The sequence below is a fragment of the Nitrosopumilus sp. b2 genome, assembly GCF_014078535.1.
Taxonomy (GTDB): domain Archaea; phylum Thermoproteota; class Nitrososphaeria; order Nitrososphaerales; family Nitrosopumilaceae; genus Nitrosopumilus; species Nitrosopumilus piranensis.
In genome coordinates this window covers 775481-826502 of record NZ_MU078702.1, presented here as the reverse complement: position 1 = coordinate 826502, position 51022 = coordinate 775481, and the positions used below count along the sequence as shown (strand labels likewise).

The window sequence follows — 51022 nt, the reverse complement described above, 5'->3', positions numbered from 1 at the left end:
TCTTTCTTTGGTGCTTCTTTAGCTGGTTCTTCTTTCTTTGGTGCTTCTTTAGCTGGTTCTTCTACTTTATCATCAACTTTTGGAGTTTCTTTTTCTGGAGTTACTTTAGATTCAACATCTTCTTCATATGTAGAAACAAGAACATAACCCTCATCAGTTTTACTCATTCGAACTCTGATTTTTCTTGGAGGACTTCGGATTCCTTTTGCCCAAATTTGATGAGCTAAATCTTCTTCAATTTTAATATCTTCAACTTTCATGTGATGACGAGCAAATTCTTTGATCATGTTAATTGCTCTAACAGCTCTGTGTTGTGATTGTGATAGTAATACTTTACCTAGATTAATTGTATAAACACGTTCTAACTCTTGAGACATCTATCCTACCTCCACATCAGTTGATCTCCAAGCTCTACGTTTTGGATTTGTTCTAACGTTTCTCTTTGTCTTGAGAATAATCCAAGCTGGTACTGGTGATGCCTGTCTTGTTTTCTTCAACAAACGAATCTTCCTTGGAGAAGACTTACGTGCAGCCATAGTTTTTCAGGCACGAAGAGCTCTTTTTAAATGAATCTCAGGATTTTAGGGCTCTCTGAATTTGTTTTAAGATTCTAGCAGAAGCACCCCAAACTATTTTGTTTTGATATTCAAAGGTGTACATTTCTTGAATAATGTTATGTGAAGGATCAGGATCGTGCGCCATAGTTTTCAAAAATGGCTCCAAGGGAATATGAAAAATTTTTTCAACTTCACAATTTGCAGAAAGTTTTGGTATTTCATTAACAACCGAAATAAAAGGCAAAATAAGAAAGCCAGAATTCAGTGTCACGACAGGATCTAGTTGCCCAACAACTTGATCTCTTGTAATGGTCAAGCCAATTTCTTCACTAGTTTCACGTAATGCAGTATCAAGAAGATCTGAATCATTTGTATCTAATTTTCCTCCTGGAAAAGATATTTCGCCAGCATGGAATTTCATATTTTTTGGTTTTTCAGTCATTACAACTAGTGGTTCTTGTCCATAAATCACAACAAGAATTGATGCAAGTCGATATTTCCCAGTATTTTCTAAAACAGGATCAATTGGTGTAGAGAAAATAGATTCAATTTTTTCTAACGTTAACATTATTTCCCACTTTTCCATATGGGTTTTGGTATTCAAAGGTTTTAACCAAGGGTACAAAAAATTACAATATGACAATTAGATACGAAGCCAATCCACCTAAAATTTTACCTGATGTAAATACAGATGAATCAATAAAGAAATTCGTTGATAGAATAAAGATTATTTCAAAAAAATGTGATGCAATTCATCTTACAGAAAATGTGTTAGGATACCAAAGAGCATCACCATTAGATGTAGGAAAAATAATAAAAAATGAAATGCCAAATTTGCCAATCACAGTAAGTCTCAGAGTTAGAGACAAGACAGAAGAGGAAATCTCAGATTTTGTTGAAAAGTGTATCGACATAGGTTTTTCAGGAATTTTGATTTTGATGGGAGACCCTTCTCAAACAGGCAAGAAAGATTCTGGACAAATACCAAGTTTGACTGTAAAAAAATTACGAGAGAGAAACATTGATTCAAAAATTGATTTGTATCTTTCAGTACCAAACAAACCCAATTTTTCAAAACTTGAAAAGAAATTTGATGCAAAACCAAAGGGATTCATGACTCAAGTGGTACAAAACGTAAAACAAGTACAAGAATTATCAAATAATCTCAAAGGATTTGCAGTTATTCCAATTATTTTATTTCCATCACAAAAAAATGAAAAATCTGCAGCATTTTTGAATCTAGATTTGGAATCATACAGTCAAGAGTTTGAAGAATTGTTAAAAAAAGCACATGAAATTACAGGAGATATTTTAATTACATCTCCAAATGATTTTTCAGGATTAAACGAATTTTTGAATGAATTTGCCATCTAAAGTACAAAGTATTGTGCTTTAGGATGGTGCACTACTATTGCTGCAGTTGATTGCTCTGGGATTATCTGCCCTGAGTCGGTTAAATCCATACCAGATTTTTCGGGCTCTAAAAGTTTCCATACCAATTGATGCTGCAGTACATCAGGACAACTAGGGAATCCCCAAGAATATCTCAAGCCACCTTCATTCAAGTTTAATTCAGATTTGATTTTTCGATTTATCCATTCAGCTAAAGCTTCGGCAACTTCAACTGCTAATCCATGAAGATAGTATGCATCAGTGTATTTGTCTTCTTGATTCCATTTTTCAATGATATCAGCAACTTTGTTTCCAACTGTAACAGCTTGAAATGCAACAAGATCATCATTACCAAAATAGTCAGTTAAACAAAGATGTTCGGGTTTGGTCGAACGTGGGAAATCAAATTCCACATTGTCACCTCGAGGATTTTCTACAAGTAATTTTCCATCCTTGTTGTGACATTTGAAGTATCCATAAACAACTTCGGGCTCAAATAATTTTTCTCGAATTATTCTAATCTTCCATTGGCTAAGCAATTGTTCATGGTCTGCCTCTGATTCAGCGCCTGCTTTACCTCTTAGACCCCAAGATAGTTTGAAAAGGGATTTTTTGTCAATAAGTTGCCATACTTCATCCATCTTTATTTGATCCAACTTAAGGCGGATTGGTTCTCCGATGTTTGTTGGAGCAGGGGCATCAACAGGTTTAATGTTACTTTTAGGAAGAGTAGATGGGTCAACAGAAGCAGTTGATTTTTCTTTCCAGTTTTCTAATTTTTCTCTCCATTGAGCCAAGAGATTTTGTTTTTCATCTGAAATCAGAGTATCCATTGTTTTGAGTCCTTCAAACATAGTATTGCAGTAAAAAACACCCGGCTCATAAATTCCATCTTCTTTTGCAATTCGATTAATGTAATTGCTGTTAATTGCAGCACCCCCACAAAGGATTGGAATGTTCATCTTGTTTTTTCTTGCATGCTCTACAAAAAACTGCATTTGTTTTGAGGTGGAAACTAGTAACGCAGAAAGACCAACAGCATCTGGATTCACTTCGTCGATTTTTTCAAGGAATTTTTGTAGTGGAACTTGCTTTCCAAGGTCATAAACAGTGTAACCATTATTTTGAAAGATGGTCTTTACAAGATTTTTCCCAATGTCATGAACATCACCATAAACAGTTCCCAAGACAAGCTTACCTTTACTGGACCCCTCTTCTTTGACTAAATATTTTTCAAGTTCACCAACAGCTACTTTCATACATTCAGCTGATTTTAAAACAAAAGGCAGAATTAATTCGCCTGCTCCAAACTTGTCTCCCACTTCTTTCATGGCAGGAAGTAAATCTTCATTGAGGGTTCTAATTGCGCCATCATGTGTTGTTTCTGGAGTGGCATCAAGTGAAAATTTACCGTCAGTATCTTTTAGAATGTCATTTTTCTTAACTTTATCTGCAATAGCAGAAACAACATCATTTTCAATTCCATCCTTAAGCCTGTTGACAATTCTAAAGTTAGCTTTCTTTCCAGCAGACCAAGATGGGTCAACATCTACTTTTTTAGATGCAGTACTGCTTTGAGGTCCTACATTCTCAAAGTATGTAATTAATTCAGATAGTGCATTAGGATGAGTGTTAAAGATTAGATCTTCTGCAAGTTTTCTTTCTTTTTCATCAATTTCACCATATGGTATGATCTCCTTTGCATTAACAATTGCAGTATCAAGGCCAGATTTTATTGCATGATGTAGGAAAACAGAATTGAGAATTTTTCTAGCATATGGCACTAATCCAAAACTGATGTTACTTAGACCCAAGGTAGTAAATGAATTTGGAAATTTTTCTTTTACAAGACGAATTCCTTCAAGAGTGTTTTTTCCTGCATCAAGGAATTCATCTTCTCCTGTTGCAAGAGTAAATGTCAAAACATCAAAAATGAATTGTTCAATTTTTAATCCATATTTCTTGCCGGTTTCAAAAAGTAATTCAGCAGTATCCAATTTTTGCTGAGGTGTTTTTGCCATTCCATCAGGACCAATACATAAAGCAATTGCAGGTAGACCATATTTTGCCATAATGGGTGCAAGTTTTGCAAATCGACTCCCATCACCTTCAAGATTAATAGAGTTAATTATTGGTCTTCCAGGAATTTGTTTTACAGATGCTTCAATGACTTCAGGATCAGTGGAGTCAATTACGAGAGGTGCGTCTACTTCTAAACTCAGTCGTTTAACTAGATTCAACATGAACTCTTTTTCATCAGCTCGCTCAGTTGTTGCAACACACACATCAAGACAATGTGCACCATCTTCAACTTGGGTTCTACCTAAATCAACTAGTCCATCATAGTCATCAGCAAGAACAAGTTGTTTTGCTTTCCGAGAGCCTTGAGTGTTTATTCGCTCACCAATGATTAATGGGGGAGGAATTTGCTTTAGGTCAACTGCCTTTAATGCAGAACTTACTCTAGGAATAGTCAATATTGTAAAATCATCTCAGTTTTTCTAAATACTTAACCCTCGACAGAGTTGGCTTTTTCGTCAATTACTTTTCTTAGAACTTTGATATGCTCAGGATTTGTCCCACAGCAGCCTCCAATTATTCGAACTTTTTTGTATTGTTTAAGAAAATCACCTAATGCATCACCCATTTTTTCTGGAGTCATCTTGTAGACTGCCTGACCACCTTCATTTTCAGGCATACCAGCATTTGGCACTACCAGAATGTTGTGCTCATTTTGTTCATCGAGCCACCTAACACTTGGAGTCATCTCAATAGGACCAGTAGAACAATTCATTCCAAATATGTCAATGCCCATATCAGAGACAGTAGTATATGCAGCTTGAATGTTTGTGCCAAGTAGCATTTTTCCATATTGATCCAATGTAGTATTTGCAATGATTGGGATTTTCTTTCCAGTTTTTTTCATTGCATTATGACATGCCTCAATTACTAATTTTACTTCTAGAATATCTTGACTTGTTTCAATTAGTAATGCATCTACTCCACCTAAAATCAACCCTTCAGCTTGTAATTCAAATGCATCTCTAATTTCATCAAGAGGTTTTTGTCCCAAATCAGGATCATTTGAGCTTGGAAGAAATCCTGATGGTCCCATCGAACCAATTACATACCGAGGCCTATCAGAATATTCTTGACAAACTTCAGATGCAAGTTGTGCAATCTTTTTGTTAAAATCAATTGTTTGATCACCAAATCCATATTCATCTAGTTTAATTTTATTTGAACCAAAAGAGTTTGTTTCAATGCAATCAGCTCCGGCATCTAAATATTTTTTATGAATTTCTTTTATCCATTCAGGATGTGTTAGTACCAAACCATCATTGAATCCATCTTGATTATTTGGAAAATCTTCAGGTTTTGGGTTAAATTTTTGAATCTCAGTTCCCATTGCACCATCAAAAAGTAAAACTCGTTTTTGTAGTGCATCCAAAAACGATTCTTTCTCAGTCAATTTAATTTCAAAATAGCTTGGCACAGTTTAACTCTTTTCAGAAAAACCCACAAACAAAAGTGGTATTGATAAGTATATTGAAATTAGGTCAAGTACAATTTTTGAGTACATTTATGCAAAAACTTCAAGTAAACAATCTAGTACGTACTGCCACCTTTTTTCAGCATGCAGGAATCTCAATTGTCTTTGTATTCATGCCTATTATTGCAAAAGGGGTTACAGAGTCTGTATTTGAAATAGGACTGTTGGTAGCCTCGTTTAGTTTTGCTCAAATTTTATCTGAAATCTATTTTGGAAGGTACTCAGACAAGAAAGGAACTAGGCTCAAATTCATCAGAATTGGTTTTATCGGGTGTGCCATAGCATTTGGACTCCATTATTTTGCAACCGATCTTTCAATGTTTTTTCTAGTAAGAATTGCAGCAGGAGTTGCAAGTGGAATAATGATTCCTGCAATGATTGCATATACTTACGAGGCAAACATTGACAAAAAGAGAGCAGCTACGGTAATATCATTTCATGCACTAGGTTGGCTTGCAGGAATTGCAGCAGCTGGATTTGCAAATGACTTGCAATTAATTTTCTTGATCAGTGCCGCATCTTTTGTAGTGGGATTATTGTTTACAATAAAACTTCCAAATCCAGAACAAGAAAAGGAAGTAAAACCTGGTACTACAAAAAAAGTTATTTCAAAAAACAAGTTTCTCTTCTTATCATTACTCTTAAGGCATATTGGGGCAGCAGCTGTATGGACAATTCTTCCAATAATGATTGTAGAAAAACTAGGAGGTGAGCTTTATCACATATCAATTGTATATGTAGCAAACACACTGACTGCATTTATTTTGATGAATGTTATGGCAAGCAAAATTCATCTGTCAAATGTTACAAAATTTAAAATTGGAATTGGGTGTACGACATTTGTCTTTATAGGATTATCATTTGTTACTGAGTGGTGGATGGCAATGCCGTTTATGTCACTAGTGGGAGCAACATGGGCATTTTTGTTCATCGGAGGAAACTTTCACCTAATGGAAAATAATCCGCGTTCAACATCTACAGGAATTTTCAGTTCAACATTATCAATTGCAACTGTGGTTGGTCCCGTAGTAGCTGGAAGTATTGCGTTTGCATTTGACTATGTTGCAGTAATGTATTTTGCAATTGCAATTATTGTATGTGCGTTTGTAGTATCACTAAAAATTAAAAAATAAAATAAAATGAGGTATTTACTGTCCTGTGGCTATCGAATAGTTTATTGCGAAAGGTTCCTGATGATTTCTCAGTGTCAGAAAATGTTGTTACAAAAAACATAGAAATTTGAATTATCTTAGACCCCAACGAGACATTACTTTATCTTCTAGTCTTTTGAAAACAACTCCATCTACTACAAGACCTATTCCCATTATTACAAGCATAATAGCTATTACCTGAGAGACGTCAGTTAGAGAACGTCCAGCATTGAGCAAAAATCCCAATCCTAAGAATGAAAATAGAATTTCAGCACCAATTACTCCTCTCCATGCAAATGCCCAGCCCTGCTTAAAACCCGAAATCATGTAAGGAAATGCAGCAGGAATTAGTACTGCAGTGATAAGCTGGCCACCTTTTGCCCCCATATTTCTTGCAGCCTCTATAAAATGAGGATTGATGTTTTTGACTCCGGTGTAGGTGTTAATGGTTACAGCAAAGATTGCGCCAATTGCAGTAACAAATATGATTCCACCATCAGTAAGACCAAACCACAGAATTGCAAGTGGCACCCATGCAATAGAAGGAATTGATTGCAAACCTAAAACCAAAGAACCAACAGTCTGATTGATCACTTCGACTCGTGCCATAAAAATTCCTAAAACTATGCCACCTGCAATTGCAATGGCCAATCCAACTGCCAATCTCCACATACTTGTTGCAATACCATAAAACAAACTTCCATCAGCTGCACCATAACCCAAGTCTTCAGCTACCTCATATGGAGATGGAAAAACATTATCAGGCCAAAGTCCAGTCATTGCAATTATTTGCCAAACAACAACAATTCCAATGTAAAATGTAATTCTGTGAGGAGTAAAGTTTTTTGCCATAGTAACCACTACTTGTTTTTCTTTACCTCAGGTCTTAGTTCAGAAAGAAGATCCTGTTGAAACTTCATCAAAGACTCATCTTCAGTAACTCTAGGTCTTGGAAAGTCATTATCAACTTCTTTTTTAATTACAGATGGGCGATTGCTAAAAACTGCAACTTTTGTTCCAAGAACTGCAGCTTCAGCTACACTATGTGTAACAAATAAGATGGTCTTTTTTGTTTTCTCCCAAATCAATTGCATTTCAACTAATAACAAATCACGTGTTTGTGCATCAAGTGCTGCAAACGGTTCATCCATAAGCAGTACATCAGGATCCATCACAAGAGCTCTTGCAATAGCTACACGTTGTTTCATTCCCGTAGAAAGTTGGTACGTGTACGAGTCAGTGAACTTTGTTAACTGCATCATGTCAAGATATCTATGAGATATCTTTGCACGCTCCTCTCGTGGAATACCTGCCATCTTTAATCCAAACTCCACATTGTCTTGAACTTTGAGCCATGGGAACAATGCACCCTCTTGGAATACCATTATTCTTTCAGGTCCTGTTTCAGTTACTGGGCGACCATCAAAGAGTATCTGACCATCATCAGGCTTCTCCAAGCCTGCAACTATGCGTAAAAATGTAGATTTTCCACATCCAGAGGGACCTATCAAACATACAAAGTCACCAGACTCAACTTTGAGGTCTATACCACCTAAAGCCTTGAGATTATGAGAATCATGGCTAAAGTACTTGACAATATTTTTGGCCTCCAGTTTAGGCATTAGGTTTTGTCCCCCTTTAGAGAATTTGTATCAAAGCTGTAAAAAATTCCAGACAAATCATATCCATTTCTTCCAAGGTATCCTAGCGTATCAGCTTTTTTTGCAAAGGAAACAACAGAATCAGGTTTAGGATCATCAGTGATTTGAATATTAGATAAAGCAATGTCTACAACATCATCAGAAAGTGATTGGCCCAAGTAGGAATTAAGAAAATTGTTAAAAACAATTCTAGTTTCTTTAGGATTATCATTTATCCAAATCATCGTATCATGATGAGCGCCAAGGAATTTATCAATAATATTTTTATTTTTTTTAACATAATCAGTATTTCCAATTAAGAGAACTGATGCAAATTCCTTGTTTGGCCAAAGTTCTTCTTCATAGAACAGTCGTTTTCCATTTAGTTCAGTTTCTAAAATTGTAGCCCATGGCTCTGCAACCCATGCACCATCAATGTCTCCTTTTACAAACAAAGTATAGATGTCAGGATTTGGAATGTTGTAAACAATTACGCTACCACCTTTCTCAGCTGGTTTTAGTTGATTTTCAGACAAATAATGACGTAATGAAACATCTTGTGTGTTTCCAATTTGGGGGGCAGCAATTTTTTTTCCTGCAAAATCAGAAGCAGTGATTATTTCAGAATCAGGATGCACAATAAAACTAGCACCACCACTTGCAGCACCAGTAAGAATCTTGACATTATTATTTTCAGAATTTAAAAATCCGTTAATTGCAGGTCCTGGACCAACATACGCAAGATCAATTGAATTTGCAAATATGGACTCTATTGCTTGAGGTCCACTGTCAAACACCTTGGTTTCAATTTTTGTTTCAGAACCAATTTTTTCTTCAAAAAATCCTTTTTCCATCCCTACAATCGGAATGACATGCCCAATGTTTGGAAAGTATGCGATTCGAATTTTATTTTCATGTGCAGTATCACTGGAGTTAAGAGCAATTCCAAGTGCAGATAGTACAACAATTGCTACAATTCCTCCAACAATTGCCGAACGGATTTTCATAAAACAGCGTTATATTTGGCGGTTAAATAATCATCGAATTTTAGCTCAAGCTAGCCAGAAATTTTTCAAGAAAAAAATTACATGCACAAGCCTATCACAAAAGATAAATTCCAAAATACGACGGAAAAGATGTTTTATGACTCAAAAAGGAATTCTTGCATTTTCTGGAGGACTAGATACTTCAGTTGTTGTAAAATACTTACAAGACGAACACGACATGGATGTCATCACAGTAACAGTAGATGTTGGACAAGGTGATGACAATAAAAAAATTGCAGCAAAGGCAAAAAAATTAGGAGTAAAAAAACACTACAACATTGATGCACGAAAAGAATTTGTTAAAGATTACATTTTTCCATCAATCAAAGCAAATGCTCTTTATCAAAAAAAATATTGTTTAGCAACAGCACTTGCAAGACCATTAATTGCTGAAAAAGTTTTACAGATTGCAAAAAAAGAAAAAGTAACATCATTAGCACATGGATGTTCAGGAAAAGGAAATGACCAAGTACGTTTTGATATTACACTACGTTCTGGTTCCAATCTTCCAATCATTGCACCAATTCGGGATAAGAATTTAGACAGGGTAACAGAATTAAGATTTGCAAAAAAACACGGGATTGAAATTGACACTGTAGCAAAAAAATTTAGTATTGATCAGAACTTGTGGGGTCGTGCAATTGAAGGTGGTGTTTTAGAAGATCCATATAACGAACCACCAGATGATGCATTCATTTGGGTAAAAACAAAAAATTTACCAGACAAACCAACATATCTAGAAATTAAATTTGAGAAAGGGATTCCTGTAGGAGTTGATGGAAAAACTATGGAAGGTCAAAAATTAATTGAATACATTAACAAAAAGGCAGGTGATGCCGGAGTTGGTATTGTTGATCATATTGAAGACAGAGTTGTTGGAATAAAATCCAGAGAAGTCTATGAAACACCAGCTGCGACTTGCTTAATTGAGGCACATTCTGATTTAGAAAAAATGGTTCACACCAAACATGAAAACAAATTCAAGTCAATAATTGATGATGAGTGGGCATACCTAACATACTCAGGGTTGTGGCAAGATCCACTAAAATCAGATTTAGATGGATTCATAGAAGCTTCTCAAAAGCCTGTTACTGGAACAGTCAAGATAAAGATGTACAAAGGGAGTCTAAGAGTAGTTGGAAGAAAATCCAAGAATTCTCTTTATAGTCATGAAATCGCTACTTATGGAACAGAATCCACTTTTGATCAAAGGTTGGCCAAAGGATTTGTAGAATTGTGGGGAATGCAATCAACAGAAGCTAATAAATTACAAAAGAAAAGGTCAACAAAAACATGAACTGCCCAGAATGTGACGCAACACTAAACATCCCAGACGATGCCTCAGTAGGAGAAATAGTCTCCTGCCCTGATTGTGGTGCTGACTTTGAAATCGCAAAAAAAGACGGATCAAATGTTGAGCTTAAACAAGCAGAAAGCGTAGGCGAAGACTGGGGAGAGTAATGTCAAAAGTCTGTATTGTGTTTGATCGCCTAAGAGCTGAAGAAAAGATGCTTCAAAAAGAAGCATCCGAGTTGGGGCATGATGCAGTAATGTTAGATGCAAAGATCACTCAAGTCAACACAGATAGTAAAAAAGAAGATTTTGACTTTGGAGATGTTGTTCTAGAGAGATGTGTGAGTTATTTCAGAGGATTACATTTTACTGCAAGTCTAGAGTTTATGGATATTCCTGTTCTAAACAAATTTGATGTTGCAAGTATTTGTGGTAATAAAATGTTCATGACATTACTTTTGAAAAAAAATGGAGTTCCAACACCAAAAACATATTTTTCATTTACAAGTGATAGTGCAGCTGAAAATTTAGAGAAAGTAGGTTACCCATTAGTAATCAAACCAGTTATTGGTAGTTGGGGAAGAGGCGTAATGCCAATCAAAGACAGAGATACAATGGATGCAGTTTCTGAGATTAGAGACATTACAGATAGTCCACATGACAGGATTTACTATCTGCAAGAATTAGTAAAAAGACCTCCAAGAGATATTCGTGTGATAACCATAGGGGATGAGCCTGTTGCAGCCATGTATAGAAAATCTTCAGGAGGTTTCAAGACCAACATTGCACTTGGTGCCGATCCAGAGCTTTGTGAGATCACAAAAGAGATGGAAGCTATGGCCGCAAAAGCATCAAAGGCAATGGGCGGAGGGATCCTAGGAATAGACATTATGGAAGATGAAAAGAAAGGTCTAGTTGTTCACGAGGTCAACAATACTGTAGAATTCAAGGGTCTGTCAAGAGTTGCACAACGAAATATACCAAAAGAAATGGTTGAATTTGCTCTAAACTACGTTAGGAAATAAATTATACTCCATTACGAGGAGATTTATCATGAAAGTAGGTGTTGTGGGAGCATCAGGTTATGTAGGTGGAGAGACATTACGTCTTTTGGTCAATCATCCAGATGTAGAGATCAGCATGGTCACATCAAGACAACACGTTGGAGAATACCTACACAGAGTTCAACCAAGTTTGAAAGGTTTTACCGATCTTACTTTTTCAGAATTAGATTATGACAAATTAACTGACAAGTGTGATGTAGTTTTTACAGCAGTTCCACATGGTACTGCAACTGAGATTGTCAAAGCCCTCTACGACAGAGGTATCAAAATTATCGATTTGAGTGCTGATTACAGATTACATGATCAGGCAGCATATGACAAATGGTATGGTTGGGAACACCCACATCCAGATTATTTGAGTAAATCAGTTTTCGGTGTACCAGAACTACACAGAGAAGAAATTAAAAAAGCACAGCTTGTTTCATGTCCAGGATGTATGGCAGTTACATCAATGCTAGCACTTGCACCATTAATTCGAAATGACCTTATCGATACAGACCACATTGTAGTAGATTCTAAAATTGGTTCTTCAGGTGCAGGTTCTGGTTCAGGAACTGCACATGCGATGAGAGCAGGAGTTATCAGACCATACAAACCTGCAAAGCACAGACATACTGGTGAAATTGAACAAGAACTAAGTGAAATCGCAGGACATAAGATTAATGTTTCAATGAGTCCACATGCAGTAGATGTTGTCCGTGGAATTCTTTGTACAAATCACACGTTCATGAAAAAAGATATTGAAGAAAAAGAGTTGTGGAAATTATATCGTCAAACTTATGGTGAAGAGAAATTTGTTAGATTAATTCGTGACAAAAAAGGATTATACAAATTCCCAGATCCAAAATTCTTGGTCGGTTCAAACTTTTGTGACATAGGATTTGATTTAGACGAAGACAATCATAGATTAATTGCATTATCTGCATCAGATAACTTAATGAAAGGTGCAGCAGGTTCTGCCATCCAAAACATGAACGTAATGTGTGGTTTTGATGAAATGAACGGATTAAGATATACACCATTAACTCCGGTTTAGAAATGATCACTATCAAAATAGGTGGAAGCGTAGTAGATGATTTACATCCATCTACAATTGCAGACATAAAAAAGGTTGCAGAGTCTGAAGGAGTAGTTTTAGTCCATGGAGGAGGAAAGGAAGTCACCAAAGTTTGTGAGCAACTTGGAAAAGAACCAAAGTTTGTAACATCACCTAGCGGAATTAAAAGTAGATACACAGACAAAGAAACTGCAGAGATTTTTACAATGGTTATGTCAGGTAGAATTAACAAAACAATTGTTCAGATGCTTCAAAAAAATGGTATTAATGCAATTGGCCTATCAGGTGTAGATGCCAAAGTAATAGAGGCAGACAGGAAAAAGAAACTCCTCATTGTTAATGAAAAAGGTAGAAAACAAGCAATTGATGGAGGGTATACGGGAAAAATCAGAGAAGTTAATTCTGCTTTTATCAAATCACTCCTAGAACAAGGCCTTACGCCTGTGATTTCACCTATAGCAATAAGTGAGGAATCTGAATTTCTGAATGTTGACGGGGATAGAGCAGCAGCATATGTTGCAGGAAAAGTTGGGAGTGACAAAGTATTATTCATAACAAATGTAGATGGTCTCTTAATGGACGATAAGGTTGTTCCAAAATTGACGTTAGCAGAAGCAAAAGAAATTAGACCAAAAATCGGACCAGGTATGGAAAAGAAAATTTTGGCATCAACTGAGGCATTAGACATGGGAGTTAAAACGGCATTAATTGCAAATGGTCAAAAAGAAAATCCAATTTCATCTGCCATTGCTCATGACAATTGTACGGTGATTGAACATGAGTGAAGACCAGTACATGGGTAATCTCTATCAGAGATTTCCAGTTACCGTTGAAAAAGGAAAAGGCGCACATGTGTGGGATGTCGATGGTAAAGAGTACATTGATTGTATGGGAGGATATGGAGTAGCGCTAGTTGGACACCAAAATAAAAGAGTCAATGATGCAATAAAAGAGCAAGTTGATAAAATCATAACTGTACATAGTTCACTATACAATAAAACAAGAGAAGAATTTTTGAAGATACTAATTGGTTTAGCTCCTAAAGGATTAACACAAGTTCATCTCAACAACAGTGGCGCAGAAGCAATTGAGGCTGCAATCAAATTTGCAAGAAAGTTTACTGGGAAAAAAGGAATGGTTGCAATGAAAGGTTCCTACCATGGAAAATCATTTGGTGCATTATCATTAACTTTTAATCCAAAATACAAAAAGGCATTTGCGCCACTAGTTGAAAAAGTTTCATTTGCATCTTATGGGGATATCGATTCTCTTCGTGAAACCATAGACGATGATACTGCCTTTGTAATTTTAGAACCAATACAAGGAGAAAGTGGGATTATCGTTGCCCCAGATGGATTTTTGCAAGATGTAAGAAAGCTTTGTGATGAAAAAGGAATTCTGCTAATTTTTGACGAAATACAAGCAGGTTTGGGAAGAACAGGTCGATTATGGGCGTGTGATCATTGGAACACAGCACCAGACATTTTATGTTTGGCAAAAGGAATTGCAGGTGGAGTTCCAATGGGCGCAACTCTTGTAAGACCAGACATTTTAGCTGCTATAAGTAAAGGTGAGCACTCATCAACGTTTGGAGGAAATCCAATATCATGTGCAGCAGGTATTGCAGCCCTCAAATCCATTACAGAAGATGGATTAATTGAAAACTCTGAAAAAATGGGAAAAATTTTCAGAGAAGGTTTAGAAAAATTAAAAGAAAATCACACAATGATAAGAGAAATTCGTGGAAAAGGACTCATGATAGGTGTAGAAATGAAATTTGAAGTTAGAGATATTTTGATGGGATTAATTAGAGAGGGTGTTCTTATGTTATATTCAGGTCGCAATATTTTGAGAATTCTACCTCCATTAGTAATAACTGAAGATGATGTAACAAAAGTTTTACATGCTCTAGATATAATACTAACAGAAGAGGAACAAAAACGAAATGTACAAAGATAGCGTAGATGAGAAAATTATTGGTTACCTAAAAGAAGATTCAAGGGAATCATTTGTAGATATTGGAAAAAAATTAAAGCTGTCTGAATCAGCAGTAAGAAGACGTGTCAAAAACCTCATAGGAAATGGAACTATCAAAAAATTTACTTTAGAGTTAGGTGAAGAGAATGCAACAAGTGCCATCGTATTAGTTTCAGTTGATTCTGCAACAGATACATCAAAAGTTTCATTAAAACTTGCAAAACTAGATGGTGTAAAAACAGTTTATGAGATTACAGGACAATACGACATTACAACAATTATGAGTGCATCAAGTATTGCAGAGATCAATAACAGTATTGATGCCCTAAGAAAAATTCCAGGGGTAGTTGATACCAACACAGTGATAATTTTAAGAAAAGTCATCTAAAAACGACTTTCGGTTTAAAATTTTAATTCAAAACTAGTTTAGGATCATTATTAGTTATTTTCAACGAACCTAGTACGAATATGTTTATATCATCAATTTATGTCAACGAATTCTGTAATGAAAGATCCGAATCACTATGCTAACATATACAATGCATACGAAAAAAATCCAAAGAAGATTAGAGTTCTAGACAGCACTCTAAGAGAGGGAGAACAACATCCAGGTGTTTCATTTACAAACAAGCAAAGAATCCAAATTGCATGGATGCTAGATTATTTTGGAGTAGATCAAATTGAAATTTCACCAGTTGTATCAAATGACCATAAAGAGGCAACTAAAACAATTATCAAACAAGGACTAAAGGCAGACATTGTTTCTCATGGACGTGCTCTTAAAGAAGACATTGATGTATCGTTAGATTGTGATGCAAAGTGGTGTGCAGCATATCTAGGAATTTCAGACATTCATCTTAAAGACAAGCTTCGCATTTCAAGAGATGATGCTCTTAGTAGAGCTGTTGAGACAGTAGAGTATGCAAAATCTCATGGATTAAAGATTAGATTTACAGTAGAAGATGGAAGTAGAGCTGAACCAGAGTTTTTGCTCAAAATATGCAAAGCAATAGAAGAAGCAGGTGTTGACAGAATTAGTTTACCAGATACTGTAGGAATATTACGACCTATTGGAATGTACAATTTTGTAAAAAAGGTAAGAGACTCAATTGATGTACCATTAGATGCACATGTTCACAATGATATCGGGTTTGCAGTAGCAAATGCCTTTTCAGCATGCGATGCAGGAGTAGATCAAATTCATACTACCATTGACGGTATTGGAGAAAGAACAGGAATACCTCCACTTGCAGAAGTTGCAGTTGCTTTAACATATCTATACAAATCACCAAATGATTTCAGATTAGACATGTTACTAGATTTGTCTAGATTAATTGAAGAATATACAACAATCAAGCCTTACGACTCAAAACCAATAGTAGGATCATCAGCATACAAACACAAAGCAGGAACACATCTTGCAGCAATTCTAAGAAATCCAGCAGCGTATGAGCCCATACCACCTAGGGCAGTTGGAAACAGAAGGAGAATCGTTTTTGGAGAATTGGCAGGAAAGACAGGAGCTGCCTACCTGATGTCATTGTTAGGATTAAAGAAAGACGATGATAGTGCAAAGGCTGTAGCAGCTGGATTAAAGGGTCTTAGAATGGGAGATCTGATTGAAATTCCACTTGAAGACAGACTTGAAAAGATAATTAACGATAAATAGAGAGGAGGTGGAGAAGAAAACATGTCAAAATGTGAAGAATGTGATGCAGATATTTCCATACCAAGTGATGCACTTGAAGGAGAAATTGTAACATGTCCGGAATGTGGCGCAAGTTTTGAATTAGCAAAAGGTTCAGATGGTTTCGATCTAAAGCCTGCCCAAACGGTTGGCGAGGATTGGGGGCAGTGAGTCCTGACGTTACGATTCTTTACGATACCATCCGTTGGGAAGAAAAAGGCCTACTAGAAGCAGGTAAGAAAAAAAACATCAACATACAGATGGTAGATTGTAAGAAGATAGCATTAGATTTAGAAAAAAAGCCTGAAGATTATGGAGTTGTCATACAAAGATGCGTAAGCTATTACAGAAATTTACATTCGACTGCAGCACTAGAAGGGTTGGGAGTCAAAGTGATCAATTGTCTCAACACTGGAATTTTTGCAGGAAATAAATTATTTACACATATGCTGCTAAAGAAAGCAAGAGTACCAACACCAGATGCAACAGTTGCTTTTTCAAAAGATGCAGCTTTAGAAGCACTAGATACACAGGGATACCCCAAAGTAATCAAACCAACAGTTGGAAGCTGGGGTAGATTAATCTCAAAATTAAATGACAGAGATTCTGCTGAAGGAATTATTGAAAGTAGAGAAAACATGTATCCTATTTATCAAGTTCATTATCTAGAAGAATTTGTAAAAAGGCCACCCAGGGATATTAGGGCCATCATGGTAGGAGACAAAATTGTTGCAGCTATTTACAGAAACTCTGAGCATTGGAAAACTAACATGGCTCTTGGAGGAGTGGCAGAACCATGCGAAGTTACACAAGAGATGGAAGAAATGTGTATTAAGGCAAAAAAAGCAGTTCAAGGAGATATCGTAGGTGTAGATTTGATGGAAAGTGATGAGAAAGGATTGGTTGTTCATGAAGTAAACAATACAACGGAATACAAGAACACTGTAAGAGTGTGCGAAGTTGACATTCCTTCCCTAATGCTAGACTATGCACTGAAGATAGACAAGTAAGAATTGGACACTCATTTTACAGTTACACCAAGATTTGCAACAAAGATGCTTGAGAAAGCTCTTAGACTTTACACACCATCTCTTAGTGAAAAACCAATGGCAGAATTTCTTGCAGACAAATGTGATGATTTAGGATTTGAAGATATACAAATTGACGAAGTAGGAAACGTGATTGCTCGAAAAGGTTCAGGTAGTCCAACGATCATGTTATGTGGCCACATGGATGTGGTACCAGGTAAAGTCAAAGTCAGAAAAGAAGGAGATTCACTTTACGGCAGAGGTGCATCTGATGCAAAAGCACCATTAATGGCAATGCTATTTGCTGCAGCATCAATCCAAAACAACAATGGAACAATAATTTTTGTGGGAGCAGTTGATGAGGAAGGAAATGCCACTGGAATTAAAAATCTAGTAAAAAAGGAGATGGGAGTAGATTATGCTGTTTTTGGAGAACCAAGCGGAATCAAACAAGTTACAATTGCATACAAAGGAAGATTGGCAATTAATCTTAAGATAAGTGTAGAAGATAGCTCACATGCAAGTGCACCATGGCTTTCAAAAAATGCAATTTTAGAATCAATGATTTTTGCAAGAGAGTTAAAAGAAAAATTAGAAGCAAATCAAGAGGACAAGACAAAAGGAATGTTGTTGACTGCAACTATGACAGAAGTAAAAGGAGGAACAAGTCACAACGTTACTCCAAAAGAATGTGAGACAACTTTTGATATCAGAATCCCTGTAGATATGAACTGTAAATCTATTGAACAAAAAATTGCAAATTTAGTCAAGGAAATTGCAGAAAAAAGAGAGGTAGAAGCATTTTACTCGATTCTTGATGAAACAGAGCCATTTGAGGCAGCACACAACTCTCCTTTGGTACGTGCATTTACGCTTGGAGTTATGGATGTAGAGCATTCTAGACCAAAATTAATTAGAAAAACAGGTACTGGAGACATGAATGTACTAGGAACTCAATGGAATATTCCAGTTGTAACATATGGTCCAGGAGATCCTCATGAAGCTCATACAATTGATGAAAAGGTCTCAATTGAAGAATATCTCAGAGGAATAGAAATTATCAAAAAAATGCTACAGCACTTAAAAAGACTTCATGATAGAAAGATAGAGTAATGCTGTGGTTTGTAGGTTTAGGAATCTCAGGATTCAAATCAATTCCTAATGAAGCAATTGATGTTTTAGCAAAAGCAGATATCGTATATCTTGAACAGTTTACAAGTCCTATTGGAAAATCAGATCTAACTAAAATTAAAAATGCAACAAAGGGGGAATTCAGACCAGCAAAGAGATGGTTAGTAGAAGATGGAAGTGAGATTTTAGAGACTGCAAAGAAAAAGAAAGTTGTTCTATTATCATATGGGGATCCATACATTGCTACAACACATATTGAATTACGAGAAAGAGCAATTAAAGAAAAAATAAAAACATATTCTATTCACGCATCATCATCATTAACTTCAATGATTGGAGAGTGTGGTTTACATTTTTACAAGGTTGGTAGAATCGCCACAATAATGAGTGAAATGAAATCACTTACAACACCATACTATATAATTTACAAAAATGTGATTGAAGGGAATCACACAGTACTTCTTTTAGAGTTTAATCAAGACAAAGATTTTTTCTTAGATCCTAAAGATGCATTAAATGGTTTATTAGAAACTGAAAAAGGGCAAAGAAGAAAAGTAATTAGTCCATCAACTTTTGCCATAGTTGCGTCAAGAATTGGATTCAAGGATCAGGAAATAATCTCAGGTAAAATTTCGAGCCTAAAAAAAAGAGATTTTGGCAAACCGCCACATACAGTAATAATTCCAGGAAGGTTACACTTTACAGAATCAGATGCACTGAAAGTTTTGGGCAAATGTGATGATGAGCCCTTTGATAATTCTGAGAAAACAAGAAAGATTTCTGTTCAGATGATTGAAAAGTATGTTCCAATGGTAAGAAAGGCACTAGAAGAAGTTGAACCATATTACAAGGATCAAAAAGAATTTCAGACAATTTTGGAGAATGCAGAATTGTATGTTAAAGATGCAGAGAAATTCCTAGAAGATGGTCAAGATGAAGTGGCCATTCTAAGTATCGGGTATGCAGATGGATTGGTGGATGCATTGAGATTGGCAAAAGGCCTAGATCCTAAGATGTAATTTTAGCGATGAATTAAAGAGAGGGAGAAGATTAAAAGAAATATTGGAACAAAATCAAAAAATAATTCTTTCTATAATGTATGTATGCCAAATTGAAGGTACAAAACCAATTGAAAAAATTAAAGAAAAAACCATTCTGTCAGATGATGAAATTAAATCCAAAATTGATGAATTGGTTAAAAATCAATTTCTTGAAGAAGATGAAAATACACTCACAGAGTTAGGAAGAAATGCATTACAAGTGGTTCTAGCGGGAGGAGTTTTTGATATCATTCATCCTGGACACATCCACACACTCAATTCCGCAAAAGCATTAGGAGATGTTCTAGTAGTGGTAATTGCTACAGATAACACTGCAGTAAAAATGAAGAAGCGAAAACCACTACATTCTCAAGAACAAAGAAAAGAATTAGTAAATTCATTATCGATGGTAGACCTTTGTTTAATTGGGCAGGAAGGTGATATTTTCAAGACTGTAAATAATGTGAGACCAGAAATAATTGCACTAGGATATGATCAAGTTCACCAAGAGAAATTCATCACAGATGGTTGTAAAAGAATTAATCTTGATGCAAGAGTTGCAAGATTGCAATCTCCAATTCCAGAAAGCTCTAGTTCAAAAATTCAAAAAGAATACGGGGAATCAATTCACGGAATTTAGGTTACTGCTTAGCTGTTAAAACATGGCATTTTGCTTTGTGATGAATTGTATTGATTATATCATCATAAAGAGTGGATTCAGTCATGGACAACTTTGGATAATCTACAATAAGTAAACCAACTTTATTTTCAATAACATAATCTATAATCCAATGGGCAATAGAGTCAGTCAAGGCAAATTTGGTTGTAATTGGAACATTTTCTTTTTGTGCAATTTTTTCCCATTTAGAAAGTTCATTTTTGATTTGATCTTTTCTTTTTTGTAAAGCAATCTTGTCGGTTTTAGTTTCAAAGAAATGAAATGTTGGGGGTTTTTGATAAAAGCACTCAATTATAGAAAGAGGACATTCTAATTTCTTTGCTAGTTGTAATCCAAGTTCAAAGGATTTCTTGTCATGAGTTGGAGTAATTATAGCAACTGTAATTTGTTTAATCAAACATTATTTTCTATAATGACGGGCTTAATCAGTTTTTGGTTATATGTTAACAGGAATCTTAATTGTCACTTTAGAGCCATCTTTTAATTTTGCAGTTTTTCGCAAACAGGATTTGGATATCAATTCAATTACAGAATTATCGTGATGTGTGCGTTCAAGCAAAATCAAATCACAATTAATTGAATTGTTTAATTTCGCAGGGAAGCATTTAACCCACCCATATGTTCGCTTTTCATCTGAAAAGCTCTTAATTTTAATCCCATCCAAAGTTTCAAACTGCTTAATTGCTTCTTGATGAATTTTTTGATCTAGCCTTACATTAAGAGTTCCCGGAAACGGAATATAACCAATTTTTGATTTGAATTGTTTTGTGTATCCTTTTAGTCCCATATAGTATGCGCCTTCGCCCATTCCAGAAATTAAAGTTCCTTTCAGTTCAATGTGAGAAGGAAAAGAGTCTAAGCTTTTTTGTAAAATTGCAGATAGTTTTACCATTTCAGAAAAACCTTTTGAGGTAATCTTTACAGAGATGTTTCTTCCACTTATGATTCTGTCAATGAATTGGTTTTGCTCTAATTCAAGCAGATGTTTTGATGCAGCTTGTTGGGATTTCTTAATATTTTTTCCAAGAGACGATGTTGTGATTGTAACATAGTTGTGTTTTGCACCTTTAGATAAAAGATAAGATAGTGTTAGGATGTGCTGAATTTTTAGTTCAGGCATCTAAGATCCTATGCTACGCCCAAGTCACCGAATGTTTTGAGGGTCATTCCATCAGAGTTTGACAATTTAGCTACCCGGTGTCCAATGACACATTCAATTCCTGCGTTTTTGGCACCCTCTAAAAGTCTCTGAGTGATGATTCCATCTAGTAAGAGATATTTGATTCCAGATTGAGTTGAGAGTTTACTAACTACCTCACTTATTGGAACTTTGAAGATTTCATTATTGTCAGCATCAAGTGCAACTGCTTCAAGAGTTTCATTTAGAGTTGGAAAAACTTTTGATGCCATTTCAGCAAGAGGTTTATCATCTTCGCTTTTGAGCGAGGCTGTTGGTTTTCCACCCTTAATTTCTTCAGCAATAGGACTTAGAATTTCATCAATTCTTTGAGGAGTTAATTCTTCAACTTCAACATCATTATCAGCTCTTAGTTCATAGTCAATTGGAACAACTGATTTGAGTTCTTTGAGAATAAATCCACCTGACCTATCACCATCTAAGAATGCTACAACAGTATCTTTAGAGTTACATAATTCTTTGATAGATTCATCAATTTTTGCACCTTCAATTGCAAGAGCATTATCATATCCAGCTCTGAGAAGGTTGATTACATCTGCTCGTCCCTCAACTAAAATTACCCAATTAGAATCAGCAAGACCAGAACTGCAAGTAAGTTTAGAGGGCCCATATGTAGATAATTTTTTAGAATCACCTTGATGAACATCATTTAGCATAGTTTCTCCTTCACTGACAGTTTTAGTTGCCCACTTTTGCTTAATCTCTTTTGCACGTCTTACAATATCGTCTTTCTTTGCAGCACGTACATCATCAATTGCTTCTAGTGTGAATTTGCAATCAAATGGACCTACTTTGTCAATGCTTTCAATTCCTGCTGCAATTAATGCACAAGTATCAATATCAGTACTCATAGGAATTAATGCATCACCAGCAGTAGTGTTTGCAGTAGTTCTTGCACTTACTTCAATGCGACCTACTTTAGAAACTCGTTGCAGTTCATTCAGATTCATCTCAGGGCCTAACAGTCCTTCTGTTTGGCCAAAGATGGCTCCGATTATATCTGCCCTTTCAACGAGCCCATCAACTTCATAGGAAAGTTTAACATGATATTTGACAATTCCTGATTGAGGCATAAATTATTCATCTCCTTAATTATCATATTTTGACTCTCTGTATTCGATATATGAGGGTATCGCAAAATTTTGCATTAAAAAACTAAAATCAGTCAAAAAATCTGCCTGCATTGCAAGCGCTAGATAATGTAAAAATGAAAAATGATGGTGTGTTTATTCAGTACTAAATGAATGACCGCATGAACAGGATTTTGTAACATTTGGATTGTTAATCTTAAATCCAGAACCCATTAGGCTTTCAATATAGTCAACGTTTGCACCTTGTAGATGGTCAACGCTGTAACTGTCAACTAGAAGTTTTACACCATTTTCTTCCATGACTATGTCATCTTCTTCTGGTGCTTTTTCAAAGCCCATTCCGTAAGATAAACCAGAACAGCCTCCACCTTGAACATATACCCTAAGGTATTCAGGAGATTCTGCTTCTTCTTTCATGAATTCTTTGATTTTCTCAGCTGCTTTTGCAGTAACTGTGATCATCTTTTGTGTTTGTTCAGTTGCCATAATGAACAAAAAAGTAGTTTTTAAATATAATAAGCTTTTCCAACCCAACACACTAGGAATAAAAGAATATTGCTACTTTTTACCAAAATCTAGTGATCAGTAATATGTTTGACAAGGTCACTAGAGGTAATAATACCAACAACCCTATCATCAATTACAGGTAATTTTCTAACATTTCTTGTAGACATTAAATCTGAAGCAGTCCAGAGATCAGAATCAGGATCAATAGAAATCAATGGAGATGACATTATTCGCCTAACAGGTGTATCAATAGGGTAAGAGTGAGCAGTAATTTTTATTGCAAAATCCCTATCAGTTACAATTCCAACAGGTGAACCATTTTCTAAAACAACAATTGCCCCAGCCCCAGAGTCCTCCATCAGTTTTGCAGCATCAGTTGCTGAAACTGATGAATCAATAGACAAAACGGAATTACTCATAATTTCTTTTACAGGAGTTTTGTGCTGAAGTACATCAGAAGTCATGTTGAGTAATATACAAAGGGATATTTCAAAGGATTAATTGAATTTCAATCATGATAATCATGTTCATCAAAATCAGAACCTAATCGGATAGTTAGGATTACAGTGGAATCAGTTGTCTGAAATTTTAATTCTTTATCAGGTAGGAAACTACGAAAAACTTGAGTCAGGAGTTGTTCTGTAAAAACAGACCACTTCATTCCCAGTTCATGCTGAATCAAAAAGATATGTCTGTCACCTTCAACTCTATGATCAGAGTTCATTCCAGATGCCCTCATGTAATCTTCTAAGGTTTCAATACAGCGTTTAAGGTCATAACCACCTTTGATAAACATAACAGTGTCCTTAATCATTGGAAAGATCAATGTAATGATTTCATCAATATCTTTTCCATCAAGTTCGCTACCCAAAGATTCTAAGATTCCTTTTGGAACAGGAATCATTCCTACTTTGTTTGAAAATCTGTCCCATTGAACATACTTTTCTAGAATTTGTTTTACAAGGACATTTTGAGATATACTTTTCATAGTAGCTTCTGTCTCTAATTCATTAACTAATTTTTCAGGTAGTCTATATGTAATACTACGAGTAGGTTCTTTCTTTTGATTATGGGTCTGCCTATTTGAAACCAATTTTTCTTTCATGATGTTTTGGTTTTTCAGTTATAAAATGATAGTTAACTCGTGCTAGACGAGTTAGGAACAATCTCAATGGTGGTTTCTTCCAGATTGCATTGAAGAGAGATTGATTTTACCTTACTCTTGTAAAGGAAGTATTTTTTTCCATCCTCATTTATGGAGCCAGAGATTGCAAGTAATTTTGCATCATATAGGGTTTGCAATCTTCTGTATACGGTACTAATTGGGATTTTTTTATCACTAGATAACTCCATTGCAGATTTTGGTTTTTCTAGTGTATCATGGAGGATTTGTTTGCAATATTTGTCAGCTATGACTTCTAAAATTACTTGCTTTCTTTCATCGTCCATTATTTTTCTTGTTTGGATTAATTCTTGCATGATTATCATATGGGATAATGAGATAAAATGAAGCAGTACACATTGCAAGACACTGCACACAAATCCTATAAATCACATTGAATTTTACATGCAGTATGAATCGTTTGCCAAAAGTTGCATCTGTTTTAATTTTGGTCTTTTCGATTTCAATAGTTTCTCTTTCTATTAATTTTGCAAATGCAGAATCTGTTCCTGAATGGGTAAAAAATACAGCATTATGGTATGGCGAGGGAATTGTTTCTGAGGGTGAATTTCTTAATATGATAAAATTTTTGATTGAAAACAAAGTGATTGTGTTAGATAGTATTGTGGAACCAATTCCACAAGCAGTTAATTCACAAATCATAATTCCAAATGGTAACTTTGATGTAACTGGTGCAGGGTTTTACTCACCATTGAATCTAGAGATTCCAGCAGGAACCACAGTTACATGGGTAAATGATGATTCAGTACCTCACAATATCCAAAGTATAGATGCAAAGGGAAAGGTCATTCAGTTGTTTAACAGCCCCCCACTAAATACAGGAGACAGATTTGAGTTTACATTTGATGATGAAGGAGTTTACAAATACTACTGCTCATTCCATCCTTGGAGAGTAGGATTAGTTACAGTATCATAGAATCAAACTTTTGTAATAAAATAAGAGGGAGATAGGAAATAGCTATTTCTTTGACTTGTTAACAAATGCAGTCATTCTCTCTTCACGGTCTGGATGTGTAAAGCAGTTTCTCCAAGCAAGGAGTTCTAGTGCAAGACCAGTATCAAGATCTGCATTTCTTCCCTTGTTGATTGCAACTTTAGACATTAAAACGCCCATTGCAGAGTTTCCAGCAATTTGTTGTGCCATTTTCAAAGCTTCTTCTTGTAGGGATGCAAGAGGAACGACTTGATTTACAAGACCAATCTCTTTTGCCTCATCTGCTTTGATCATTTTACCTGTGTAAACAAGTTCTTTTGCCTTGGCTATTCCCACGATTCTCATCAATCTTTGTGTTCCACCCCATCCAGGAGGAACACCAATTGTTACTTCTGGTTGACCAAGTCTAGCAGTATCTGCTGCTATTCTAATATCACAAGACATTGCAAGTTCACAACCTCCACCTAAAGCAAAACCGTTAACGGCTGCAATTGTTGGTTGCTTAACTAATTCAACTGTTGCAGTAACAAGTTGACCAGTTTTTGCATATTCTACTGATTCGTCTGCAGAAATTTTGGACATATATTCAATGTCTGCGCCAGCAGAAAATGCTTTTTCACCTTCACCAGTCAAAATGATAACTTTGACATCATCATTATGATTTAGTTCTTCAAAAGTTTTGATTAGTTCTTTTGCAACATCAGTGTTCATGGCATTTAGTTTGTCAGGTCTGTTGATTTTAACAGTACAAATGCCATCAGAAGTAGATGTGGTAACTAGTGACATGAAAATTTGTCAAGCCATGCGAGACTTAAATGTTATCTATTTTCCGAGGAATTTGCCCCATTGAGATAATGCAGCAGCAGATTCAACCCAAGTTCGTAGGTCTTGGTAAACTGGAACATTGTGTTTCTCAACTAATTTTGCCATTTTTTCGGTGTATGGTCCACCATTACATCCAACTAAAAGTGGTTTCTTTCTTTTCTTTTGGAAATCAGCAAGATGATCAACAATTGTCTCTTCTAATGGATCATCTTGGAAAACAAACCACGGCATTGCTATATCGATATTTTTTTCATCCATAAATTGCTGAATCACAAATCTGTAATCTTCTGCAGTTGCGCCACCACCTACATCAGCAGGATTACCACTATGGATAGGAACTGCTGGTGGGAAATGAGCCTTCATTTTTTTGACACGTTCTGGAGATAATTTTCCAATTGTAAGACCAAATCTTTCTAACTGATCCATTCCACCAATCATAGGACCAGCTCCATTACTAGTCATTGCAACTTTGTTGCCCTTTGCAGGTGGTTGCCATGCCAATGCCTTTAGTACTCCAGCAAGTTGCTGATAACTGTCAACTGAGATAATTCCTGCTTGTTTGAATGCACCCATAATGATTGCATTTGAGCCTCCAAGCGATCCTGTATGAGATGCAGCTTGTTTTGCTCCTGCAGCTGTTCTTCCACTCTTCCAAATTACAATTGGTTTCTTCTTTTCTTTCATTACACGTTTTGCGACATTGATGAATTTTCTACCATCACCAAATCCTTCAACGTACAATCCAATTACTTTAGTTTGAGGATCATTTGCAGCATACCAAATCATATCTGCTTCATCAACATCAGAACGATTACCAAAACTAATCATCTTGGACAAACCAAATGTGTCTGCACTTTCTAACATACTAATTCCCATAGTTCCACTTTGTGAGAAAAAGGCAACAGGGCCTAATTTGGAACGTAACATTCTTTCTTGTCCTTGGAATGCACAATCAAGACGATTAGCCGCATTGAACATTCCAATACAGTTTGGACCAATAATTCTGATTTTGTGTTTTTTAGATAATCTAGCTACTTCAGCTTCATATGCTGCTCTTTCGCCACCAAGTTCTTTTCCTCCACCAGATACAATTACAACGCTGTGAACTCCTTTCTTTGCACAATCCTCTAGAACAGGTGGAGTCATAGACAAATCTACAGAGACTACAACAAGATCAACTTTGCCTGGAATTGCTGAAACTGATGGATAACATTTCTGGCCAAAAATTTTATCAGCCTTTGGATTAATTGGAATTACCTTTCCTTTGAAATTATAATTTACTAAACTATCTAAGATTGAATTACCAATCTTTCCAGGTGTTGCAGAAGCCCCAACTAATGCGACAGTTTTTGGAGTAAAGAACGTCTCCATGTTGTCTATGTTTGGTTTTGCTTTTGAGATAGAGTTCTTCTTTATCTCTTTGTTTAAGATAATTTTTGCATCAACTACAAAGTGAGATTTTGGATATACAATTACTGGGTTAAAGTCAATACTGTTAATGTAATCTGCATTTTCTACGCCTAATTTTCCGATGTTTACTAACATTTTTGCAATCATGTTAGTGTCAATTGGTTCACTTCCTCTGAAACCTTTGAGAAGTTTTGAGCCTTTGAGTTCATTTAACATTGATTTTGCATCAGAGGTTGTAATTGGAAGCATTCTAAATGCAACATCCTTCATTACCTCTGTCATGATACCTCCCATTCCAACCATAATGATTGGACCAAATTGAGAGTCATTTTGGATACCTACAATTAATTCAACGCCTTTTGGAACCATTTTTTCTAAAAGAATTCCTTTAACATTGACACCTTTCTTTTTAGATAGTCGACCATACATGTCTTTGAATGTCTTTTTTACATCATTGACATTATCTAATCCGACTTTAACTCCACCAACATCTGTTTTGTGTAAGATTTGTGGAGATACCACTTTCATAACAAGTGGAAAACCAATTTTCTTTGCTTGTTTTGCTGCATCTTCGGCAGAAGTAACTAAAGCATAAGGTGGTACTTTGACTCCATAAGTTTTGAGAATAGATTTTGATGATTCTTCAGTGATGACCTTGTGATCAGTTTGGATAATTTCGTCAAAAATTTTCTTAACTGCAGCCATCGCTCGATCGATGGAATCAAAACTCAGTATATTAAACTTTGGTCAAAGATGAAATTCTGATTTGTAATTATTGTAAAAATTCTCCATATTTGATTTTACAATTGAAATATTTTCATTAATGTCTGAACGGATTTTTTGAGGATTAATTCCAGGAATCTGTTTTATCTTTTCTTCAGTGTTATCAAGCCAAAGATTTACCATCTCTTCATTAACTTCGATATGAAATTGCAATCCCACAGCACTCTTGTATTGAAACGCTTGGTTTTGGTAATACTCAGATGAGGCCAATCTGACTGCATCATCAGGCAAATCAAACGTATCTCCATGCCAATGAAATACAGTAAATGGATTACTGAATCCTGAAAAGAGTGTTGATTTATTGTTTATTTTCAAATCATTGTAAAAGCCAATTTCTGTTTTTGTGCCAGAATATACTTTACCTCCAAATGTTTTTGCAATTAATTGAGAACCCAAACATATTCCTAAAACAGGAATGTCTTTTTCAACAGAGTTTTTGATTAATTGTTGTTCTGCTTTAAGATAAGGTAAATCATCATTCGCACTTTCAGGGGCTCCTAAAATTACAACAAGTGAAAAATTCTTGTCAGGTATTGATTCATGTTTTGCATTAATTGATGTAATGTGAAATCCATCTGTTTTTAGAAGATCTCCAAGATAACCAGAGCCTTCAATTCTTGTGTTTTGTACAAGTAATACATCAGACATGTTTTGTGTTTACAAAAGTGCTTAATATGTTGAAATGGATTAAACAATGTGCTTGTAACAGAACAGGAAATTTCAGAACTGCAAAATTTTATTTCTCAATTAAATTCTGTAATGGACGGTGTTGTAGTTGTTGAAGGAAAAAGAGATTGCGATGCACTAAGAAAGTTAGGGTATCAAGGAAAAATTTTAGAATTTTACAAGTTTGGGGGTATGATCAATTTTACTGATTCTGTTTCAAAATATAAAAAAATTATAGTTCTTTTTGACAGAGATAAAAAAGGAAGACACCTTACAGGAAAAACAATTCATCTATTGCAGAGAAGAACAAAGGTGGATCTCTCATACAAAAGAAAACTACGACAAATTACAAAAGGGAAAATTATGTTTATCGAGCAATTGGTTTGTTACGAATCTTATCTAGTCTAAGGCCAAATGCCTTTTTGGTCAAAGGCCTCAAGAACTCTCTCCACAGCTAAAACCATGGTTGCCTTTCTCATATCGATTTTGTGTTTTTTAGATAATGCATATGCATCTTTGAATCCTTTAGTGATATTTTTCTCCATCTTGTTTGCAACCTCATCAAAAGTCCAGTAGTATCCCATGTTGTTTTGAACCCATTCTAGGTATGAGATACACACACCGCCGGAATTGGCCAATATATCAGGAATTACTAGGATTTTCTTTTTGTAAATAATCGGGTCTGCTTCAGGTAGTGTTGGACCATTTGCAGCTTCTGCAATAATTTTGCATTGTAGTTTATTTGCAATTTTTGCTGTAATTTGATTTTCAAGTGCTCCTGGAACTAAAACATCACATTTTGTTGTAAGCAATTCTTCAGTTGAGATTTTTTTACTTCCAGGAAATCCAACAACACTTCCTTTCTTTTGTTTGTGTTCTATGATTTTACTTACCTTTGCTCCTTTTGGAATTGAAATGGAACCTTTAGAATCACTAACTGCAATTACTTTAGCACCCATCTTCTCAAGATATTCACCTGCAAATGTTGATGCATTACCAAATCCTTGCAAGACAACTTTTGCACCTTTGAGATTTAATTTGATTGCCTTTGCAGCTTCTCTAACGGTATATGCTGCACCTAAACCAGTTGCAACATTTCTTGCAAGAGAACCTCCCATTGAAATTGGTTTTCCAGTGATAACACCTGGAGAATATTTGTTACCGTTTAATTTGCTAAATGTATCCATGATCTGTGTCATCTCTTTTCCTGTTGTGTAAACATCAGGTGCAGGAATATCTTTTTCAGGACCTATTACTTCGGAAATTTTATATGCAAATCCACGAGTTAATCTTTCTAATTCGTTTTCGCTAAGCTTTTCAGTTTTAGGATTAACATAGATTCCACCTTTACCGCCACCTAATGGAACATCAACTATTGCACATTTCCATGTCATCCAAGATGAGAGTGCCATAACTTCACGTTCCATATATTCAACACCACCTTCTGGATTGAAATATCTAATACCGCCTTTGTAAGGACCTCTATCATTATTGTGTTGACTTCTAAAACCTGTGAAAACTCTAATCTTTCCGTTATCCATTGTTACAGGAATTTTTACTCTAAGAATTCTATTGGGCATTGCAAGGTATTCACGTATACCTTTGTCTTTAATTCCCAAAACATCACATGCATCGTTAACTTGTTTGGTTGCATTTGCAAAGGGATCATTCTTAACCAAGACGATCGTTCTAGCAACATTCCAATTATATAAGTTTGGTTAAAAATCTCTGATCGCTTTTCATAACATGTGATTAGATGTAGACTTTTTTGTGATTCAACTTTCTATCTAGTTTATCAATTGCTTCATCTAAAGCAGCGATATTCATTTCAAGGAAGTTTGACAAGTGAAAAATTGCACCGTATTTTTCACCAATTTTAGAAACCATATTGTTTTTCTCAAGTACTTTCATGTGATGCTGTATGGCTTTGTAATCAAGATCAAGTTCTTGGGATAACTGGTGAGTATTGTATGGTTTTTCAAGCAGGCTCATAATAATTCGCAATCGGGTAAACCCACCTCTAGTGCTAGTAAACAAATAAAGTAATAATTTTCTAGTTTGCCTGTCAGGCTTTCTTTGTTCAGAGACTTGTCTGGATCTAAGGGTTTTCTTGAATTCAAGTAATTGGTTTACCATTTCCTTAAAGTATAATGCCCACTTTTGCTTAAAACCCTATTTCCAGATCTTTTCCACATTCAGACTGTGATAATTACCCTTAAATTGACTGAGAATGAACTCGTGATAACATGATGGCATCACGTGGTTACGATATGACCCCTACCATGTATTCTCCAGACGGCAGAATTTACCAAGTAGAATACGCAATTGAGACCGTAAAAAGAGGAACTCTAGCAATTGGAGTTCTTAGTAAGGAAGGAGTCATCATGGCAGTTGAAGAAAAGCCTCGTACATTACAAAGTACAGATGTTACACAGAAAATTTTCCAAGTAGATTATCATATAGGAGTTGCAGCTGCAGGATACATTCCTGATGCACGTGTTCAAGTTGACAGTGCAAGATTCTTCTCACAAGGAAACAGAATGACATATGACGAATCAGTTGAAGTTGCAACAGTTGCAAAACATCTAGCAGATCAAGCACATCAATTCACTCAATATGGAGGAGTTCGTCCAAATGGAGTTTCAATGATTATTGCAGGTGTTGATCAAAAAGGAGAATCAATCTATGTAACAGATCCTAGTGGAACTTATGTTCAATTTACAGCAATTGCAATTGGAGCAGGTTCTGATGATGTAAATGCATTCTTGGAGAAAAATTACAAAGATGATTTGAGTTTGGAGGATGCAGCAGCATTAGCAATTGCAGCAATTAAACTAAAGGCAGAACAAAAAGAAGGAGTCAACGACATCAAAATGGCAAAGATTTCATCAGAATCCAAGATATTTGAGAAAGTTTCTGAAGCAGATTTACAAAAATATTCTCAAACCGCATCAAAGTTTGTTCCATAATAGAATTTTAGATTTGAAAGATATTCATTTCAGTGTATAGAGACGATAGATAATGGGTTTAGGAAGTTATTGGGGCGAAGTAATGGAAGTGCTTCGTGAAATTATTCCAGTTTATGATAAAGTAAATTCAATCATATCATTAGGAAAAGATGTAGAGCACCGAAATCGTGGTATTTCAAAGAGGGTTGTTCCTGGAAACAAAATACTTGATGCAGGTTCAGGTTTTGGCAACATGTCAAAGACTGCTCTAAAGTTAACTGATGGAAAAATTACAGTTACACTTTACGATCCTTTAGTTCCAATGCTCAAGAATACTGGTACTCATTTTGATAAAACACCTAACATGGCAAATGGTGTTTTTGAACACATTCCATTTAGAGATGAAGAGTTTGATGCAGTATTGTGTGGTTATTCCTTAAGGGACGCAATAAATCTAAGAATTGCAATTAGTGAGATTCACAGAGTTTTAAAAAAAGAAGGAAGGTTTGTGATTGTAGATTTGGGAAAGCCAGATGAAGCATTAATCAGAGCAGGAGTTTCATTTTATCTTAGATGTATTTTACCAATTCTTGCATTTATTGCGGGAGGCAGACTAGGATTGAAGTTTGGAACACTCTATGGAACTTTCAAAAGATGGCCTCAAAACAAAAAGCTCGAAAGTCTGTTGCTCGAAAAATTCTCTAGAGTTGAATTTGAGAAAGATCTTATGGGCGGAGCAATAATGGTTGCAGCATACAAATGAATAAAGTTCTGATTCTAGTAAACATTACAGGTCTAATCATTGGAATTTCTTATGGACTGCATGGTCCAATTCTTCCAGTATTTGCAAAAAATGTTATAGGTGCAACGTACTCTGAACTTGGTTTTATCGGATTAGCTAATTTCATCCCTTACATGTTCATCCCATTGTTTGTAGGAATTCTTCTTGATAGATTCAATAATGGATATCTTTTAGCATTAGGAACCGCAATAAACTCTACATCAATTTATCTTCTATCAATTGCACAATCAGTTCCTGAAATTATGGGATTCAGAATAATGACGGGTGTAGCTCATGCATTTTTTTGGCCACCATGTGAATCGATCATATCAAATGAAAGTTCTGAGAAAAACAGAGTAAAAAACATCTCATGGTTTACAATGTTTTTTGTTATTGGATTCATGGTTGGACCATTACTAGGAACAGTATTTTTAGAAGGGTTAGACATTACATACAGAATCCTATTTCAAATTACAGCGTTCATTCTAGCAGCTACGCTGATTTCTTCAATACTAGTTTCAAGAAAAAGTGTTAGAAATCATCATGAACATTTTTCATTTTCATCAATCAAGGAAATGAAGAGGTTTCCTGAAGTCATAATTTTACTACTTTTTTGTACATCATCATTTGGCATAATTTTGACAATTTATCCTGCATTTCTAAATGATAATGGGATGACAGATACTGATATTTTGTTACTGTTTTTTGTTTTTGGGATTTCACGTGTGGCATCACTTGCACTGGCAGGAAAGTTTGCAAGAAAGACAAGTCAAACTTTGATTGCTGCAGTGTTTGCAGTATCAGCAGGGCTTGCAATATCAGTGGTTGCAGACTCTATTGCCACTTTTGCAATAGCACTAGTATTGATGGGATTCGGATTTAGCATATTTTTCCCACTAACTTTAGAGATTATTTTGAGCAAGACCAAAAAAGGCGTCTCAGGAAAAATTATTGGTGTATATGAAACAGTTTTTGGAATGGGTTGGGCAATAGGGCCAACTATCGGAGGACCATTAACACAATCCTTAGGAGATAATACACCATACATAGTATTTTGTATCATAGGAATTGGAGTAGCACTACTAGCAATTACATATAGAAAGAAATTGGAACCACAAAGAACTTTGTATTAGATATCCATTGTTCCACGTTTCTTAGTGCAGATATCTAGTGCATCAACTACTTCTGTAACAAAGACTTTACCGTCGCCCTTTGTTCCAGTACATGCCACATTTGCAATTGCATTTATGATCTCATCCACCTTAGGATCATCTGCCACACAAATGATCATTTCTCTGCTAAAGAATTCTCCAACCAAAGGAGGATCTTGTGCACCTTGTCCTTGTACTTGATGAACAGTTACACCACCAACGCCTATTTTTTTAATTGCAGCAATAACTGCATCTTTCTTTCCAGATGGAACTATTGTTTCAATTTTCTTCATAAACCAAATTGCAATTGAATTTCTTTAAACCATTAAGTATATTCTCAGAGATGATATTCAAGTCTGAAATTATCAATTAGGCATAATTTCAAACATTACGTTTAATTTCAAATTAAGGCAAATGAGATCATGATAGATTATTCATTAAATGTAGCAGGTAGCGAATGGATAATCATCATTTTTGTTGCACTAGTTTTGATTTTAGGAACAGGTAAGCTTCCAGGAGCTGCAAGGAAGCTTGGAAAAGCAGTCAACGAATACAACAAAGCAAAAAATGACATCCAAGAAAGCATGAAAGAGGTTACAGATGAATCACCAAAAATTTCAGGGCCAGTAGAATCAGAAAGACAAAAACTAGAAACCATTGCAAAGTCAATAGGGGTTAAAGCAGAAGGTAAAACAGATGATGACCTACGAAAAATTATTTCAGACAAAATTGGTCAAAAGAAGATAGACGAACCAGAAAACAATAAATAGTTATTTTAATTTTTTTATTCGATACAGGTCTTTGTCAAGTCGTTTTTTTGCAAACTTGTAGTAATCAGGAACAACTTCAAATCCAAGAAATCTTCTGTTTAAAGATTTGCTTACAACAGCAACCTGACCTGAGCCAAGGAAAGGATCAAGAACAATATCTTTTTTGTCACTAGAGTACTCTAAGAGTTTCTGTATCAATTCTGATGGAAGTTTTGTTGGTGTCTTTTCATCACCTGTCCAATATTCACGTTTGATGTCCCAAACATCTTCTTTGTCTTTGTAGTGCAGACTACGCCCCTCTGTCGTTTTGTCTTCTTTTTTAAATCTAGAAAACGGAAAGAACTTTCGTTTTTTATCATCTTTGCAAACATACAGACAATGATAGTGTGATGTAACAAACTTTCTTTTAGTTACCACACCAAACTGGTATTTCCAAACAATATGATTAATGGTAGTAAAACCAACATCATCTAATGCTTGCAAAATATCCTTTAGGTTATTCCACCCTGAAAAAACATACATGCTTCCTGAATCTTTTAGAATTCGAAAGACTTCACTCATCCATGCAAATGTGAAATCATAGTAATCCTCAGGCTTGATTTCGTTGTATCCAGAAATTACACGAGATGATGTTCTATTGTAATTTGCCTTTTTTGCCTTAAAATTTATGGCAAAAGGGGGATCGGTAATAACTAAGTCAATCTTGTTCTTAGGAATTGATTTCATCCCATCAATGCAATTTTGATTGTAAATTTTGTTGATCTCAATTTTTTTCATTTTTAAGTTCAAGATCATTTCCTAGCATAATAATGTCATGGGTAAACACTATGAAGTAACAATAAATCACTAATCATTTCTTAGCAAATAGATCTTGAAGCTATCATGTCCAAAATGCAAGTCAAAAATAGATATTCAAAAGACTTTCAACAAAAAAATGCATGTATCTTGTAGTAATTGTGGTATCGAAGATCTGCTAGAGTTTTCAAAGAATGTAGATGAGGTATTTTTAGAATTTCTATCAAGATATGACAAGGGTCAAGTAACTGAGAATGGATTATCAGAGAACCTCAAAGATGAGGGAATAGTACGTGCTGAAAGTGAGATAAAAGAGATGATTGGTAAAAACAAGCCAGACAAAATTACTGAAGAAATTTTATTTTCAAAAAAAGACTATATTTCACAATACAAAGTTTTGAGCAATCCTGAGCCTAAAATGGGCGGCAAAGTTGAAGATTTGGGATTAGATGAATCAGTCACAGACCATCTCAAAGAATTAGGAATAAAACAATTTTACAAATTTCAAGAAGAGGCAATTGGCGAAATTTCATATGGAGAAAATGTAGTCATTGAGGCGCCAACTGCTTCAGGAAAAACAGAAGCATTCTTGATTCCAGTGATTCAAAGAATAAAAAAAGACGCAACAGATGGAAATGTTTATGCAATTTTTGTTTATCCAACAAAAGCACTTGCAAGAGACCAATTCCCAAAGATCAAAAAGTTTGCAGAAAAAATTGGAATAACAGTAAGTGTCTTTGATGGAGATACAAAGATAGCAGACAGAAGAGAAATCATAGATAATCCCCCACACATTCTTGTCACAAACTTTGATGTTTTACACTATCACATGTGGCACCAAACAAAGTTTTCATCAATATTATCATCAACAAGAATTCTCGTTACAGATGAAGCACATGTGTATTCAGGAATTTTTGGTTCAAATGTTCATTACATCATAAAAAGACTCAAAAGAATTTGTGCAAACAAACTCCAATTTGTAGCAGCATCAGCTACACTAGAAGATGCTAAAGAGTTCTGTGAGAAGTTATTTGGAGAAAAGATGCAAAAAATTCAAGGTTCAGGGAAAAAAGGTCAGACAGATTTTGCCATGTTATTTCCATCATTACGAACTCAAAGGGCACTAATGGTGGAATTAACAAAAAAACTTACTCAAAAAAATCACAAAACCATGGTCTTTAACAACTCACATCTGAATTCAGAACTACTAGCAATGCAGGCAAAAAGGCAGAAGGTCAACATCAAAGTTCACAGAGCTGGACTGATGATAAATTATCGAACGTCTGTTGAAAAGCAGTTCAAAGAAGACATGCTTGATGCAATTTCATGTACTCCTACGCTTGAATTAGGCATAGATGTTGGAAATGTTGATTGTGTGATTTCATCCACCATTCCAGTAAATCGATTAATTCAGAGAATTGGCAGAGCTGCAAGAAAGGGACAGCGGGGATATGCATTTTTAGCATTAGGAAATGATCCGATTTCACAATACTACAAGAATCATCCTGATGACTATTTTGAAGATATAGAAAAAACATACATAGATCCAAAGAATCCATTTGTAGAAGAATTTCAAGTTTTAGCAATGGCATGTGACAGACCAATTTCAAAACATGAACTCAAAGAACATCAAGAAGTAATAGAGCACCACATTATCAAAGAGAATCTAAAAGAGTTCAACAATAGAATAGTTCCCAATTTTGATAAAATTAATTCTCTTCTAAACGAATACAGCATTAGAGGTATAGGAAAGTCAATTGACATTTTCTTAAATGATAAAAAAGTAGGAGACAGGATTCTACCAATTGCACTTGAAGAGCTACACAAAGATGCAATCTATTTTCTTGCAGGTATTCGCTACAAAGTAAAAGAATTTGATTATCCAGAAAAAAATTATGCAAAGATTGAAAAGATTCCCAGGGATTACCCATACTATACTAAAGCATTAACGGAAGAATGGCCAACAATTGAGACAGTTTTTGAGAAGAGAGAAGCAAATGGAGTAGAAGTTGCATTTTGTAAATTACATATTGAGAAAAAAGTATACGGGTATGTCAACATTGAACTAGGACAAGAAGTAACACAAGGAGAAAAAGTCCTACTTGATACACCATTAGAATATGATTTTGTTACAAAGGGAATTGTATTTCATGCGCCAAGACCACTCAAAGTAATGGAAGAATCTGAAGACGAAGAATACATAGAGGCAAGTGGATATCATGCAACAGAGCATGTTGTGATTGAAGGAAGCAATATGATTACAGGAGGAGTATCTCAAGACTTGGGCGGCATATCACTTGGTACATCAGGCTTGATTTTCATCTATGATGGAGCCATTGGTGGAAGTGGTGCAAGTAAAGCACTCTATGACAGATTTGAGAAGGTACTTGAAAGGAGTATGTTTATCGTAAAGGAGTGTCCATGCAAAAATGAGGCTGGATGTCCACGATGTACGTTCTCATACAGATGTGGAAATAACAACGAGTATTTGCACAAATATTCTGCATTAGAAATTTTGGAGAGAATCAATGATGGTGAAAAAACACAACTAGTTGATCCTACAGAAGAAGATAGACCTCTAGTATAATCAAAATGGGATAAATATAACAAAAAAATAGAACCATCATGGAAAAGGTAGCTCTTGTTACTGGAAGCTCTTCAGGAATTGGACTAGAATCAGCATTAGCACTTGCAAAAGATGGATATCACACATTTGCCAGTATAAGAAATTTGTCAAAAGCAGGAGAGTTAGAAAATGCTGCAAAAAAAGAAAATCTTCCAATTGATGTAATAGAGCTTGATGTGGACAAAGAAGAATCCATTGTAGCAGCTATTAAAAAAATAATGGAGGATACCGGAAGACTAGATGTCTTAGTAAATAACGCAGGATATGGACAGTTTGGATGCACAGAAGATGTTTCAGTGGAGGATTTTAGAAAACAGTTTGAGACTAATTTTTTTAGTGTTGTAAGAATTATTCAAGAAGTTGCGCCAATCATGAGGAATCAAAAATCAGGAATCATTGTAAACATTAGTTCTGTAGCTGGAAGAATGGGATTACCAGGATCACCGGCATATATCAGTTCAAAGTTTGCATTAGAAGGTTTGGGAGAATGTTTGAGATATGAGCTTGGTCAATTTGGAATCAAGACCACTCTAATTGAACCAGGTGTAATTAAGACAAACTTTTTTGAATCAATGAAAATTCCAGATTCAAAGTCAGATCCAAAATACAAAGAATTAACAGATCATATTCTTTCAGGACTAAAGATGATGGTTCAGATGGGAACAGCCCCATCACAAGTAGCAGAAGTAATAATCAAGGCAATTCATGATGAAGAGGTACTTCCAAGATATGTTGTGGGAACTGATGCTGCCATGTTCATGGAGGCAAAGAAGATGAAAACTGACTTGGAATTTGAGAAATATATGAGTAAAGAGCTATTTCCTAGCTGACATCGTACTTGTACGTTAACTTGATATACGCATAGAATCCAGTTTTTGTCAAAGTCCACAATTTTAGAGTGAAAAAGAATGAAATGGAAAACACTACAACACAATGGAATCTTATTTCCGCCAGCTTATGAAGCACAAGGAATCAAGATAAAGATCAAAGGAGAAAAAGTAGATCTTAATTTAGACCAAGAAGAGATGGTATACCAATGGGCAAAAAAGAAGGATACACCATACGCCCTAGACAAGGTTTTTCAAAAAAACTTTACAACAGATTTTGCAAAGACTCTAGATTCTAAATTTAAAAAAATTTCATATGAAGACATCGACTTTTCAAATGCCTACAAACTCGTAGACAAGGAAAAAGATCTCAAAGAGATGACGACAAAAGAAGAAAAAAAAGCAATTGCATCTAAAAGAAAAGAACTTCGAGAAGAGCTCAAGGCAAAGTACGGAATTGCAATAATGGATGGGGTAGAAGTCGAGGTTGGAAACTATATGGCCGAACCCCCAGGAATTTTTATTGGCAGAGGAGAACACCCACTTAGAGGACGATGGAAGCCTCGCGTCACTGCAAAAGACGTCACACTAAATCTTGGAAAAGAAGCCAAAGTTCCCAAAGGAGAATGGGGCAAAATTATTCATGATAATGATTCAATGTGGCTTGCAAGTTGGATAGACTATCTCACACAAAAAAGAAAGTATGTTTGGCTTGCAGATACTGCAGGGCTAAAACAAGAAAGAGACAAGGAAAAGTATGAAAAAGCAGTAAAACTTGCAAAAGAGATTGACAAAATTAAAGACAGGATTGTAAAAGATATGAAAAGTAGTGACCTAAAAATCAGTAGAATTGCTACTGCATGTTATTTGATTTATAGAACCGCCATGAGAGTTGGAGACGAAAAAGATCCAGAAGAGGCAGATACTGTAGGTGCAACTACACTAAGAAAAGAGCATATCAAAATCACAACAGATGCAATAGAGTTTGACTTTTTGGGAAAAGACAGTGTGAGATGGCAAGAGACAGTCAAAGCAGTAGGACATGACAAACAATTCCAAGAAAATCTAAAAAAATTGGTTGAAAAGAAAAAACCAAAAGATGAGATTTTCCACGACATTACGTCACGCCATGTTAATGCATATTATTCCAGTATCGTGAAGGGATTGACTGCAAAGGTATTCAGAACATATCTAGCAACAACTGTAGTCAAAAACTATCTAAAAGATCATGATGACATGAAAGGAAAGTCAGATAATGAGAAATTATACCACGCAAAACTGGCAAATCTTGAAGCTGCAATAATGTGTAATCACAAGCGAACCATACCAAAAACATTTGAGGAATCTTTGCAAAAAAAGAAAGATACACTCAAAACCAGAGAAAAAGAAAAAGCTTGGGAGAAGACCCAACTAACACTCAAAAAAGTAGAATCAACTAAACCTAAAACAGACACCCAAAAGAAGAACAGAGAAAAGAGAATCAAGACATTAAAGGAACAAATCAAAAAGCAAAAACAAAAGCACAAAGAAAGAATTGAAAAACTAAATCTACAAGTAGACTTGTCTGAGAGAACCAAGGATTACAATCTAGGAACTTCACTTAGAAATTACATTGATCCACGCGTTTTCAAGGCATGGACTGATGAGGTGGGTGCAGAGTGGGAGAAATTATACACAGCTGCACTTCAAAAGAAATTCCTTTGGGTCAAAAATGAAAATGTAAAGTGGAAAGAAATAAAATAATTTAGAATCATTTAATTTCCCATATTTTCAGGCATATACTATGCCGGGGTAGCTCAGCCTGGTTAGAGTGCCAGTTACTTGGTAAACTCTAGCGGTTCTCCAACTAAGGCAATACTCATAATCTGGAGGTCGCGAGTTCGAAACTCGCCCCCGGCACACAAATTAGTTTAATACCGCAATGGAGTTTTGGTTGCACGCCAAAGAGTTTACCAAGTATTGGCTCATGTGGATTGACCTACATTTTTTCCAAAAGTTCTCATTTTATTTTTCTCTATTTGAGACAGTCATATTCGAATTACATCAGATTCTACTCTTCGTTTGTTAGTTCTAGTTGAGTAACGAACACGTGTATTACAACATGGACATCGTAAAAATTTTTTCTTAAAATAGTAATTACAGTTCCTACAAAAACATCCACCAAATTCGTAGGCTTTGTGTTTAGAAATAACTTCAAATAAAATATATTTGTTTTTGCAGTTAGATATTCCCATATCAACCAAATACATATTGTCTTGTTTGTGCAATTTCGTTAATTTTATCTTCAAAATCTTTTAGCCATACTGGTCCAGAATTGTCATGATTGGTAATTCTTTTTGGCTGGCCAAATTGGATGGTAATAATTACTGTGTTTTTAGCATCATCTTGGACACCATATTCGTCTATGTTATCACGATATGCTTCAAGAAGGAATGGGTTTAGTTCAGTTAAGACATCAGACTGAATTTGATATTCTTGTTTTCCAATTTCTTTTACGTTTTTCAATCCTTTGTAAAGCACTGATCCATCACCATCAATCATGATAGAATAAACAGGACATGTGTTTTCACATCCATTGTGTTCTAATGTTATCCTGAAAATACGCTCTGCATCTTTTTGAGGTTTCAAATTTTCAATATTTTTTGCAAGCCAACCATCATTGATTGAATCTATAATTTTACGATGAATCTCTTCATTAGTTTTTTCACTGTCAGATAAATTTACATATTCATCATAAAGTTTATCTTGAATATTTTTTTCTGATTCAAGTATTGCCACAGTATTTTTCAGATCATCATCACTGTGAAGCATCATATCAAACCATGTATTCATTGTCGTATCTACCCTTTTTTGGGAATTAACAAAATCTTGAAAAATATCAACAGAGTTTCTCTGAGAATCGTAAATTACATTAATGGCATTATCATTTATTGAAATACTCGCATAAAGTACAGAGACGGCCACTACAATTCCAAGAATTATCAAAAACCTAGTTTTCATTTTTTATTGATTTCCTGAAGTAACGACAATCCTAATTTGTGAACTGGTTTCATTGCTCTATTTGTTAGAATAACAACAGCTGATTGGTTTCCTAGATTCATGCACATAAAACTAGAAAATCCTTCTGTACCGCCATCATGTCCAAGAATATCTACATTTTCTTGTGGAAAAACAAACCAACCTGCACGAAAGCTATGCAAGGAAATCCCAACAGATTTTGTAAAAAATTTCATAGATAGAGGGATTTTTGGAGTGTTTTTGGTATTTTGACAATATTCAAAAACAGGATATAGTATTGTTTTGCTTAAACCTAGATTTGCCTTTAGGAACTTTACCATATCAGATGGAGTCGAGTATAGGCTTCCTGCTGCCTCTATTGCAGGCACATTCCAGTAATCAGCTTGCTTACCTCTAAAAGAATAACCAACTGCTAGTTCATCTTTGTGGGATTCAAAAACATCAATTCCAGTATCTTTCATATCAAGTACATCACAGATATGAGTTTTTACAAGAACATCATATGAATTTCCAGTAATTCTTTCAAGTATTTTTCCTACCAAACCAAAACCTAGATTTGAATACATCCAAGTACTTCCAGGTGAATTTTTTAATTTTAATGCAGAAACATAATTTAGAAATTTTTCTGTATCGTATTCATATTCAACAATTCGTGATTTTCCTGTAGACATTATTGAAAATATTTGTGAAGCAAATGTCTTTACCGAAAATTCGGATATGCCTGATGTGTGGGTTAAAAGATGACGCAACGTTACATTTTTGTTCTCAAATTCTGAATTTTCAAGCTCTGGGAGGTATTTTGAGATTTTTTCATCAAGGGATATTATTTCTTCAGCTTGAAGTTGTGCTGCCAATATTGTAGTAAAAGTTTTAGTCATTGAACCTATTTCATAAATTGTTTTATTAGTTGGGACAACTCCTGAATCTTTTTTGGTTTCTCCAAAATTAAAAGTCATAGTCTCATTTTCATTAACTAGCCCAACAGAAATCCCAGGGCTTTTTCCTGATTTTACATGATTTTCAATAATTTCTTCAATTGCCAAGTTAGTACCTTTTTGAATTTTTGAGATTTGGTTTTAGAGATTTTGTAGAGATTTTAATCAAATGTGGATTAATCGCGTCAGCTAATCCAAATGAGTTATCCATCTTGAACTCTGATTGATGAATTCTGCTTTGATCTTTAATTTCTTGTCTGTTAGAAAATGATTGACATATGCCTGAATGCGAACCTTGCAGTTTTTGCCAGAATCTGTATCTTTTTCTGGTCATAAAATGGCATAATAGTAACAATATTTAAACAAACCGACTGGTCAGTCGGTGATCTTTTATTATTGATCCTTCTATATGAAATAGTGAATATGACCCCCAAGTCGCCAACTAAAGTAAAGATAAAGATCATACAAGCAGCAAGAAAAAATTTTTCCAAACAAGGATTTGCAAATACTTCGATGGATGATATTGCAAATACTGCCAAGGTAAGCAAGGGTGGACTGTATCATCACTTTCCAAGCAAAGATGAATTATTTATGACAATATTTGTTCAATATCAAGATTCTATAATAAAATCGCAACCAAAATTATTTGAAAAAAAAGAAGATCTACTCAGTGATCTATCAAAGATGTACGATAGTTTTGATTTTCAAAAGGATTTGATGAGAATTTGGTTAGAGGCAATGAATGAATCATCACACAATTCAAAATTAAAACAGATGGTATTAAAGAGAAGAAAACATCTTGAAATGTTAAGTGTGCTCCAATTAAAACAAGTTAGAACTAATTTAGGTTTGATGATAAATCATACAGATTCTGAAATTGCAACATTGGCAAAAGGAATCATAGCATTAACTAATGGCTGTGCATTACTAAGCGTTACAGGAGATGATCCTAAACAAGCAAAGCGTACTTGGGTTCAATCTGTATATAGAATCTTGACATCAAAAAAATAACTTTTATTTTCTTTTTCTCATAAATGTTAGAAAAATAATTGGCCCAACTATTGATATTAAAAAGAACATGATCCTTTAATGGAATGGTCATAGTTACAACATTTTTCCTTCTTGCTGCAGTATACTCTATAGGCCCAAGATTTTCATCAAAATCTTGTCTGATTCTAATTCACAATACTGCCTCTACAAACATCTTTTTTCGTTCAGCCTCACTTTTCATTGGAGATGTTCCTGACTGGAATCTCCAACAATGAGATTTCCCATATAATCTAAAAATCCTGCAAATCTAATTTTAGGTATTGCCAATATAAAATGGCATTTTTCCTGATCTGTTTTATTGTAAGGCATACTTATTTCACAATCAAGGTAGGGTAAGTAGATTTTTGAGATACGCCATTTGCAATTAGAGTAAAAATGTTCTAATTACAATATAAGCTGCAACGCCAAATAGCATTACAGAAAATATCTTTACAACATTTTGTTTTGGAATTTTTTCTAATGTTTTAATTCCAATACGAGTTCCAATTATTCCTCCCATTACAAACAGCATTGCAATTACAAAGTCAACATTGCCATCTACAAAATAGCGTCCAGCAGTAACTAATCCAAAAGAACTAACAGGAATCATGGATGTTCCAATAGCCTGAATTATGTTTAACCCTCCTGAATACATCATTGTGGGAACAATGAGAAAACCACCGCCTATTCCAAAATAGCCTGCAAGCACACCTACTGCAACACCATACAATGAAGAGTTTTTTCGAAATAAGACTAGTCTTGAGTTACTACTAGTTTGAGTTGATGTATGTGGTCTTTTCATCATTATCACACCAATTATCCCCATAAAGACTGCAAAGAAAACAATTAGATTTTCTGCAGGAGTTAGCAATCCAAGTTGAGAGCCAATCAAAGTTCCAGCAATACCAGGTAATGCAAATGACAATCCTTGTTTTAATTTTAGATTGTTGTTTTTTCTTTTATTTAGCAAATTGATTGCAGCAATAATTCCTATGGCAAGAGCTGATGTTCCTATTGCCATATGCATGTCTTTGATACCAACTACATACAGTAACAATGGTACTGCCAATACAGAACCACCTCCACCCATCAAGCCAAGACTAAATCCTACAACAATTCCAGATACAATTGAGAGAAAAGTAGTCAGAAGGTATGGTAAAAATTCAACTAGCATCTACTGCACACCTGTTTGGACCAATCTCCAAATCAGGAATTTCAGAATGTACTAGTTCCAACTCACCCTTGTTAACAGTAATTATCTTCCTATAGTTCATAGGTCTTGGACGAGTAATTGCAACTACCTTTCTAACAAATTCTTGTTTTGAGATATCAAGCCATGGAAGTTTCTTTGATTGTTGTATAGTAGAGTAAAATGCATCATTTTCAGATTTTACATCTTCTCCATGATGTGTTGGAAATACCATTGTATTATCTGAAAGTTTTAGTAATTTTTCATGCAATGTGTTGTAAAGATCTTCTGTGAATTCTTCGGCATTATCTCTCAAATCAGGCCTTCCAATAGATTCAACAAACAAGATATCGCCAGTAAAGACATACTTTTCATCAACTACAAAACTAAGGCTTCCGGGAGTGTGTCCTGGAGTGTGAATTACTCTTAGATTTGCTGCTCCAAATGAAATTTTGTCTGCATCACCAATGAAATTTGCATCATAATCATATCCCTCATACTTTGAAAGGTATAGTTCTGCACCAGTTGATTTTGCAAGGTCTCTTGCAGCTGAAACATGGTCTGCATGTTGATGAGTATCAAACACTTTGGTTATTTTGAAGCCCTGTTCTTTTGCAATATCGATGTATTTCTCAAAAGGATACAATGGATCAATCACCATAGCCTTACCGTCTGATGCTACAATATGTGAAAGACATCCTTTTCCAACTTTTTGTACTTGAATAATTTTTGTAGCATCATTTACTATAGATACAGGTTTTAGAACTTGATTCCATCCAGCCAATCCACCTTCAAGAGTTTGAGAAGCAATTCCTGCACGCTCTAGTGCAAAGCTTGCAACCATTGCACGATTTCCATGAGGACATATAGTTACAACTTGTTTATCTTTTGGAATTTGGGAAAGTGTTTTTGCATCAAAGAGTTCACCTAATGGAATGTTTTTGCTTCCAGGAATTTGAAACTCTGAAAACTCGTCAGTGTTTCTAACGTCTAATAAGAATACATCATCTAGTTGTTTTGCCAAGTTATCAGGTGAAATTGTTTTTCCAGTAAGACCTGTTGTTGTTTTTCCAGCCCATGATGAAAATCCACCTGTTAAATAATGAGAATCCAAGCCAAGAGAACTCATCATTGATGCAGTCTCTTTTGAAAAATCTTCAGGGTCGGAAATCAATACAATTTTGGTATTTTTTGGAATTTTAGTCATAATTTTTTCTTTTGATTGTGCATCACATACAGCATGAACAGAACCATCAATGTGGGATTTTTCAAAATCACTTTGCAATCTAAGATCAAATAACAACAGAGGTTTTTGTTGCGCCAAATCCTCATTTAGTTCATTAGCAGTTATTCCTAAATTGTGGTTATTTTGTGTCATGAGTATTATTGATATTTGCCAAATATAATCAAGAAGTTTATACTGCAAACATGTGCAATCACTACAGACATGGCAAAAAAGACATCCACGATAACATTTCGAATCAATGAAGAGCATGAAAAAGGATTAAGAAAAGAAGCAGAAGAAAAAAGAATCAGTCTCAATACTTTGGCAAACCAAATCCTAGGAGACCATGTAGAGCTTGATCAATACATGAAGAAATTTGGCATGATTGAGATGAGTAAAGGTGCATTCAAGGAATTATTAGGCACACTAGATGAGAAAAATATCATAAATTTTGCAAAATCAATTGGCTCCAAAGAACCAAAAGATTTCATATTATTCAAGTGGAAAGAACTCACTCCCGATACAGTGTCAGATTTTGTCAAGATGTATTTTGAGAATTGTGGGTATGGAGTATGTGATATGCAAAGAAATGACAGTATCAATACAGTAAGTGTTCATCATGATTTTGGAAAGAAAGGCTCAGTTTTTCTAAAGGCATTCTTAGAGGCAATTATCCAGTCCACGTTAAACAGAGATGGGAATGTTACAATAACAGAAAATTCTGTATCATTAAAATTTTCAAATTAATCATCGCCAACAACAATATGCAATGCTACTAGTGCAGCAAGCAAAATCACTAATCCAAATTGACCATGAAGTAATCGTCCAAATATCTTAGAGTTTCTAGTTGAAGTGTACTTTAACATTAATCCACTAGCCATCATTACACTCATCACCAAAGCTAGAGAAAGGGAGATAGAATCCAAATTACTAACAAATAGAAATCCATGAGTCATTCCTGCAAAATAACCAATAGAATTCAATAGAATATGGAAATTCAATATTGGTTTGTAGATTGCACGAATCTGTTTTCCTATCTGAACAGTACTGCCTCCAGCCTTGATTGCATAACGACGAATCTTATTCATAGCAATAAATGGAACATTTGCTGCAATTCCAGCACCAACTGCAATCCAGCCTAAATTCTCTATTGCATCCTCAGCATCATCAGCAAAAGCTGAAACAGGTAAGAAAAATCCAAGTAAAAGTAAACCAAGTATTATTTTAAAATACATTTTTCTATGTTTTTGAGATTGTTGATTTTGCTTTGTATAGTTTGAATCCAGTATAACCAACAGAGGCAATTATTGCACCTATTGTGACATACAAAATTATGTTTCCAGCATCAGAGCCTATTGCAAGTTCTTCATCGTCTTGATGTTCTCGTTCTCTTTCCATAATTCCAAATCCAAATCTATCTTCTTTCTCATACTCATCATCTTCAGAAGCTATTGCAGTATGAATTGTAATTGCCAATAATACAAAAAAAGATAATAAAATGATCTCTTTTCTCATCTTTACCTCACATAGACTATTGATACTTGTAGATAAAAATGCTAAAACAGATTTCACATGTGAAAATTAAACTTGATAATCAGAATTTAGTATAATAATAAAATAAGAATTATAGAATCATGGTAAGCCAATACATATGGATCGGAGTTGTTATTGGGGCATTTGTAGTAGGAATTGCAGGCAGTTATACAGTTTTTAATGCTGAAAACACATCTGTTGCACCACAAAATATGCAACAGATGATGCAAGATTCCACTCAAAGACAGCAAATGCGTTCAATGATGATGCAAGATTCAGATATGATGACAGAGATGATGCAAGATCCTCAATTTATGCAAAGAATGGGTTCAATGTGCAGTAATCCAGAACTATGTCAAGGAATGTTTGATTCTATGATGTCAAATCCTGAAATGATGCAAAGAATGACAGAGATGATGGGAGGTTCTATGGGCAGACATATGATGGGAAGCATGATGAATCAACAAATGTTTGATACAATGAATCAACCACTAGCAGACACACAAACAGAACTTCCAATAGGCTCAGAGCCTCAATTAAGAACATTTGGAATTGAGCTTGGAGAAGTAGAATTCTTTGCAAACACTGAAAATGAAAGTGGTGATGAAGATGCAGTATATGTTGAACTTCACAAATGGAATCCTAACGTATTTGTTGTAAACAAAGGAGACACAGTATCCCTTAAAGTGACAAATCCAAGAGGAAATTATCATTCATTCTCAATTCCTGAATTTGGAGTGTCAACTAGCATGCTAGATCCTAGAGGAGGAACAGAAACAATAGAATTTGTGGCAGATAAGGCAGGAACGTTTACATTTTCTTGTGAGGTCCCCTATAATCCTGATCAGCAGTGGTGTGATCCAGATCATGCTATGATGACAGGCACGATAATCGTCCTAGACAACTAGGCATCTTTTTTCTTTTGTGAGAGACGTATTTTGTATGACAGTGCAATACATTGTTGACTGACTCGTTATATCTAATTTCAACCAATAATACTTATGCAAACAACACAACAAACCTTCAAAATCCAAGACCTTGAAAAAAAGGACAATATGTTAGAAATAGTTTCAGACAAGTATTGCAGAACAATACTAGAGGTAACCAAATTCAAACCAAAATCTGCAACAGAGATCACATCAGAGACAAAAATTCCAATAAGTACAGTATATAGAAGAATTCAGACACTTCATGACAACAAATTACTTGCAACGTCAGGGGAAATCAATGAAGAGGGGAAAAAATTCTTTTTGTACAAAAGCAAAATCAATGGAATGAAATGTCATTTCAATGAGGGTCAGGTAGAAGTTGAGTTAATTCTCAACAACTAACTATTTTTATTTAATATTTATGCTCATCAAAATCACTGCCTAATGCTATAGTTGCAATAACAGTAGAATCAGTAGTTTGAGTTTTCATATTTTTGTCTGGAAGGAATTCATGAAATATTTCTTTGAGTAATTGTTCTGTAAATAATGACCAAGACATGCCAAGATCATGTTGGATAATAAAATGATGTAATGGTCCTTCTATTCTATGATCAGAGTTCATTCCAGATGCCCTCATGTAATCTTTCAGAGTTTCAATACAGCGTTTCAAATCATACTTGTCTTTCAAAAACATGACATTGTCTTTGATTATAGGTTTAATAATATCCACTATCATATTGATGTCTTGACCTTCCAAGTTTACTCCCAAAGATTCCAAGATTCCTTTTGGAACAGGAATCATTCCAATTTTTTCTGAATATCTATCCCATTGAACATATTTTTCAAGAATTTGTTTTATCAAAACGTTTTGAGATATTCCTTTTTGCATTGCGTCAGATTCTAGTTCTGAAATTAATGCATCTGAAAGTCTGTAGGATACTGTCTTTGTTTTTTCCTTTTTTTGAGTATGAATTGAGTTTTTCAGAGTATTAAGGTACAAACAGATATTGTAAATAAACTTGGATCAAAACAACACTTTAAGGATGTAAAATTATTCTCAAATCTGAAAATCAGCGAATTTTCTTTATTATAATTTTGATTTGTGTAATACATGGGCAAATTTTGTAAAAAGTGTGGCAAAATAATGAAAAATCCCAAATTAAGTCATTGTTCAGATGAATGTGTTTTGTCAGAAGTCAAGAATAGTAAGCCAGTAAAAGAAATCAAGGGAATAGAATCATGGAAAGAAAAGTCTGATCCATGGAATTAGAATGTCATTTTTGAAAATCATGATTTTGCTAATATGTTATGTTTAGTATGATTTTTTATGTTCATTTTGAATAAAAAACAAAATCAGGATTAAATTCCAAATCCAACAATCATGAACTCAAGATATATACAAAAAATTCCATATTTTCAACAAGATCAATCCAGAATTAATGAGATTATTTGATTCCATAGATAGTAAAAATGCAATACAAGATTCTGTCAACTATCAATTGCAGAAATTATCAGTATTGAAAACATAGTACAGAGATTATTCACAGAATTTCATCAAACATACAAGAAAAATACATAAAAAAAATAAAAGATTACTGTACTTTTACAGATCTTTTCTTTGGGACAGGAGTAGGTTTTCTTTTTGGTAGAGTTACCTCCAAAATACCATCAGTTACCTTTGCCTTTACTTTTCCAGGAACTATCTTTTCAGATAATGGTATGGTTTGATAGTATGACAAGTTATGTCGCTCTTTTCGCACGTAATTCTTCTTTTTTTGCTCTTCTTTATGCTCACCAGTAACTTCAATTGAATTATCTGTGACATTGAGCTTGATCTCATTTTTCTTTAACCCAGGAACATTCATCTTCATTCGAAGTTGTTTTCCTTCATCAATCACATCACATCCTGTTTCAGGTAATTTTGGAAAAGATGGAAAATCTATCTGGGGAAACGAAAGAATTGATTTTTCCATATCTTTTCTAAAATTGTCAAAAATCCTGTCAAATGAAGAAAAGCCTGACAGATTAGGAGGCGATGTTGATTTTTTAACAGGTTTTTTTGCCATGAGTCAAAAGAGTCTCAAATGCTTATTAATGGACATCACAGTTCTCATAAATGATTTTCATTGGTGAAATTCTTAATTTGGTGATAATTAGTACCACTCTAAACTTTGATTAGATGATAAAAAATAAAATTAAAAAAATTCTAGTGGCATTGGATGGTTCAGAAAACTCATTCAGAGGACTGAATCAAGCCATAATCATAGCAAGGAATTGTCAAGCTACAATTACAGGAGTATATGTGACACCACTTAGCCCTCCTGCAGCAAAAGAACAAAAAGAATATGTAAAAAAATATCTTTTACAAAATGCA

Annotated in this window: 62 protein-coding genes and 1 tRNA gene (1 of these 63 only partly in view); 32 read left to right on the top strand and 31 right to left on the bottom strand. The window is 34.9% G+C overall.

Annotated features, from left to right (window positions below; genetic code table 11):
* The 3 genes from C6989_RS04920 to C6989_RS04910 form a co-directional block, all read right to left on the bottom strand.
* Positions 1–377 (bottom strand): 50S ribosomal protein L31e (locus C6989_RS04920; RefSeq protein ID WP_255464638.1); only part of this gene is annotated, 377 nt, incomplete at its 3' end.
* Positions 378–536 (bottom strand): 60S ribosomal protein L39, encoded by a 159-nt coding sequence (locus tag C6989_RS04915; protein WP_148702976.1) that lies wholly within the window; start codon positions 534–536, stop codon positions 378–380. It lies immediately after the preceding gene.
* Between the two features lie 37 nt (positions 537–573).
* Positions 574–1125, bottom strand: a complete 552-nt coding sequence (locus tag C6989_RS04910; RefSeq protein WP_148702975.1) for an NUDIX hydrolase — start codon at positions 1123–1125, stop codon at positions 574–576.
* Between the two features lie 68 nt (positions 1126–1193).
* Between C6989_RS04910 and C6989_RS04905 the strand changes: the two genes are divergently transcribed.
* Entirely contained in the window at positions 1194–1931 is a 738-nt protein-coding gene (locus tag C6989_RS04905) for a methylenetetrahydrofolate reductase (protein ID WP_182126506.1), read from the top strand.
* Here the strand turns inward: C6989_RS04905 and C6989_RS04900 are convergent.
* Positions 1928–4426, bottom strand: a complete 2499-nt coding sequence (locus C6989_RS04900; RefSeq protein ID WP_182126505.1) for a methionine synthase — start codon at positions 4424–4426, stop codon at positions 1928–1930. The genes C6989_RS04905 and C6989_RS04900 overlap by 4 nt on opposite strands.
* Positions 4427–4458: 32 nt before the next feature.
* Entirely contained in the window at positions 4459–5421 is a 963-nt protein-coding gene (locus tag C6989_RS04895) for a homocysteine S-methyltransferase family protein (RefSeq protein WP_182126504.1), read from the bottom strand.
* 113 nt (positions 5422–5534) lie between these two features.
* Here C6989_RS04895 and C6989_RS04890 point away from each other — a divergent pair, with 113 nt between their 5' ends.
* Complete coding sequence (locus C6989_RS04890; protein WP_182126503.1) at positions 5535–6635, top strand: MFS transporter; 1101 nt, start codon at positions 5535–5537, stop codon at positions 6633–6635.
* A 111-nt stretch (positions 6636–6746) separates the two neighbouring features.
* Here C6989_RS04890 and C6989_RS04885 read toward each other — a convergent pair whose 3' ends face one another.
* From C6989_RS04885 to C6989_RS04875, 3 genes are read right to left on the bottom strand one after another with little or no spacing between them, the layout of a single operon-like run.
* A complete protein-coding gene (locus C6989_RS04885) occupies positions 6747–7505 on the bottom strand; it encodes an ABC transporter permease (protein ID WP_182126502.1) in 759 nt (252 codons plus the stop codon).
* Between the two features lie 8 nt (positions 7506–7513).
* Positions 7514–8275, bottom strand: coding sequence for an ABC transporter ATP-binding protein (locus tag C6989_RS04880; protein WP_148702967.1), 762 nt, complete (start codon positions 8273–8275; stop codon positions 7514–7516).
* Positions 8275–9300 carry an ABC transporter substrate-binding protein gene (locus tag C6989_RS04875; RefSeq protein ID WP_182126501.1) on the bottom strand — a complete coding sequence of 342 codons (1026 nt, stop codon included), beginning with the start codon at positions 9298–9300 and terminating at the stop codon, positions 8275–8277. Before C6989_RS04875 ends, C6989_RS04880 begins: the two co-directional genes overlap by 1 nt.
* Before the next feature lie 136 nt (positions 9301–9436).
* Between C6989_RS04875 and C6989_RS04870 the strand changes: the two genes are divergently transcribed.
* From C6989_RS04870 to C6989_RS04810, 13 genes are all read left to right on the top strand, one after another.
* A complete protein-coding gene (locus C6989_RS04870; RefSeq protein ID WP_148702965.1) occupies positions 9437–10636 on the top strand; it encodes an argininosuccinate synthase in 1200 nt (399 codons plus the stop codon).
* Positions 10633–10800 (top strand): alpha-aminoadipate/glutamate carrier protein LysW, encoded by a 168-nt coding sequence (locus C6989_RS04865; protein WP_014963701.1) that lies wholly within the window; start codon positions 10633–10635, stop codon positions 10798–10800. The genes C6989_RS04870 and C6989_RS04865 overlap by 4 nt, the downstream gene beginning before the upstream one ends.
* The gene (gene lysX, locus C6989_RS04860; protein ID WP_182126500.1) at positions 10800–11657 is read left to right on the top strand and encodes a lysine biosynthesis protein LysX; all 858 of its coding nucleotides are present in this window, start codon (positions 10800–10802) and stop codon (positions 11655–11657) included. Before C6989_RS04865 ends, lysX (C6989_RS04860) begins: the two co-directional genes overlap by 1 nt.
* A gap of 28 nt (positions 11658–11685) precedes the next feature.
* On the top strand, positions 11686–12732 hold the full coding sequence (gene argC / locus C6989_RS04855) for an N-acetyl-gamma-glutamyl-phosphate reductase (protein ID WP_148702963.1): 1047 nt from the start codon (positions 11686–11688) through the stop codon (positions 12730–12732).
* 2 nt (positions 12733–12734) lie between these two features.
* Positions 12735–13538, top strand: a complete 804-nt coding sequence (locus tag C6989_RS04850) for a [LysW]-aminoadipate/[LysW]-glutamate kinase (RefSeq protein WP_182126499.1) — start codon at positions 12735–12737, stop codon at positions 13536–13538.
* Entirely contained in the window at positions 13531–14712 is a 1182-nt protein-coding gene (locus tag C6989_RS04845; protein WP_182126498.1) for an aspartate aminotransferase family protein, read from the top strand. Before C6989_RS04850 ends, C6989_RS04845 begins: the two co-directional genes overlap by 8 nt.
* Entirely contained in the window at positions 14699–15118 is a 420-nt protein-coding gene (gene lysM / locus C6989_RS04840; protein ID WP_148702960.1) for an HTH-type transcriptional regulator LysM, read from the top strand. The genes C6989_RS04845 and lysM overlap by 14 nt, the downstream gene beginning before the upstream one ends.
* 117 nt (positions 15119–15235) lie before the next feature.
* Positions 15236–16399 carry a LeuA family protein gene (locus C6989_RS04835; RefSeq protein ID WP_148702959.1) on the top strand — a complete coding sequence of 388 codons (1164 nt, stop codon included), beginning with the start codon at positions 15236–15238 and terminating at the stop codon, positions 16397–16399.
* Positions 16400–16420: 21 nt separating this feature from the next.
* On the top strand, positions 16421–16588 hold the full coding sequence (locus C6989_RS04830) for an alpha-aminoadipate/glutamate carrier protein LysW (RefSeq protein ID WP_012215677.1): 168 nt from the start codon (positions 16421–16423) through the stop codon (positions 16586–16588).
* Positions 16585–17427 carry a lysine biosynthesis protein LysX gene (lysX, locus tag C6989_RS04825; RefSeq protein ID WP_148702958.1) on the top strand — a complete coding sequence of 281 codons (843 nt, stop codon included), beginning with the start codon at positions 16585–16587 and terminating at the stop codon, positions 17425–17427. The genes C6989_RS04830 and lysX (C6989_RS04825) overlap by 4 nt, the downstream gene beginning before the upstream one ends.
* A 3-nt stretch (positions 17428–17430) precedes the next feature.
* On the top strand, positions 17431–18558 hold the full coding sequence (locus C6989_RS04820; RefSeq protein WP_182126497.1) for a M20/M25/M40 family metallo-hydrolase: 1128 nt from the start codon (positions 17431–17433) through the stop codon (positions 18556–18558).
* On the top strand, positions 18558–19595 hold the full coding sequence (gene dph5 / locus C6989_RS04815) for a diphthine synthase (protein WP_182126496.1): 1038 nt from the start codon (positions 18558–18560) through the stop codon (positions 19593–19595). The genes C6989_RS04820 and dph5 overlap by 1 nt, the downstream gene beginning before the upstream one ends.
* 43 nt (positions 19596–19638) lie before the next feature.
* On the top strand, positions 19639–20256 hold the full coding sequence (locus C6989_RS04810) for an FAD synthase family protein (protein ID WP_182126495.1): 618 nt from the start codon (positions 19639–19641) through the stop codon (positions 20254–20256).
* Between the two features lies 1 nt (position 20257).
* Here C6989_RS04810 and C6989_RS04805 read toward each other — a convergent pair whose 3' ends face one another.
* The 7 genes from C6989_RS04805 to C6989_RS04775 all read right to left on the bottom strand — a co-directional run bounded on the left by C6989_RS04805 (position 20258) and on the right by C6989_RS04775 (position 24570).
* The gene (locus tag C6989_RS04805) at positions 20258–20692 is read right to left on the bottom strand and encodes a universal stress protein (RefSeq protein WP_148702954.1); all 435 of its coding nucleotides are present in this window, start codon (positions 20690–20692) and stop codon (positions 20258–20260) included.
* A 39-nt stretch (positions 20693–20731) separates the two neighbouring features.
* Positions 20732–21415, bottom strand: coding sequence for a DUF120 domain-containing protein (locus C6989_RS04800; protein ID WP_182126494.1), 684 nt, complete (start codon positions 21413–21415; stop codon positions 20732–20734).
* Positions 21416–21423: 8 nt separating this feature from the next.
* The gene (gene dnaG / locus C6989_RS04795) at positions 21424–22566 is read right to left on the bottom strand and encodes a DNA primase DnaG (RefSeq protein ID WP_148702952.1); all 1143 of its coding nucleotides are present in this window, start codon (positions 22564–22566) and stop codon (positions 21424–21426) included.
* 153 nt (positions 22567–22719) lie between these two features.
* Complete coding sequence (erpA, locus tag C6989_RS04790; RefSeq protein WP_048079640.1) at positions 22720–23070, bottom strand: iron-sulfur cluster insertion protein ErpA; 351 nt, start codon at positions 23068–23070, stop codon at positions 22720–22722.
* An 89-nt stretch (positions 23071–23159) separates the two neighbouring features.
* Positions 23160–23555, bottom strand: a complete 396-nt coding sequence (locus C6989_RS04785) for a CBS domain-containing protein (RefSeq protein ID WP_182126493.1) — start codon at positions 23553–23555, stop codon at positions 23160–23162.
* Between the two features lie 44 nt (positions 23556–23599).
* On the bottom strand, positions 23600–24196 hold the full coding sequence (locus C6989_RS04780) for a hypothetical protein (protein WP_148702950.1): 597 nt from the start codon (positions 24194–24196) through the stop codon (positions 23600–23602).
* Between the two features lie 32 nt (positions 24197–24228).
* Entirely contained in the window at positions 24229–24570 is a 342-nt protein-coding gene (locus C6989_RS04775) for an ArsR family transcriptional regulator (RefSeq protein ID WP_148702949.1), read from the bottom strand.
* Positions 24571–24665: 95 nt separating this feature from the next.
* Between C6989_RS04775 and C6989_RS04770 the strand changes: the two genes are divergently transcribed.
* Positions 24666–25190, top strand: coding sequence for a cupredoxin domain-containing protein (locus C6989_RS04770; RefSeq protein ID WP_148702948.1), 525 nt, complete (start codon positions 24666–24668; stop codon positions 25188–25190).
* A gap of 42 nt (positions 25191–25232) precedes the next feature.
* On the opposite strand, the gene C6989_RS04765 is transcribed toward C6989_RS04770, so the two are convergent.
* Genes C6989_RS04765 through C6989_RS04755 form a run of 3 tightly spaced genes read right to left on the bottom strand, consistent with a single transcriptional unit; the run spans position 25233 to position 28874 of the window.
* Entirely contained in the window at positions 25233–25994 is a 762-nt protein-coding gene (locus tag C6989_RS04765) for an enoyl-CoA hydratase/isomerase family protein (protein ID WP_148702947.1), read from the bottom strand.
* Between the two features lie 36 nt (positions 25995–26030).
* Positions 26031–28148 (bottom strand): 3-hydroxypropionate--CoA ligase, encoded by a 2118-nt coding sequence (locus C6989_RS04760; protein ID WP_182126492.1) that lies wholly within the window; start codon positions 28146–28148, stop codon positions 26031–26033.
* Positions 28149–28190: 42 nt separating this feature from the next.
* Positions 28191–28874, bottom strand: coding sequence for a type 1 glutamine amidotransferase (locus C6989_RS04755; protein WP_148702945.1), 684 nt, complete (start codon positions 28872–28874; stop codon positions 28191–28193).
* A gap of 48 nt (positions 28875–28922) precedes the next feature.
* Between C6989_RS04755 and C6989_RS04750 the strand changes: the two genes are divergently transcribed.
* Positions 28923–29300 (top strand): toprim domain-containing protein, encoded by a 378-nt coding sequence (locus tag C6989_RS04750; RefSeq protein WP_182126491.1) that lies wholly within the window; start codon positions 28923–28925, stop codon positions 29298–29300.
* On the opposite strand, the gene C6989_RS04745 is transcribed toward C6989_RS04750, so the two are convergent.
* Together C6989_RS04745 and C6989_RS04740 are read right to left on the bottom strand one after the other, a co-directional pair.
* Entirely contained in the window at positions 29297–30571 is a 1275-nt protein-coding gene (locus C6989_RS04745) for a Glu/Leu/Phe/Val family dehydrogenase (protein WP_148702943.1), read from the bottom strand. The genes C6989_RS04750 and C6989_RS04745 overlap by 4 nt on opposite strands.
* A 73-nt stretch (positions 30572–30644) precedes the next feature.
* On the bottom strand, positions 30645–31028 hold the full coding sequence (locus C6989_RS04740) for an ArsR/SmtB family transcription factor (RefSeq protein ID WP_148702942.1): 384 nt from the start codon (positions 31026–31028) through the stop codon (positions 30645–30647).
* A gap of 110 nt (positions 31029–31138) precedes the next feature.
* Here C6989_RS04740 and C6989_RS04735 point away from each other — a divergent pair, with 110 nt between their 5' ends.
* The 3 genes from C6989_RS04735 to C6989_RS04725 are packed head-to-tail and all read left to right on the top strand — an operon-like array spanning position 31139 to position 33754.
* Entirely contained in the window at positions 31139–31861 is a 723-nt protein-coding gene (locus C6989_RS04735; RefSeq protein ID WP_182126490.1) for an archaeal proteasome endopeptidase complex subunit alpha, read from the top strand.
* 52 nt (positions 31862–31913) lie between these two features.
* Complete coding sequence (locus C6989_RS04730; RefSeq protein WP_148702940.1) at positions 31914–32603, top strand: class I SAM-dependent methyltransferase; 690 nt, start codon at positions 31914–31916, stop codon at positions 32601–32603.
* Positions 32600–33754, top strand: a complete 1155-nt coding sequence (locus C6989_RS04725) for an MFS transporter (RefSeq protein ID WP_182126489.1) — start codon at positions 32600–32602, stop codon at positions 33752–33754. Before C6989_RS04730 ends, C6989_RS04725 begins: the two co-directional genes overlap by 4 nt.
* Here C6989_RS04725 and C6989_RS04720 read toward each other — a convergent pair.
* The gene (locus C6989_RS04720; protein WP_148702938.1) at positions 33751–34065 is read right to left on the bottom strand and encodes a P-II family nitrogen regulator; all 315 of its coding nucleotides are present in this window, start codon (positions 34063–34065) and stop codon (positions 33751–33753) included. The two genes, C6989_RS04725 and C6989_RS04720, sit on opposite strands and share 4 nt — an antisense overlap.
* Before the next feature lie 129 nt (positions 34066–34194).
* On the opposite strand from C6989_RS04720, the gene C6989_RS04715 reads away from it, so the two are divergent.
* On the top strand, positions 34195–34542 hold the full coding sequence (locus C6989_RS04715) for a Sec-independent protein translocase subunit TatA/TatB (protein WP_182126488.1): 348 nt from the start codon (positions 34195–34197) through the stop codon (positions 34540–34542).
* On the opposite strand, the gene C6989_RS04710 is transcribed toward C6989_RS04715, so the two are convergent.
* Complete coding sequence (locus tag C6989_RS04710) at positions 34543–35319, bottom strand: DNA-methyltransferase (protein ID WP_182126487.1); 777 nt, start codon at positions 35317–35319, stop codon at positions 34543–34545.
* A gap of 94 nt (positions 35320–35413) precedes the next feature.
* Between C6989_RS04710 and C6989_RS04705 the strand changes: the two genes are divergently transcribed.
* From C6989_RS04705 to C6989_RS04690, 4 genes are all read left to right on the top strand, one after another.
* Positions 35414–37924 carry a DEAD/DEAH box helicase gene (locus C6989_RS04705; protein ID WP_182126486.1) on the top strand — a complete coding sequence of 837 codons (2511 nt, stop codon included), beginning with the start codon at positions 35414–35416 and terminating at the stop codon, positions 37922–37924.
* Between the two features lie 38 nt (positions 37925–37962).
* The gene (locus C6989_RS04700; protein WP_182126485.1) at positions 37963–38793 is read left to right on the top strand and encodes an SDR family oxidoreductase; all 831 of its coding nucleotides are present in this window, start codon (positions 37963–37965) and stop codon (positions 38791–38793) included.
* Between the two features lie 78 nt (positions 38794–38871).
* Entirely contained in the window at positions 38872–40533 is a 1662-nt protein-coding gene (locus C6989_RS04695) for a DNA topoisomerase I (protein ID WP_182126484.1), read from the top strand.
* Positions 40534–40575: 42 nt separating this feature from the next.
* Positions 40576–40689, top strand: a tRNA-Met gene (locus C6989_RS04690).
* Between the two features lie 336 nt (positions 40690–41025).
* Here C6989_RS04690 and C6989_RS04685 read toward each other — a convergent pair.
* From C6989_RS04685 to C6989_RS04675, 3 genes are read right to left on the bottom strand one after another with little or no spacing between them, the layout of a single operon-like run.
* The gene (locus C6989_RS04685; RefSeq protein ID WP_182126483.1) at positions 41026–41790 is read right to left on the bottom strand and encodes a DUF6438 domain-containing protein; all 765 of its coding nucleotides are present in this window, start codon (positions 41788–41790) and stop codon (positions 41026–41028) included.
* Positions 41787–42851 carry a serine hydrolase domain-containing protein gene (locus tag C6989_RS04680; RefSeq protein WP_182126482.1) on the bottom strand — a complete coding sequence of 355 codons (1065 nt, stop codon included), beginning with the start codon at positions 42849–42851 and terminating at the stop codon, positions 41787–41789. Before C6989_RS04680 ends, C6989_RS04685 begins: the two co-directional genes overlap by 4 nt.
* Position 42852: 1 nt before the next feature.
* Entirely contained in the window at positions 42853–43077 is a 225-nt protein-coding gene (locus C6989_RS04675; RefSeq protein WP_182126481.1) for a hypothetical protein, read from the bottom strand.
* An 89-nt stretch (positions 43078–43166) separates the two neighbouring features.
* Here C6989_RS04675 and C6989_RS04670 point away from each other — a divergent pair, with 89 nt between their 5' ends.
* Together C6989_RS04670 and C6989_RS04665 are read left to right on the top strand one after the other, a co-directional pair.
* Positions 43167–43754 carry a TetR/AcrR family transcriptional regulator gene (locus C6989_RS04670; RefSeq protein ID WP_182126480.1) on the top strand — a complete coding sequence of 196 codons (588 nt, stop codon included), beginning with the start codon at positions 43167–43169 and terminating at the stop codon, positions 43752–43754.
* Between the two features lie 83 nt (positions 43755–43837).
* Entirely contained in the window at positions 43838–44008 is a 171-nt protein-coding gene (locus C6989_RS04665) for a hypothetical protein (RefSeq protein ID WP_182126479.1), read from the top strand.
* 149 nt (positions 44009–44157) lie between these two features.
* Here the strand turns inward: C6989_RS04665 and C6989_RS04660 are convergent, their stop codons facing one another.
* Both C6989_RS04660 and C6989_RS04655 read right to left on the bottom strand, forming a co-directional pair.
* Entirely contained in the window at positions 44158–44946 is a 789-nt protein-coding gene (locus C6989_RS04660; protein ID WP_182126478.1) for a sulfite exporter TauE/SafE family protein, read from the bottom strand.
* On the bottom strand, positions 44936–46339 hold the full coding sequence (locus tag C6989_RS04655; protein WP_182126477.1) for an MBL fold metallo-hydrolase: 1404 nt from the start codon (positions 46337–46339) through the stop codon (positions 44936–44938). The genes C6989_RS04660 and C6989_RS04655 overlap by 11 nt, the downstream gene beginning before the upstream one ends.
* 15 nt (positions 46340–46354) lie before the next feature.
* On the opposite strand from C6989_RS04655, the gene C6989_RS04650 reads away from it, so the two are divergent.
* Positions 46355–46933 (top strand): toxin-antitoxin system HicB family antitoxin, encoded by a 579-nt coding sequence (locus C6989_RS04650; protein ID WP_255464637.1) that lies wholly within the window; start codon positions 46355–46357, stop codon positions 46931–46933.
* On the opposite strand, the gene C6989_RS04645 is transcribed toward C6989_RS04650, so the two are convergent.
* Entirely contained in the window at positions 46930–47421 is a 492-nt protein-coding gene (locus C6989_RS04645; RefSeq protein ID WP_182126475.1) for a hypothetical protein, read from the bottom strand. The two genes, C6989_RS04650 and C6989_RS04645, sit on opposite strands and share 4 nt — an antisense overlap.
* A gap of 4 nt (positions 47422–47425) precedes the next feature.
* Complete coding sequence (locus C6989_RS04640; RefSeq protein WP_182126474.1) at positions 47426–47701, bottom strand: hypothetical protein; 276 nt, start codon at positions 47699–47701, stop codon at positions 47426–47428.
* Positions 47702–47820: 119 nt separating this feature from the next.
* Between C6989_RS04640 and C6989_RS04635 the strand changes: the two genes are divergently transcribed.
* Complete coding sequence (locus C6989_RS04635; RefSeq protein WP_182126473.1) at positions 47821–48627, top strand: cupredoxin domain-containing protein; 807 nt, start codon at positions 47821–47823, stop codon at positions 48625–48627.
* 93 nt (positions 48628–48720) lie between these two features.
* Positions 48721–49050, top strand: coding sequence for a helix-turn-helix transcriptional regulator (locus C6989_RS04630; RefSeq protein ID WP_182126472.1), 330 nt, complete (start codon positions 48721–48723; stop codon positions 49048–49050).
* A gap of 10 nt (positions 49051–49060) precedes the next feature.
* Here C6989_RS04630 and C6989_RS04625 read toward each other — a convergent pair whose 3' ends face one another.
* Positions 49061–49648: a hypothetical protein gene (locus C6989_RS04625; RefSeq protein WP_182126471.1), complete on the bottom strand. Its 588-nt coding sequence runs from the start codon at positions 49646–49648 to the stop codon at positions 49061–49063.
* A gap of 111 nt (positions 49649–49759) precedes the next feature.
* Between C6989_RS04625 and C6989_RS04620 the strand changes: the two genes are divergently transcribed.
* On the top strand, positions 49760–49918 hold the full coding sequence (locus tag C6989_RS04620) for a hypothetical protein (RefSeq protein ID WP_182126600.1): 159 nt from the start codon (positions 49760–49762) through the stop codon (positions 49916–49918).
* 322 nt (positions 49919–50240) lie between these two features.
* Here the strand turns inward: C6989_RS04620 and C6989_RS04615 are convergent, their stop codons facing one another.
* Positions 50241–50714, bottom strand: a complete 474-nt coding sequence (locus C6989_RS04615) for an Hsp20/alpha crystallin family protein (protein ID WP_182126470.1) — start codon at positions 50712–50714, stop codon at positions 50241–50243.
* Between the two features lie 113 nt (positions 50715–50827).
* Between C6989_RS04615 and C6989_RS04610 the strand changes: the two genes are divergently transcribed.
* Positions 50828–51022 carry the 5' portion of a universal stress protein gene (locus C6989_RS04610; RefSeq protein WP_182126469.1) on the top strand. Its footprint extends 234 nt past the window's final position, so the window shows 195 of its 429 coding nt (coding positions 1–195); its start codon is at positions 50828–50830; its stop codon lies off the right edge, out of view.

Bases quoted from the DNA above. Each gene is read 5' to 3' on its own strand.
- C6989_RS04720 (WP_148702938.1), bottom strand. From the start codon at position 34,065: ATGAAGAAAATTGAAACAATAGTTCCATCTGGAAAGAAAGATGCAGTT.
- C6989_RS04685 (WP_182126483.1), bottom strand. From the start codon at position 41,790: ATGAAAACTAGGTTTTTGATAATTCTTGGAATTGTAGTGGCCGTCTCT.
- C6989_RS04835 (WP_148702959.1), top strand. From the start codon at position 15,236: ATGAAAGATCCGAATCACTATGCTAACATATACAATGCATACGAAAAA.
- C6989_RS04830 (WP_012215677.1), top strand. From the start codon at position 16,421: ATGTCAAAATGTGAAGAATGTGATGCAGATATTTCCATACCAAGTGAT.
- C6989_RS04675 (WP_182126481.1), bottom strand. From the start codon at position 43,077: ATGACCAGAAAAAGATACAGATTCTGGCAAAAACTGCAAGGTTCGCAT.
- C6989_RS04885 (WP_182126502.1), bottom strand. From the start codon at position 7,505: ATGGCAAAAAACTTTACTCCTCACAGAATTACATTTTACATTGGAATT.
- dph5 (WP_182126496.1), top strand. From the start codon at position 18,558: ATGCTGTGGTTTGTAGGTTTAGGAATCTCAGGATTCAAATCAATTCCT.
- C6989_RS04850 (WP_182126499.1), top strand. From the start codon at position 12,735: ATGATCACTATCAAAATAGGTGGAAGCGTAGTAGATGATTTACATCCA.
- C6989_RS04645 (WP_182126475.1), bottom strand. From the start codon at position 47,421: ATGTATTTTAAAATAATACTTGGTTTACTTTTACTTGGATTTTTCTTA.
- C6989_RS04765 (WP_148702947.1), bottom strand. From the start codon at position 25,994: ATGTCACTAGTTACCACATCTACTTCTGATGGCATTTGTACTGTTAAA.
- C6989_RS04730 (WP_148702940.1), top strand. From the start codon at position 31,914: ATGGGTTTAGGAAGTTATTGGGGCGAAGTAATGGAAGTGCTTCGTGAA.
- C6989_RS04800 (WP_182126494.1), bottom strand. From the start codon at position 21,415: ATGCCTGAACTAAAAATTCAGCACATCCTAACACTATCTTATCTTTTA.
- C6989_RS04630 (WP_182126472.1), top strand. From the start codon at position 48,721: ATGCAAACAACACAACAAACCTTCAAAATCCAAGACCTTGAAAAAAAG.
- C6989_RS04655 (WP_182126477.1), bottom strand. From the start codon at position 46,339: ATGACACAAAATAACCACAATTTAGGAATAACTGCTAATGAACTAAAT.
- argC (WP_148702963.1), top strand. From the start codon at position 11,686: ATGAAAGTAGGTGTTGTGGGAGCATCAGGTTATGTAGGTGGAGAGACA.
- C6989_RS04665 (WP_182126479.1), top strand. From the start codon at position 43,838: ATGGTCATAGTTACAACATTTTTCCTTCTTGCTGCAGTATACTCTATA.
- C6989_RS04880 (WP_148702967.1), bottom strand. From the start codon at position 8,275: ATGCCTAAACTGGAGGCCAAAAATATTGTCAAGTACTTTAGCCATGAT.
- C6989_RS04780 (WP_148702950.1), bottom strand. From the start codon at position 24,196: ATGAAAGAAAAATTGGTTTCAAATAGGCAGACCCATAATCAAAAGAAA.
- C6989_RS04635 (WP_182126473.1), top strand. From the start codon at position 47,821: ATGGTAAGCCAATACATATGGATCGGAGTTGTTATTGGGGCATTTGTA.
- C6989_RS04670 (WP_182126480.1), top strand. From the start codon at position 43,167: ATGACCCCCAAGTCGCCAACTAAAGTAAAGATAAAGATCATACAAGCA.
- C6989_RS04785 (WP_182126493.1), bottom strand. From the start codon at position 23,555: ATGACTTCTGATGTACTTCAGCACAAAACTCCTGTAAAAGAAATTATG.
- erpA (WP_048079640.1), bottom strand. From the start codon at position 23,070: ATGGCAACTGAACAAACACAAAAGATGATCACAGTTACTGCAAAAGCA.
- C6989_RS04710 (WP_182126487.1), bottom strand. From the start codon at position 35,319: ATGAAAAAAATTGAGATCAACAAAATTTACAATCAAAATTGCATTGAT.
- C6989_RS04740 (WP_148702942.1), bottom strand. From the start codon at position 31,028: ATGGTAAACCAATTACTTGAATTCAAGAAAACCCTTAGATCCAGACAA.
- C6989_RS04905 (WP_182126506.1), top strand. From the start codon at position 1,194: ATGACAATTAGATACGAAGCCAATCCACCTAAAATTTTACCTGATGTA.
- C6989_RS04870 (WP_148702965.1), top strand. From the start codon at position 9,437: ATGACTCAAAAAGGAATTCTTGCATTTTCTGGAGGACTAGATACTTCA.
- C6989_RS04715 (WP_182126488.1), top strand. From the start codon at position 34,195: ATGATAGATTATTCATTAAATGTAGCAGGTAGCGAATGGATAATCATC.
- C6989_RS04725 (WP_182126489.1), top strand. From the start codon at position 32,600: ATGAATAAAGTTCTGATTCTAGTAAACATTACAGGTCTAATCATTGGA.
- C6989_RS04695 (WP_182126484.1), top strand. From the start codon at position 38,872: ATGAAATGGAAAACACTACAACACAATGGAATCTTATTTCCGCCAGCT.
- C6989_RS04615 (WP_182126470.1), bottom strand. From the start codon at position 50,714: ATGGCAAAAAAACCTGTTAAAAAATCAACATCGCCTCCTAATCTGTCA.
- lysX (WP_182126500.1), top strand. From the start codon at position 10,800: ATGTCAAAAGTCTGTATTGTGTTTGATCGCCTAAGAGCTGAAGAAAAG.
- C6989_RS04620 (WP_182126600.1), top strand. From the start codon at position 49,760: ATGGGCAAATTTTGTAAAAAGTGTGGCAAAATAATGAAAAATCCCAAA.
- C6989_RS04735 (WP_182126490.1), top strand. From the start codon at position 31,139: ATGATGGCATCACGTGGTTACGATATGACCCCTACCATGTATTCTCCA.
- C6989_RS04640 (WP_182126474.1), bottom strand. From the start codon at position 47,701: ATGAGAAAAGAGATCATTTTATTATCTTTTTTTGTATTATTGGCAATT.
- dnaG (WP_148702952.1), bottom strand. From the start codon at position 22,566: ATGCCTCAATCAGGAATTGTCAAATATCATGTTAAACTTTCCTATGAA.
- C6989_RS04845 (WP_182126498.1), top strand. From the start codon at position 13,531: ATGAGTGAAGACCAGTACATGGGTAATCTCTATCAGAGATTTCCAGTT.
- C6989_RS04660 (WP_182126478.1), bottom strand. From the start codon at position 44,946: ATGCTAGTTGAATTTTTACCATACCTTCTGACTACTTTTCTCTCAATT.
- lysM (WP_148702960.1), top strand. From the start codon at position 14,699: ATGTACAAAGATAGCGTAGATGAGAAAATTATTGGTTACCTAAAAGAA.
- C6989_RS04865 (WP_014963701.1), top strand. From the start codon at position 10,633: ATGAACTGCCCAGAATGTGACGCAACACTAAACATCCCAGACGATGCC.
- C6989_RS04890 (WP_182126503.1), top strand. From the start codon at position 5,535: ATGCAAAAACTTCAAGTAAACAATCTAGTACGTACTGCCACCTTTTTT.
- C6989_RS04755 (WP_148702945.1), bottom strand. From the start codon at position 28,874: ATGTCTGATGTATTACTTGTACAAAACACAAGAATTGAAGGCTCTGGT.
- C6989_RS04760 (WP_182126492.1), bottom strand. From the start codon at position 28,148: ATGGCTGCAGTTAAGAAAATTTTTGACGAAATTATCCAAACTGATCAC.
- C6989_RS04875 (WP_182126501.1), bottom strand. From the start codon at position 9,300: ATGAAAATCCGTTCGGCAATTGTTGGAGGAATTGTAGCAATTGTTGTA.
- C6989_RS04770 (WP_148702948.1), top strand. From the start codon at position 24,666: ATGAATCGTTTGCCAAAAGTTGCATCTGTTTTAATTTTGGTCTTTTCG.
- C6989_RS04910 (WP_148702975.1), bottom strand. From the start codon at position 1,125: ATGTTAACGTTAGAAAAAATTGAATCTATTTTCTCTACACCAATTGAT.
- C6989_RS04775 (WP_148702949.1), bottom strand. From the start codon at position 24,570: ATGCAAGAATTAATCCAAACAAGAAAAATAATGGACGATGAAAGAAAG.
- C6989_RS04700 (WP_182126485.1), top strand. From the start codon at position 37,963: ATGGAAAAGGTAGCTCTTGTTACTGGAAGCTCTTCAGGAATTGGACTA.
- C6989_RS04915 (WP_148702976.1), bottom strand. From the start codon at position 536: ATGGCTGCACGTAAGTCTTCTCCAAGGAAGATTCGTTTGTTGAAGAAA.